The organism is Stieleria mannarensis (assembly GCF_014154935.1).
Lineage (GTDB): Bacteria > Planctomycetota > Planctomycetia > Pirellulales > Pirellulaceae > Stieleria > Stieleria mannarensis.
The window spans coordinates 1-57,671 of record NZ_JACEHH010000033.1 but is presented as its reverse complement, the minus strand read 5'-3'; the positions used below and the strand labels follow the sequence as shown (position 1 = coordinate 57,671).

38 protein-coding genes (1 of these 38 running past the window's edge) are annotated in these 57,671 nt (G+C 61.0%); 18 read left to right on the top strand and 20 right to left on the bottom strand.

Translation table 11 applies throughout. From position 1 onward, the window contains the following. From H1B37_RS21330 to topA, 3 genes are all read right to left on the bottom strand, one after another. Nucleotides 1-262, bottom strand: partial view of an ABC transporter ATP-binding protein gene (locus H1B37_RS21330; RefSeq protein ID WP_286177989.1) — the 5' end (the start) only. The gene continues 482 nt to the left of window position 1, outside the view; the window shows 262 of its 744 coding nt (coding positions 1-262); the start codon lies at nucleotides 260-262; its stop codon lies off the left edge, out of view. Between the two features lie 410 nt (nucleotides 263-672). After that, the gene (locus H1B37_RS34480) at nucleotides 673-852 is read right to left on the bottom strand and encodes a DUF6800 family protein (RefSeq protein ID WP_353620880.1); all 180 of its coding nucleotides are present in this window, start codon (nucleotides 850-852) and stop codon (nucleotides 673-675) included. Between the two features lie 237 nt (nucleotides 853-1,089). Then, entirely contained in the window at nucleotides 1,090-3,828 is a 2,739-nt protein-coding gene (gene topA, locus H1B37_RS21320) for a type I DNA topoisomerase (RefSeq protein ID WP_182868672.1), read from the bottom strand. A 250-nt stretch (nucleotides 3,829-4,078) separates the two neighbouring features. Between topA and H1B37_RS21315 the strand changes: the two genes are divergently transcribed. Beyond that, nucleotides 4,079-6,538 carry a hypothetical protein gene (locus tag H1B37_RS21315; RefSeq protein ID WP_182868671.1) on the top strand — a complete coding sequence of 820 codons (2,460 nt, stop codon included), beginning with the start codon at nucleotides 4,079-4,081 and terminating at the stop codon, nucleotides 6,536-6,538. A gap of 189 nt (nucleotides 6,539-6,727) precedes the next feature. On the opposite strand, the gene H1B37_RS21310 is transcribed toward H1B37_RS21315, so the two are convergent. The 3 genes from H1B37_RS21310 to H1B37_RS21300 all read right to left on the bottom strand — a co-directional run bounded on the left by H1B37_RS21310 (nucleotide 6,728) and on the right by H1B37_RS21300 (nucleotide 10,492). Further along, nucleotides 6,728-7,840 carry a tRNA-queuosine alpha-mannosyltransferase domain-containing protein gene (locus tag H1B37_RS21310; RefSeq protein ID WP_182868670.1) on the bottom strand — a complete coding sequence of 371 codons (1,113 nt, stop codon included), beginning with the start codon at nucleotides 7,838-7,840 and terminating at the stop codon, nucleotides 6,728-6,730. A gap of 13 nt (nucleotides 7,841-7,853) precedes the next feature. Beyond that, a complete protein-coding gene (locus H1B37_RS21305; protein WP_182868668.1) occupies nucleotides 7,854-9,185 on the bottom strand; it encodes a nucleotide sugar dehydrogenase in 1,332 nt (443 codons plus the stop codon). Nucleotides 9,186-9,304: 119 nt separating this feature from the next. Next, a complete protein-coding gene (locus H1B37_RS21300) occupies nucleotides 9,305-10,492 on the bottom strand; it encodes an LptF/LptG family permease (RefSeq protein ID WP_182868724.1) in 1,188 nt (395 codons plus the stop codon). 714 nt (nucleotides 10,493-11,206) lie between these two features. Here H1B37_RS21300 and H1B37_RS21295 point away from each other — a divergent pair. After that, nucleotides 11,207-14,278 (top strand): secretin N-terminal domain-containing protein, encoded by a 3,072-nt coding sequence (locus H1B37_RS21295; RefSeq protein WP_353620878.1) that lies wholly within the window; start codon nucleotides 11,207-11,209, stop codon nucleotides 14,276-14,278. 248 nt (nucleotides 14,279-14,526) lie between these two features. Here H1B37_RS21295 and H1B37_RS21290 read toward each other — a convergent pair whose 3' ends face one another. The 4 genes from H1B37_RS21290 to H1B37_RS21275 all read right to left on the bottom strand — a co-directional run bounded on the left by H1B37_RS21290 (nucleotide 14,527) and on the right by H1B37_RS21275 (nucleotide 20,152). Further along, the gene (locus H1B37_RS21290; protein ID WP_182868665.1) at nucleotides 14,527-15,585 is read right to left on the bottom strand and encodes a DUF6807 family protein; all 1,059 of its coding nucleotides are present in this window, start codon (nucleotides 15,583-15,585) and stop codon (nucleotides 14,527-14,529) included. A gap of 428 nt (nucleotides 15,586-16,013) precedes the next feature. After that, nucleotides 16,014-17,447 (bottom strand): NAD-dependent malic enzyme, encoded by a 1,434-nt coding sequence (locus H1B37_RS21285; protein ID WP_182868664.1) that lies wholly within the window; start codon nucleotides 17,445-17,447, stop codon nucleotides 16,014-16,016. A gap of 30 nt (nucleotides 17,448-17,477) precedes the next feature. After that, on the bottom strand, nucleotides 17,478-18,788 hold the full coding sequence (locus H1B37_RS21280) for a beta-ketoacyl-[acyl-carrier-protein] synthase family protein (RefSeq protein WP_182868663.1): 1,311 nt from the start codon (nucleotides 18,786-18,788) through the stop codon (nucleotides 17,478-17,480). A gap of 86 nt (nucleotides 18,789-18,874) precedes the next feature. After that, a complete protein-coding gene (locus H1B37_RS21275) occupies nucleotides 18,875-20,152 on the bottom strand; it encodes a hypothetical protein (RefSeq protein WP_286177988.1) in 1,278 nt (425 codons plus the stop codon). Between the two features lie 226 nt (nucleotides 20,153-20,378). On the opposite strand from H1B37_RS21275, the gene H1B37_RS21270 reads away from it, so the two are divergent. Beyond that, entirely contained in the window at nucleotides 20,379-22,070 is a 1,692-nt protein-coding gene (locus H1B37_RS21270) for a vWA domain-containing protein (RefSeq protein WP_182868662.1), read from the top strand. A gap of 206 nt (nucleotides 22,071-22,276) precedes the next feature. On the opposite strand, the gene H1B37_RS21265 is transcribed toward H1B37_RS21270, so the two are convergent. Together H1B37_RS21265 and H1B37_RS21260 are read right to left on the bottom strand one after the other, a co-directional pair. Continuing rightward, a complete protein-coding gene (locus H1B37_RS21265) occupies nucleotides 22,277-23,188 on the bottom strand; it encodes an alpha/beta hydrolase (protein WP_182868660.1) in 912 nt (303 codons plus the stop codon). Between the two features lie 95 nt (nucleotides 23,189-23,283). Further along, nucleotides 23,284-23,853 carry a DJ-1/PfpI family protein gene (locus H1B37_RS21260; protein WP_182868723.1) on the bottom strand — a complete coding sequence of 190 codons (570 nt, stop codon included), beginning with the start codon at nucleotides 23,851-23,853 and terminating at the stop codon, nucleotides 23,284-23,286. A gap of 110 nt (nucleotides 23,854-23,963) precedes the next feature. Here H1B37_RS21260 and H1B37_RS21255 point away from each other — a divergent pair, with 110 nt between their 5' ends. Both H1B37_RS21255 and H1B37_RS21250 read left to right on the top strand, forming a co-directional pair. Then, nucleotides 23,964-24,236: a hypothetical protein gene (locus tag H1B37_RS21255; protein WP_286177987.1), complete on the top strand. Its 273-nt coding sequence runs from the start codon at nucleotides 23,964-23,966 to the stop codon at nucleotides 24,234-24,236. A 258-nt stretch (nucleotides 24,237-24,494) separates the two neighbouring features. Beyond that, nucleotides 24,495-27,278 carry an MMPL family transporter gene (locus H1B37_RS21250; protein ID WP_286177986.1) on the top strand — a complete coding sequence of 928 codons (2,784 nt, stop codon included), beginning with the start codon at nucleotides 24,495-24,497 and terminating at the stop codon, nucleotides 27,276-27,278. Nucleotides 27,279-27,655: 377 nt separating this feature from the next. Here H1B37_RS21250 and H1B37_RS21245 read toward each other — a convergent pair whose 3' ends face one another. From H1B37_RS21245 to H1B37_RS21230, 4 genes are all read right to left on the bottom strand, one after another. Beyond that, a complete protein-coding gene (locus tag H1B37_RS21245; protein WP_182868659.1) occupies nucleotides 27,656-27,970 on the bottom strand; it encodes a hypothetical protein in 315 nt (104 codons plus the stop codon). Then, a complete protein-coding gene (locus tag H1B37_RS21240) occupies nucleotides 27,967-28,599 on the bottom strand; it encodes a thioredoxin family protein (protein WP_286177985.1) in 633 nt (210 codons plus the stop codon). The genes H1B37_RS21245 and H1B37_RS21240 overlap by 4 nt, the downstream gene beginning before the upstream one ends. Continuing rightward, complete coding sequence (locus H1B37_RS21235) at nucleotides 28,596-29,957, bottom strand: sulfatase family protein (protein ID WP_182868656.1); 1,362 nt, start codon at nucleotides 29,955-29,957, stop codon at nucleotides 28,596-28,598. Before H1B37_RS21235 ends, H1B37_RS21240 begins: the two co-directional genes overlap by 4 nt. A 254-nt stretch (nucleotides 29,958-30,211) precedes the next feature. Further along, nucleotides 30,212-32,392 carry an FdhF/YdeP family oxidoreductase gene (locus H1B37_RS21230; protein WP_353620877.1) on the bottom strand — a complete coding sequence of 727 codons (2,181 nt, stop codon included), beginning with the start codon at nucleotides 32,390-32,392 and terminating at the stop codon, nucleotides 30,212-30,214. A gap of 243 nt (nucleotides 32,393-32,635) precedes the next feature. On the opposite strand from H1B37_RS21230, the gene H1B37_RS21225 reads away from it, so the two are divergent. Together H1B37_RS21225 and H1B37_RS21220 are read left to right on the top strand one after the other, a co-directional pair. Beyond that, nucleotides 32,636-33,985, top strand: coding sequence for a hypothetical protein (locus H1B37_RS21225; protein WP_182868653.1), 1,350 nt, complete (start codon nucleotides 32,636-32,638; stop codon nucleotides 33,983-33,985). A gap of 246 nt (nucleotides 33,986-34,231) precedes the next feature. Beyond that, nucleotides 34,232-34,441, top strand: a complete 210-nt coding sequence (locus tag H1B37_RS21220) for a hypothetical protein (RefSeq protein ID WP_182868652.1) — start codon at nucleotides 34,232-34,234, stop codon at nucleotides 34,439-34,441. Nucleotides 34,442-34,869: 428 nt separating this feature from the next. On the opposite strand, the gene H1B37_RS21215 is transcribed toward H1B37_RS21220, so the two are convergent. Then, on the bottom strand, nucleotides 34,870-35,790 hold the full coding sequence (locus tag H1B37_RS21215; protein ID WP_182868651.1) for a ThuA domain-containing protein: 921 nt from the start codon (nucleotides 35,788-35,790) through the stop codon (nucleotides 34,870-34,872). Nucleotides 35,791-36,036: 246 nt separating this feature from the next. On the opposite strand from H1B37_RS21215, the gene H1B37_RS21210 reads away from it, so the two are divergent. The 6 genes from H1B37_RS21210 to H1B37_RS21185 all read left to right on the top strand — a co-directional run bounded on the left by H1B37_RS21210 (nucleotide 36,037) and on the right by H1B37_RS21185 (nucleotide 44,938). Continuing rightward, nucleotides 36,037-36,612: a DUF2760 domain-containing protein gene (locus tag H1B37_RS21210; RefSeq protein ID WP_182868650.1), complete on the top strand. Its 576-nt coding sequence runs from the start codon at nucleotides 36,037-36,039 to the stop codon at nucleotides 36,610-36,612. A gap of 174 nt (nucleotides 36,613-36,786) precedes the next feature. Continuing rightward, nucleotides 36,787-38,619, top strand: a complete 1,833-nt coding sequence (locus H1B37_RS21205; protein WP_182868649.1) for an Hsp70 family protein — start codon at nucleotides 36,787-36,789, stop codon at nucleotides 38,617-38,619. Between the two features lie 82 nt (nucleotides 38,620-38,701). Continuing rightward, nucleotides 38,702-41,551, top strand: a complete 2,850-nt coding sequence (locus tag H1B37_RS21200) for an Hsp70 family protein (protein WP_286177984.1) — start codon at nucleotides 38,702-38,704, stop codon at nucleotides 41,549-41,551. Between the two features lie 293 nt (nucleotides 41,552-41,844). Beyond that, on the top strand, nucleotides 41,845-42,501 hold the full coding sequence (locus H1B37_RS21195; protein ID WP_220498303.1) for a hypothetical protein: 657 nt from the start codon (nucleotides 41,845-41,847) through the stop codon (nucleotides 42,499-42,501). 198 nt (nucleotides 42,502-42,699) lie between these two features. Beyond that, the gene (gene glmS, locus H1B37_RS21190) at nucleotides 42,700-44,556 is read left to right on the top strand and encodes a glutamine--fructose-6-phosphate transaminase (isomerizing) (protein ID WP_182868647.1); all 1,857 of its coding nucleotides are present in this window, start codon (nucleotides 42,700-42,702) and stop codon (nucleotides 44,554-44,556) included. Between the two features lie 181 nt (nucleotides 44,557-44,737). Beyond that, nucleotides 44,738-44,938: a hypothetical protein gene (locus H1B37_RS21185; protein WP_182868646.1), complete on the top strand. Its 201-nt coding sequence runs from the start codon at nucleotides 44,738-44,740 to the stop codon at nucleotides 44,936-44,938. Between the two features lie 747 nt (nucleotides 44,939-45,685). On the opposite strand, the gene H1B37_RS21180 is transcribed toward H1B37_RS21185, so the two are convergent. From H1B37_RS21180 to H1B37_RS21170, 3 genes are all read right to left on the bottom strand, one after another. Beyond that, nucleotides 45,686-46,513, bottom strand: coding sequence for a hypothetical protein (locus H1B37_RS21180; protein ID WP_182868645.1), 828 nt, complete (start codon nucleotides 46,511-46,513; stop codon nucleotides 45,686-45,688). Between the two features lie 372 nt (nucleotides 46,514-46,885). Further along, nucleotides 46,886-48,391 carry a S41 family peptidase gene (locus H1B37_RS21175; RefSeq protein WP_182868644.1) on the bottom strand — a complete coding sequence of 502 codons (1,506 nt, stop codon included), beginning with the start codon at nucleotides 48,389-48,391 and terminating at the stop codon, nucleotides 46,886-46,888. Between the two features lie 81 nt (nucleotides 48,392-48,472). Continuing rightward, a complete protein-coding gene (locus H1B37_RS21170) occupies nucleotides 48,473-49,900 on the bottom strand; it encodes a DUF4013 domain-containing protein (protein WP_286177983.1) in 1,428 nt (475 codons plus the stop codon). A gap of 487 nt (nucleotides 49,901-50,387) precedes the next feature. Between H1B37_RS21170 and H1B37_RS21165 the strand changes: the two genes are divergently transcribed. The 5 genes from H1B37_RS21165 (at nucleotide 50,388) to H1B37_RS21145 (ending at nucleotide 57,551) form a co-directional block, all read left to right on the top strand. After that, the gene (locus H1B37_RS21165) at nucleotides 50,388-51,878 is read left to right on the top strand and encodes a trypsin-like peptidase domain-containing protein (RefSeq protein ID WP_286177982.1); all 1,491 of its coding nucleotides are present in this window, start codon (nucleotides 50,388-50,390) and stop codon (nucleotides 51,876-51,878) included. A gap of 423 nt (nucleotides 51,879-52,301) precedes the next feature. Further along, the gene (locus H1B37_RS21160) at nucleotides 52,302-53,963 is read left to right on the top strand and encodes a leucine-rich repeat domain-containing protein (protein ID WP_182868643.1); all 1,662 of its coding nucleotides are present in this window, start codon (nucleotides 52,302-52,304) and stop codon (nucleotides 53,961-53,963) included. Continuing rightward, nucleotides 53,960-55,222 (top strand): nickel pincer cofactor-dependent isomerase, group 22, encoded by a 1,263-nt coding sequence (locus H1B37_RS21155; protein WP_182868642.1) that lies wholly within the window; start codon nucleotides 53,960-53,962, stop codon nucleotides 55,220-55,222. Before H1B37_RS21160 ends, H1B37_RS21155 begins: the two co-directional genes overlap by 4 nt. Nucleotides 55,223-55,493: 271 nt before the next feature. Beyond that, the gene (gene pheA / locus H1B37_RS21150) at nucleotides 55,494-56,561 is read left to right on the top strand and encodes a prephenate dehydratase (RefSeq protein WP_182868641.1); all 1,068 of its coding nucleotides are present in this window, start codon (nucleotides 55,494-55,496) and stop codon (nucleotides 56,559-56,561) included. A 258-nt stretch (nucleotides 56,562-56,819) separates the two neighbouring features. After that, nucleotides 56,820-57,551 (top strand): hypothetical protein, encoded by a 732-nt coding sequence (locus tag H1B37_RS21145; protein ID WP_182868640.1) that lies wholly within the window; start codon nucleotides 56,820-56,822, stop codon nucleotides 57,549-57,551. Nucleotides 57,552-57,671: the final 120 nt, after the last annotated feature.

Sequence of the window (57,671 nt, the reverse complement as noted above, 5' to 3'; positions counted from 1 at the left end):
GGTACCCCAGATGGCGGCTGCCCTCGATGCGATCGTCCATCATGTTGTGTCCGGCGATCCGAGCTTCACCTTCGCTGGGCGCGATGTAGCCGGTCAGCATCTTCATCGTGGTGCTTTTGCCGGCACCGTTGGGGCCGAGAAATGCGACCAGTTCGCCCTGCAAAACCGAGAAATTCACGTCACGGGCGGCCGCGAACGGACCATAGAACTTGCTCAGTCCGTCCGCTTCGATCATCGGACGACGCTGTTCGGTCGTTGTCATGTTGGTCTATAGGAGGGTAGGGGTCGGGAGAGACGTTAGGCGTCAGGTACGCCTCGACGGGAGACGTGGTTCAGAACGTTGCCGGGAAAATGCTCCCTGTGCACCCAGCGGGGAGCCAAGCAGGGCGAGGCGAGCCCCATCACACTCGGCGGTCGATGCTTGAAACCGGCGTTGGAGCGATGGCGGGGGGAGTGTCGGCGGCAGGATGTGAACATCGAACCGGGCATCGGGATGCGGAAGCCGCGGTCGACCTCGCTGTGCAAACGTCAACCGATCGGATCATGCGCCCCGGCGCCGCCAACCGCGACGACCGTCAGCTGCCTGATGACCGGGGGGCGAAAAACGATATTTGGGCCATGGGCGGTGCCTTTCGGGCCTTCGCCGGCGATTCCAAGCCTTTTCGCGATCGGTTACTTCAAGCCTTCACGGGCGATGATCACGTCCGCACCGGGGGTCAATCGCTTCAGCTTGCGAACGACTTCGGACTTTTCCATCGTGCCGGCCTTGGCTCGGGCGAGCAACTTGGCGACTTTTTTGCGGCGGGTGCGAAGGCGTTTGATCTCGCGGACTCGTTCGATGCCACTTGGCATAGGGAACTCCAAAAAGTGAATTGGGACGTGAATTTGTAAGATGTTTTTCGTCGGGCCGCGAAGTTTAGTCGGTTTTCGCCCCGCCGAGTAGTGCGTTTCGATGCGCCGATCCGCTTCGACCTCGCCACCTGACACGTCCAAGGGACGCGGGAGGGGGAATGGCAGAATGATCCGGGGCAGAATGATGAAATGCCCGCGGGCTGGTGCCGAGCGGCTGATCCCAAGAGGGCTGCACGGCTAGGACTTCTTTTTGACACCCTTCTTTTTGGTGGTCTTCTTTTTAGCCGCTTTCTTCTTGGTGGCCTTTTTCTTGGTCGCCTTCTTCTTTTTGGCGGCCTTTTTCTTTTTCTTCTTCTTTTTCGATCCGCCCTTGGCGGCCCGTTCGGCCAGCAGGTCGATCGCCGATTCGAACGTCAGTTCTTTCGGGTCGGTCCCCTTGGGCAACGAGGCGTTGGTGTCGCCGTCGGTGACGTAGGGTCCGTAACGGCCGTCCAACACCTTGACCTCGCCTTCGGTCACCGGCGACTTGTTCTCAAACACCTTGATCGGCTCTTTGGGCGCCGCCCGGCCGCGGCGTTTCGGCTCGCGCAACAGCTTGATCGCTTCATCCAGCGTGACTTCCAGCGGCGACACGCCGTCGGGCAGGGACCGCGTTTCCTTTTCGCATTTCACGTACGGCCCATAGCGACCGTCGAAGGCTTGGATCGGCTGGTCGTTGTCGGGAAAATTGCCTAGCGTTCGCGGCAATTCGAGCAACTTGCACGCCATCTCCAGCGTCAGGTCGTCGACCGTCATGCCCTTGAGCAGGGACTGGTTTTTCTTCTCTTTGTCGTCGGGCGCCCCCAGTTGGACATAGGGTCCGAAGCGACCGATTTTGACATAGATCGGCTTTCCGGTTTCCGGGTGCGTCCCCAAGGGCTCCTCTTCAACCTGGCCGGCATCGAGCAACTCGATCGCCTTGACCAGATCCAGCTCATCCGGCGGCAGACCTTCGGGGATCGGCGCCTTGCGTTCCCCTTGCTCCAAGAACGGCCCGTACTTGCCGACGCGGACGAACACCTCCTCGCGGTGATCCCCTTCGCTGGGCAGCCCTAACGAGAACCGTGCGGTCACGCGGGGATCGATTTCCTCGAGCTTCTTTTCCAGACGCGGCTTCAGGGCGACGTTGTGGTCGACTTCCAGCTTCTTGATCGCTTCGCTGGCCGGACCGTCTTCGCCGAAATAGAACCGCCGCAGGTACTCTTCGGCGCCGCCTTCGTTACGGCTGATCGAGTCCAGGAAGTCCTCCATGTCGGCGGTGAACTGGTAATCGACCAGAGTCCCGAAGTGCTCTTCCATCAACCGCGTGACGCTGAATGCGCGCCAGCTGGGCACCAACGCGTTGCCTTTTTTATAGATGTAATTGCGGCGTTCGTCGGTGATCGTGCCGATGATCGATGCGAACGTACTGGGCCGACCGATACCTTTTTCTTCCAAGGTTCGTGTCAGCGAGGCTTCGGTAAAGCGGGCTGGCGGCTGGGTGGTGTGGCTTTTGGGATCCATCGATGTGGGCGTCAACGGATCGCTTTCGGCGACGTTGGGCAGAATCCGCTCCTTGTCGGCCAATTCCGCTTCGGGGTTGTCGCTGCCCTCGACGTAGGCTCGCAAGAACCCTTCGAACAGGATGCTGGTCCCGGTCGCGGTAAACGTCGCCCCGCCGCCCTGGATCGTCACGCTGATCCGCTGCTTGCGGGCGTCGGCCATCTGGCAGGCGACGGTCCGCTTCCAAATCAGGTCGTACAGCCGGAATTGATCCGAATCCAACTGGCCCTTCAGCGATTCCGGCGTAGGGAACTGGGTTCCGGCCGGGCGAATGGCCTCGTGAGCCTCCTGGGCATTTTTGACCTTGCCCTTGTAAACGCGAACGCTCGGGTGCAGGTAGTTTTCGCCGTAGACCGACTGCACCAGCGACCGAGCCGCCGAGACGGCTTCTTTGGACAGCGTGGTGCTGTCGGTCCGCATGTAGGTGATGTAACCGTTTTCGTACAGTTTTTGTGCCGCGCCCATCGTGCGTTTGGCACCGAAACCGAGTTTCCGGTTGGCCTCCTGTTGCAGCGTGCTGGTGGTAAACGGGGCCCGGGGGCGTTCGGAAAACGGCTTGACCTCGACCTTGGAAACCGCGAACTCGGTCGTCCGCAGCGTTTCGGCCAGCTCGTTGGTTTCTTTTTCGCTCAGCAGCAGCAGATCCGACTTGGTCGGCTTGCCGGTTTTGGAATCAAAGTCCTTGCCCGAGGGCACTTTTTTGTCGTTGTAACGCGTCAACGTCGCCGGCAGCGATTCGTTGCTGCCGGTTTGAAAGACCGCGTCGATGTCCCAGTAAGTCGCTTTGACAAACGCGATTCGCTCGCGTTCCCGCTGGACGATCAATCGCACCGCGACGCTTTGCACGCGACCGGCCGAGGTCCCGCTGCCGACCTTTCGCCACAGCAATTGGGACATGTCATAGCCGTACAAGCGGTCGAGAATCCGGCGGGTTTCCTGGGCCCGGACCAAGCCCTGGTCGATCTCCCGCGTGTGTTCCAACGCGTCGGTGATCGCTTCCTTGGTGATTTCGTGGAAAACCAGTCGGTGCACCGGCACTTTCGGCTTGAGCAACTCGTGAAGGTGCCAGCTGATCGCCTCACCCTCGCGGTCTTCATCGGTCGCCAGATACAGGTTGTCTGCTTCCTTGAGTGCCGCTTTTAATTTGCTGACGTGCTTTTTTTTGTCCGAGGGCACGATGTACAGCGGTTCGAACCCCTCGTCGACGTTCACGCCCAGGTACGCCCAGGGCTGGTCACGATACTTTTCGGGGACATCTTTTTTGCCCTCGGGCAGATCTCGGACGTGCCCGATGCTGGCTTCGACCTGATAGGCCGCACCTAAAAACTTCGAGATCGTGCGTGCTTTTGCGGGTGATTCGACGATCACCAGGCTCTTGCCGTTGCTCTTTGCCATCAAAAAAAGCTGTTCTGCTCGGGGTCGGTAGATCGGGTTCGCTCGGTTTAGTGGTAGCGGTGAAGGCAGGATCTCGTCAATCCGCTAAGCTCAAGAAGCTGCCCCCGGATCAGTCTGATAACCGACCGGCGGCCGGCAAGCAACGCGAATTAGCGTGATTCCGGCTTGACCCTCGAAAAGACGCGGCGATACCCTTTCCGCTTCCGATTTCCGCACCCCCGTTCCTTTTCTCCCCCCGAAAGCCCCCGCTATGAGTCCTCTGGAGCTGTTTCGACGCAATCAAAAGGTCACCATGACCTTCCTGATTCTGCTGGCCATGTTCGCCTTTGTGGTGCTGCCGACAGTTTCGGAATACATGCGACGGGCCGGGCCGGGCATGACCGATCCGGTTTTGGCCGAGTTTAATGGCGTGTCCCTGACGGCCAGCCGCGTCAACAGTTTCACCCAAAAACACTACGCGACGGTCCAGTACCTGCGCAAATTGGCCCAGGAAACGATCCGGCGGGGCGGGACCCCCAAAGTCCCCGGGTTCGTCTTTGACCAGCAATCCAACCAGATCCAATCGGTCGGAATCAACGGCTCGCCCAGCGACGACATGTCGATCCGCACCATGCAATTCGCCGCCGAAGCACAAAAACAAGGCTTCGAGCTGGACGACACCTCGCTGGCCATCTGGCTGGAACAATTCACCGACGGGACGATGAGCGAGCGGGAAATGTTCGCCATGTTGCGCCGCGAAACGAACAACCAAATGGGCCAGTACCAACTGTACGACATGCTGCGAAAACAGCTGCTGTCGGCCCTGTATTTCCGCGGCGCAAGCGCCACGGTCGCCCGCGGGCAGTTCCCCTTGCAATCGCCGCTGGACCACTGGAACAACTTCCTGAAACTGAACCAGAAAGCGACCATCAACGCCTATGGTGTGCTGGTCAATGACTACGTCGACGAAACCGACGCCAATCCCTCCGAAAGCGACGTCGTGGCCGTCTACGAAGCCGGTAAAGACCGGTACCCCAGCGACCAATCGCCCGAACCCGGATTCCGCCGACGCGAAACCGCAAGCTTTGAATACCTGTTGGGCGAATTGCAAGCGTTCCGCGACGCCGAAGTCGCTAAGTTGTCCGAAGAAGAAATCAAAGCCGAATACGAACGGCGAAAAGCCGGCGGCGCCTTTCAGTTGCCCCCGGATGTCGTGATCCAGCCGGAAACGCCCGAGGCGCCCGCCGCGGAAGAAACCGCCGCCGAAGCTGAAATGAGCGAGGCAGAAACGCCGGAAAACACCTCGGATGCTGCCTCGGCCGAAGCGACTCCGCCGGCGGAAATGAAGGACGAAGCGGCGAGCGAATCCGAAACGCCCGCCGAAACACCTGCCGAAACACCCGCCGAAACACCCGCCGAGGACGAAAAAGAAGCGTCCGCCGAAACCAAAGCGGCTCAGCAAAAACAGGTCGAAGAATTCTCCAATGAGCTCGAAAAAGCCAGCAATCTGGACATCGAAGCCGCTGAAGAGACCTCCACCGAGGAAACGCCCGACGAGGCTCCTGAATCGGACGACCAATCGGCGACCGGCCGCGATTCGAGCGGCGTTCGCTTGGTCGCCATGCAGAGCGATGCGTCGACCGAATCCGCAGACGCCCCGGCGGCGAACGAATCCGACGCCGATGCATCAGATTCCGAAGAAGCGGCAGCCGAGGGAAGCCCGGCCGAAGAACCTGCGGCCGACGAAAACGCCTCCGAAGAGACCACTCCCGAGCCGCGTTACCGCCCGTTTGAAGAAGTCCGCGATCAGATCGCCCAAACGATGGTCGACGCGCCGGCCCGCGAGGCCCGTGACGCGGCGATCGCCAAAGCACGCAACGTGATGCGAAAGTACTCGCGGGCACGTGCTATCTACGGCGTCGGCGGCGATGATGCGACGCCGGCCCCCGAGCGTCCGAATCTGAAATCATTGGCCGATGAACTGGGCCTGACCTATCGCAAGATCGGCCCCTTCGACCCGGTCTCGCTGGCCGATGAACCGATCGCCAACTCGGTCGAAGAAAGCACCGCATTGACGCAACGCGGCGTCCCCTTCGCGGCGATGATGTTCGGCATCGAAGGCCAGGTGATCAAGCAGGAACTGTTCACCCCGGCGACCTCGGTCGACTTGGAAACCCAGCGCACCTACCTGAGCTGGAAGACCGAAGAAAAGGAAGCCTACACGCCCGAACTGGACGAGGTTCGCGATGAAGTCGTCGCGGCGATTCGCTTCACCCAGGCCCGTGAATTGGCCAAACAAGCCGCCACCGCGATGGCCGAATCCGCCGACGGAGGAAAAACGCTGGAGCAACTGGTTCCCGAAGACCGCAAAGAGAACTACTACAAGGATCTGGGGCCGTTTTCATGGCTGAACATGGTCGGCTTCGGCAGCTTCACGATCGGCAACATCCCCGAGTTGGACTCGATCGACGAAGACTTCATGAAAACCGTCTTCAACGCCGAGAGTGGCGAGCACGTCGTCGCCCCCAACGGCCCCGAACGCGTTTTCTACGTCGTCAAACGCACCAGTTTGCAACCCGCGACATCGGACCTGCGGGCGATCTTCTCCCAGCAATCCGAACGCATCATGGCGATGTTCATGTCCGACGGAACCGCCGCCAAGGTCCAGCAAGGGTTCTTCGATTCGATCGACGACGAAACCGGTTTCCAGCAGTACCAACTGCCCCAGTGAGACAGGGGAGAGGTTTGACAAGACCCTCCATGAAGTAGGTCGTGCGGTATTGGGAATTCACCCTCCCTGGCAGGGAGGGTCGAGCGTAGCGAGGGGAGGGTGAATTCGACTCAGCGATGAATCGCTCGCTTAACTTGATGCCTCATTGGCCTTGCCTTCCCTGGCCCCCTCAACCAGCCTCTCCCAGCCTCAGCCGACCGACTCCAGCGCCGTATCGATCCGCTCAACGACGCGATCGATGCGGTAGGCCTCGATCCGGCGGCGACTGCGTTCGCTCAACCGCTCGCGCTCGGCCGGTGACTGCAAGCCCTGGATGATCTCGGCGGCCAGGTCGATCGTGGTGTAACGCAGTGATTCGGGGATGTACTCGACATAGCTTAAATCGTTCGGGGTGACCGGGACGGCACCGGCCCAGATCGCTTCACACATCGCGATCCCAAAAAACTCGTGCTCGGCCGTCGAAACCACCACATCGATCTGACCCAGCCGAGCTTCATAGTCGGCGCGTGTTTCGGCGTATTCGTCAAACAGGATCGACTCGGCGTGCCGCTTGCGAATGTCATCCAGCACCTCGCTCGATCGCCCGCGCTGGCCCAACAGCACCAACTCGAATCGGACCTGCAACGTCATCAAACGATCCAGCAACTGGAGAAAGCGGTCCGGTCGCTTGTCATGCTCGAATCGGCTGACCCACCCCAATCGGATCGGCGCCTCGGCCGCGTGTTTCTCTCGATCGCGTTTGACCGCTGCCCGCGCCGGCGGATGAAACCCCGGGGGAACGACGTGGCTGGTCCGTTCGATCGCGTCGATGTCGATGGCGTTTCGAGCATCGGGCATCCGCGCGACGAATTCGCGCGAAAGGTCAAAAAACGTTCGCCGATTGAATTCCGAATTGAACCAACACGTCGTCGACGCCGCGGCGGTCAACAGGTTGGTGTAACCGAAATGGTGATCCGGATTGGCGTCGGGCGCGACCGGATACGCCCACTGGTTTTCGTGAAAGTAAGTCACCACGGGAACGTCCACCAGCCACGGCCGGAACGACGCATGCCTGGATGCCAACCCCAGGAACGTCGGCAGATCGAACATGTCACTGGTCAGGATCACGTCGGGGATGCCATCAGATTGAACCCGATCGGCAACGATCGGAACGATTTGGGCCGGTGCCGAACGCATCCGCCATTTCCAATGCCGTGCGGGCAACGTCGCCAACGACCAGCGATGACGACTGCCGGCGGTCACGCCGTCCAAGAAAGCTTGGTGGCTGCCGCCATAATACGGCTCGATCGCAAGGACATACATGGGAGTACCGGGGTCAGCATTTACGTATGCGTTCGCGGTGCGCGGTGACGCCCGCGGTTGCGTTACGGGTGTCGACGACCAGCGCACTGTGCCGGACGATTTGGTCGTAATCAAATGCCGTGTGATCGGTCGCGATCAACACCGCATCTTGTGACGCCAGGAACTCCGGCGTCAGCGTCTGGCTGTACATTTCGGGAAGGTCGTAGTGTCGCATCGACGGCAAATGCGGCACGTGCGGATCGCTGTAGGTCAGATCCGCGCCCTGCTGGAGCAACAATTCCATCAGCTCAAACGAGGGGCTTTCACGCGGATCATCCACATCCTTTTTGTACGCAACGCCCAACAAACAAATCTTGCTGCCGTTGACGGGTTTTCGAAACTCGTTCAGGAACTCCGAGGTGCGCGAGACGACGTAGGCCGGCATCGCCCGATTGACTTCGCCGGCCAGTTCGATGAAACGCGCATTGCAGCCCTGCTTGCGGGCCAACCAAGACAGATAGAACGGATCGATCGGAATGCAGTGCCCGCCGAGCCCGGGGCCGGGATAGAACGCTTGGAAACCGAACGGCTTTGTCTTGGCCGCGTTGACGACTTCCCAGACGTCGATACCCATTTGATCAAACAACACCTTCAACTCGTTGACCAACGCGATGTTGACCGCACGGTAAATGTTCTCGAGAACCTTGGCGGCTTCGGCGATCTCGCAATTGGAAACCGGAACCACGCCGGCGACCGCCGATTCATAGAGCGCTGCGGCAACTGCCTGGCTGTCTTCGTTGATCGCGCCGACCACTTTGGGAATCCCGGCGGCAGAAAAATCCGGATTGCCCGGGTCCTCACGCTCGGGGCTGTAGGCGACAAAAAAGTCCTTCCCCGCGGTCAATCCGCTCTGCTCGAGAATCGGCACCATCACGTCGCGGGTTGTCGTCGGATACGTCGTGCTTTCCAGCACCACCAACTGGCCCCCGCGCAGCGTCTTGGCGATCGCTTCGCAAGTCCCGACAACGTACTTTAGATCCGGGTCGCGGGCCGAATCCAACGGCGTGGGAACACAGATCAACAACACGTCGGGCTCGGACAAACGCTGCATGTCGTCGGTCGCGTCGAACCGTCCCTTGTCGATCCAGGCGGCAATTTTCGAGTCTTCGATGTGCTTGATGTAGCTTTTTCCGCCCAGCAAGCTCTTCACCTTGCTCGGATCCACGTCGAACCCGACACACTTGAATCCCGCATGGGTGAACGCATCAATCAACGGCAGCCCGACGTACCCAAGCCCGATCACACCGACGGTGCAGGTACGCTGGGCGATCGAATGGAGCAGGGACTGACAAGAGTCAGAAGACATCGAATGACCTTGTTGGCTGGCCAGAATCGGGGGGCGTATCTGGCGAGAAAAGAAACGGGAATGCCGCCAAGTTTAATCCTGACGCACGTTTCAGCCACTGACCCACGCCACCGCTTTTTCTAGTAGCGGCGGACCCGATTGACTAAAACCACCCCAATCGCGCCAAGTGCTACATTCCCCAACCAGACCCCATAGGGTGGGATCACCGCGTCCTTGGCTTGATTGAGCCCCAGAATGAACAGGGGATAGTAGAGCAACAGGGTCGGCAGGAAACAGCGTCCGAACGTCGTCCAGTAGTCGCTGGTGCGAGCGATCATCGCCAGCGGCGCGCCGATGAAAACGAAAAAGAAGCAGCTGAACCCCTCGGCCCAGCGACGCCAGGGCTCGATCCGCAGCCGCGTCAATCGTTTTTTGCTCTGTTCCAATTGAGCGAACTTGTGCTGCCCGGCCGCCCCGGCGATCTCTTCGGTGCGGCTGGTCAGGATCGAAAAACCGGTGTGGGCGGCCAATTCACCGACCGCCGCATGCGAGCGAGCATCTTGGCTCAATCGTTCATGCTGGATCAGACTCAGCGGCAACTCGCTGGGACGAGTCTCTTCTAGCGAAGGCGTCCGCATCGAGCGTGAAAGCGGGATCGGAACCTCCGTCTTGCCGGGCACAATGCCCTGGATCGATCCGCCGCGATCCCAGCGGCTGTCGGTCAATTCCAACAACAGCGTTTCATTCTCCACATCCAGCGTCAGCCGCCCCTCGCGGGCCTGCAGCTTCATCGGCGTCCCGCCGCTGTGCACGGTAACCGTGGGATATTCCAACCGCTTGCCGTCGACGCCTTGGACGTGAATCGAAAAGCGTTCGTCGGTGTACGACAACTGGCTCCGCATTTTCCGATAAACAATGTCTTCGATCGACAGCATCACCACCCGATTGACGCCCGGACGGCCCCAAGACACCGCCAGATCGCTCATGTAGACCGCGAACGGGCTGAGCAAGAAGGCGAACACAAAGGCCGGTTGCAGGATCTTCAGCGGCGAAATCCCCGACGCCTTCACCGTGGCCACTTCACCATCGCCCGCCATCCGCCCGTAAACACACGACACCGCAAACAGCGCGGTTGCCGGAAACGCGAACTGCAACGCAATCGGCAAGACAAAGGGCAGCAATTTGACGATCGCGACCGGCCCCAACCCCTCGCGCAGCAGCGTCCGACCGACGCCGATCAACAAGATCAACAACGTCAGAGCGATCAGGGCGACGACGAAAATCTTCATGATTTCCGCCAAGATGTAACGGGTCAGCCGAGTGGGCATACAGCCGAGTGGGCATACAGTGGTGGGGTGGGCGCGTTCGGCCGGCGCTGCGACGACGCACCGCGCGTTCGGACGCCACATCACCTGCCACCGGTTCTCGTAGCAAAAACAGGTGCACAGGTGGTAGCCCGGTTTTCTGACCACTCGGGCGCGGCAACCTTCTCACAGGCCGTGCGGTTCATAACCCCTAATCGACCAGTCGTTTGACATCAGCCGGTTTGCGCGAGCGTCCGGCCCCCCCCCGGAGCGTAACCTAGCGGTGCTGGGCCCCGTATCATTCTGCCCCGTATCATTCTGCCCCCTCGCCGCCGATCCCCAGCGACATGACAGGACGCCGTGGCTGGGTGGACAGGTAGGAAGATTTTGGAGGCAGGAAAATGAGTTTCATCGAATCGATCGTGGATCCCACCATTTTCTTGCCCCGGAAATCTTCTTACCCGGTCTACCACATGGCATCGGCACGGTGGGGAGGCCCGAAAAACCGCATCGACCTCGAAAAGCACAGGTGATCAAAACACCACGACGCATTCCGGCATCCGGAAATTATTTGGCAAAAATTCTCCGTCGAGCCCATTTCGAGAGACAAACTGTCTAAATTCAATCGTCTACCCCATGACGCCATCAATTGATTTGTGCGTGCCCCCCCCACCCGGTCATACTGCAAGGTGCTGCACGCCACCTCCTTCCCTCTTCCCCAGATCTCGGTTTTTCGCGGTGCCCCGACGACGAAATCCATTCCCGAAACTGACGTTTCCGATCCTGTTGCTATTCGCCCTGCCGGCTTGTCTGTCGCAGGCGCCGAAGACTTGGGGCCAAGGCCCCACGGTCACCGTGGTCGGGCCCGATGGCAAGCCGCGGACAATGCCCGCCCCCGGGGCTGTTCCGGGCGCGCCTCCCGGTGCCCCGAACGCCAAACCCGGCGAAAAACCTGAATCCGGCAAGCCGGGGGAAAAGAACGGGGACGCCAAAGCCGAGAAACCGCCCGAACCGAAGGTCATCCGTCGCGGCGACCAGGATGGTGGCGAAGCGGATCCGGCGGAATTGAAAGCCACCGTCGGGGCCGACGGAAAGGTCGCTTTCCAATTCCGCAACCAGCCCTGGATCGAACTGGTTCAGTGGCTGGCGGAAATCGCCGACCAGCCGTTGGATTGGCAAGAGTTGCCGGCCGACCGCGTGAACCTGCGATCGCCGGGCCGCTACACGGTCGACCAGACGAAAGATCTGTTCAACCGCCACTTGCTCGCACGCGGTTACACGCTGTTGGAAATGCCCGGCGGGATCACCGTGGCGAAAACCGAAGGCATCAATCCGGCGATGGTGCCGCGGGTCTCGGTCGATGAATTGACCGAATTGATGCCGCACACGTTCGTCCGTGCCTCGCTGGAACTCGGCTGGCTGTCGAGCGAAAAGATGGCCGAGGAACTCAAGCCGATGATCAGCAGCAACGGACGGCTGACGGCGCTGACGACCACCAATCGCATCGAAGCGATGGACGCGGCGATCAACCTGCGTCAAGTCGCGGCGCTGCTGGAACAGGAACGCAACCAATCCAGCCGCGACGCACTCGCACCGGAGTTTCGTTTGCGCTACATCCCGGCCGAGACGGCCAAACAGATGCTGGAAGAATTCTTGGGGGTCGAGAAGAAGTCCAACGCGCCGATGACGCCGCAACAGATGGCGATGATGCAACAAATGGCTCGGCAAAGCGGCGGCAAACCGACTCCCCAGCCGAAGAAGCCGGAGATCTCGATCGTCGCCAACACGCGTCAGAACTCGGTGTTCATCCGCGCCCCGGTCGATCGGATCGCGATCGCGACCGAATTCATCAACCGGATCGACGTGCCCGGGCAAGGCCTGACATCACTCTCGGACATCGAATCGCGGCTGCAGGTCTTTCGGTTGTCCTCGATCGATCCCGAAAAGCTGATCGAAATCATCGGCGAAATGAATGTCTTGGAACCGTCCACGCGAATCCGTGCCGATGAGACCAACAAGGCGTTGATCGTCTCCGGATCGGCGGCGGATCGCTACATCATCGACCGCCTGATCGAGCGGCTTGATGGCAGCGGACGACAATTCGAGGTGCTGCAGCTGCGGCGGCTCGAAGCGGCCGACGTCGCCGAGTCGATTTCGTTCTTGATGGGGAAAGACAAAGACGACGACAAACAATCCAACTCGCGGCGGTACTACTACTACGGCTACGGCAACCAACAGGAAGACGACAAAGACGAAGACGAGTTCCGCGTCGCAGCCAACTCGCGGTTTCGTCAGGTGTTGCTGTGGGCCAACGAATCCGAAATGGAACAGGTCCGCAACCTGCTGATCAAACTGGGCGAATTACCGCCGCCGGGAGGCAGCCCGCGCACGGTCCGTCGCATCGACGCCTCCTCCGCACCGGAAACCTACCAGTACTTGTTGCGACTGAAACAGCAGTGGGCCCAGTTGTCCGATGCCCCGTTGGAATTGCCCGACGCCTCCGAATTCGTCGACCCGATCGCGCGTGAGGAACAGGACACGTCGGAGGAGGAAAACGACGAGGAATCGGCCGACGTGGATGTCAATCTGGAAACCCGACACGATTCCCCGGACGACAGCGAAAGCCTCAAACCGGCCGATCGCGTCGCCACCAGCTTGTCAACCAACGGAGAACGGTTGACGGCGACCGAGACGGACACGGCGTCGCAACCGGAACCGCAGACGCCCACCGAATCGTCGCCCCAAACGTCACCGATTCGATCGGCCAAGGATTTTGATCGCTTGTTCGGCAATCGCGGCGCAGATGCAACGCATAAACCCTCCGCGTCGGATTCCGCCGCAAACGATTCGGCTTCCGATCCGCCGCCGATCCAGATTCAGTTGGATGACGACGGCAATCTGCTGCTGCTCGGCTCGGACACCAAAGCGCTCGATCGATTGGAAAACCTGATGCTACAGGTCGCCCCGCCGAAACGGCCCTACCACGTGTTCAAGATCAAGCACCAGACCGCCGGGTACATCCAATTGAATCTGGAGGAGTACTTTGAGGACAAGGAAGAAGACGACGACTCAGACAGTTTCTATCGCTACTTCTTTTATGACTTCGATGATTCGTCCGACGACGGGCCGAAGGGGCTGGAAAAAAACAACGAACTGCGATTCGTCTACGACCCCGACACCAACACCATCGTCGTCAGCGGCGCGACGTCGTCACAACTGCGCACGATCAGCGAATTGATCGAATTGTGGGATGTCGCCGAGCCGGTCAATAAACGCCGCATGCGCTACACCAAATTGGTGAACGTCGAATTCGGCAGTGCCGAAACGATCGCCGAAACGGTCAAAGAAGCCTACCGCGATCTGCTCAGCAGCAACGACAAGACGTTCGCCAAGGGCGGACGGGGTGGCGGCGGAGGTGGTGGCGCTCCGGGCGGGGAGGAAAAAAACTCCGGACGTGAACGCCAGGGCAGCGGTCTGGTCGACGGCGACAACGGGCGTGACGGCGGCGATGTCGATTTCTCCTTCAAAGGAAAACTATCGATGGGCGTCGACATGGTCGGAAACACACTGTTGGTCAGCGCCGAAGGTGAACCGCTGCTGGATCTGGTCGTGGAAATGATCCACAAACTGGACCTGGCCGCCAAACCGGCCGGCGACATGCAGATCATCTCGCTCTCGGGAAACACCAGCGAAAAATCGATCCAAAACGCGCTCAAGGCCTTCGGCGGAAACGGGGCCGGCGAATCAAACGCTCCGCAAACGCCTCCACGCCCCGGCGGGCCGCCGACCAACAACCGCGACCCGCGTTGACGCCCCGGCGGAGGTCGTGTGGTTTTTGACAATTCACCCTCCTGGCAGGAGGGTCGAGCGTAGCGAGGGGAGGTCGAGCGGTGAATCATCAGAAACTTTCGTTCTCCGGTCGCATCGAAGCGCGGATCAACCCTCCCCGCGTCGTCGCTCACTCCTCCGCGACCCACCCAGAGGGAGGGCGAAGGCGTATCCGCGTGATATCTCAGAGGTGAAAAACCGCCCGACCTCAACCGCCGCCGAGACTGCCACTACGGCGCCCCATCGAATACTTCGATGTCGTACTTCATCCGATACGTCTGTCCGGGATCGATGTCAAAGGATCCCACAACGCACGGCGACAGACTGAAGTAGGGTTTGCTGGGATGCAATCGCACCGGAACGGGATGCTGTTCATTGAGCGGTGAACCACTGACTTTCACTCCGGCCGTTTGCGTTTGCCCCGGCGATTGATCCACGATCCCGTACAGCGCCATCCACTCGGGGCGGCTATGGTTGCCGAGTCGGCGGTCATGCCCCTCGCTGGTCAGAAAACGATGACGGGTCTGTTCAAGCGGTGGTGCCTCGGACGGAGTTTGTTTGACGTAGGCGGACAGCGCTTTCGCCGATTCATCGCTGTACCAGGCATTGTTCCCACGAAAACCGACACCGCCGTAGTGATACTCGTTGATCGTCAACGGGTGCTCGGTCAGGTTGGTTTGTTCGCTCGAAAACCCAATCAGGTAGCGGGACACACCGGGGTCACCGACGGCCCCGCCATCGCCAGGCACCCCAGTCACACTGACCGTCCAAACGTCATCCAGGATCGCTTCCCGGATTCCTTGATCGTCGATCGCGTAGTGTTTGACCGCGACCGAAAACCCTGTGCGTTGCCCCGGCGGATCGACCGCGATCACTCGATCGTGCAGCACGATCCCGATGCCCTTGAGCTGGTTCCAAAAGTCGACCTTTCTGCCTTGAAAACTGGTGTCGGTCCAGGCCGCAAAGAGTCCGTGTTGGTGCGGATGATCGGCCGCAAAGTCGCCGCTGACCAGGCGTCCGGCGGGTGAATAGATCGGGTGGATGTAGCCGCTGCGCTGATACTTCGGGTTGATCCCGGCGGGCGCCTTGGGCGCGGCGATGTTGTATCGCAAGACTTCCGCCCGGCCACAGTAGACCGTCAGGTGATCGTCCGTTTGGACACATCGAAACGGCGGTGCCGCCTCGGTTTGTTCGAGATCGACTTGTGACAGCGCCGGAGTCGTCACGATCAACGTGGATGCAACGACCGCGGCGAGAGAAAGGAGACGCCAAAACGCAGAGTGTGACATGCCAGGGCTGCTGATTCGTCGGACGGGATTTGAACCGCCCGATTGTAACAAACCCCAATGCCGCAAGCGTTCTACAAACGTACAACGGCCCTTCCGGGCGATCGCTACTGCACGGCCTGTTTGCCTGCATCCGTACGACGGTCCCTTCCGGGCCGTCGCTCGTTTTTTTCAACGACACGACGCCACCGTCCCTTCCGAGGTCGTGCGGTTTTTTGAGTCGTTTTTCATAAAGCGGTTTTCCTGGGGCTGCGCGGCCTTGCTGACGCTCGGACCGCTTGCCCCAGGCTACGGATTTGCATGCCCTTCAGGCAACGAGACCTATGTAGACACCAATGCCCTCTGGGAGAGTTGTGCGTAGCGAGGGGAGGGTCGATTCGTGATGCTTGAGTGCTTCCGAGCCACAGCGTACCCTCCCCGCTCCTCCCACCCTACGCCACCGGATAGGCCTGTTTGGCCTGTCGCCGCGCGAGTCCGGTATCGAGGGCTGACTGCGCGACCGCCTTGGCGACGACGCCGCAGACGCGGCGGTCAAAGACGCTGGGGATCACGTAGTGATTGGTCAAATTTTCCGGCGCGATCACGTCGGCGATCGCATCGGCCGCGGCGAGTTTCATGGCATCATTGATTCCGCGGGCTCGGACGTCCAAGACCCCGCGAAACAACCCGGGAAAACACAGCACGTTGTTGATCTGGTTGGAATGGTCGCTGCGACCGGTCGCGACGATTCGCACGTGCTTCTCGGCGACCAGGGGATCGATTTCCGGGTCCGGGTTGGCCAGCGCGAACACCACGGCGTCTTCTCCCATCGATGCGACATCGTCTTCGCTCAGCACGTTGGCAATGCTGACGCCGATAAAGACATCCCTGCCACGGATCACATCCGACAGCGTGCCGGACTGTCCGCCCCGGTTGGTGTTTTCGGACAGCCAAACCTTGATCGAATTGTTGCCGATGTCGGTGCGGACTTTGTTGATCGCACCTTTGCTGTCGCAGACCACGATGTCCTGGACGCCGGATTGAATCAACAGCTTTGCGATCGCGGTTCCTGCGGCACCGGCGCCATTGATCACGACGCGTGCGGCGGCGAGGTCCTTTTGCAGGTATCGCATGGAGTTTTTCAATCCCGCCAGCACGACGATCGCGGTCCCGTGTTGATCATCATGAAACACGGGAATCTCAAGCTCGCGCTCCAGTCGCTCTTCGATCTCAATGCATCGCGGTGCGGAGATGTCTTCCAGATTGATGCCGCCGAAGGTGGGGGCGAGTTGTTTGACGGTGGCGATGATCTGCTCGGTGTCCTGCGTGTCCAAACAAATCGGGAACGCGTCGACTTCGCCGAATTCTTTGAACAACATCGCCTTGCCCTCCATCACCGGCATGGCGGCACGCGGGCCGATGTTCCCCAGTCCCAGCACCGCGCTTCCATCACTGACGACGGCGACGGTGTTCTTGCGGACCGTCAATGCGAACGACGATTCGGGGTCTTCGTGGATCGCCATGCACACCCGCGCCACGCCCGGCGTGTAGGCCATCGAAAGATCATCACGGGTCTTGATCGGCATCTTCGAATTGACTTCGATCTTGCCGCCCAAGTGCATCAAGAACACGCGGTCGGATACGTGGACGACTTCGATCCCGCTGATCTGGCGGATCGCCTGGACGATCTGCTGGCCGTGTTCGACGTCGGTGGCATTGACCGTGATGTCGCGCGAGATCAAACCGTCGGTCACCCCGACGATGTCGACCGCGCCGATGAACCCGTTGGCCTCACCGATCGCGGTGGTGATTGTCCCGAGCAACCCCGGCTGGTCCCGATAGCGGAGACGAGCGGTGATGGCGTACGAAGGGCTGTGGTGAGACATGGCAGATGCCGGTGATTGGATCCGTTCGAATCATTCGAACGCGCGGATGCGGATGGCGCTCGCCTGGCCCTGCGGCGTCACGTTGACATTGATGAATTGCTTACCTGCGGCGGTCGAATCATCCAGGCAGGCGTTGATCGCACAGTCGTCTGCCGGGGTCTCGCAATTGCGAATCGGGAACAGGTTTTCGCCCAGCGATTTCAAACTGGCAATTGTTTCGACCATGCCGCCTCCGGCCCCCAAATTGCCAAGGTGTCCCTTGGCCGTCGTCACCGGTGGCTGCTGATCGGGCGTTCCAAACACATCCTGAATCGCGGCGGATTCCTGCGCATCACACTCGACCGTTCCCAGTCCGTGGGCATGGATATGACCGATCTCGGATGGGGCTTCGTCACCCAGGGCCGAACGCAGGACGTTGGTGATCGCCTGCTGGAGAAAGGTCTTACCAAATGCCGGTCCGACCGCACTGCTGCCGTAACCGACGATTTCTCCCAGGATGGTTGCCCCGCGGGCTTGAGCGTGCTGGAGCGTTTCGCACACCATCGCGCCGGCTCCTTCCCCGAGCACGCTGCCGTCACGCGTCGCCGTGAACGGTCGGCTCATCGTCGACGGATCCGATTGGTTCGTTGCCAATGTCTCCTGCATGTCGGCATGCAGCGACCGCAGCGGATGAATCCGGGATCCGGTCGATCCGACCAACAACACGTCGGCTTGGCCCCGGGCGAGCGTCGAATAGGCTTCGGCGATCGCCAAGTTGGCCGAGGCTTCCCGTACCGTGATCGAGTTGTTCGGGCCGCGCAGATCGTTGTAGATCGCCACGTGGCTGGCCGGCATGTTCGGCAGGTACTTCAACAACCACAGCGGGTTGACTTCGGGTTTGCCCTGTTCACCCCAGCGGCTGAAATCGAATCGGCCGTCGGCGTCCATGCACTTTGCGATCCCCGAGGCGAATTCGATCGGTTGGGACATGATGTAGTCACAACCGTACAGGACGCCGGTTCGATCGCGATCCCGCTGGTCGGCGTCTAACCCCGCGTCGTTGAGCGCCCGCTGTGCGACGGCGACGCCCATTTCGATTTCGCGGCACATCACCTTGCTGCCCTTGCGGATCGTCCGCTGCAGCTTTTTGTCCATCGGACCATAGTCGGCGATGTCTCCGGTGAACTCCGACGCTTCGGCGGCATAGTCGACCGAAAGCACGCCTTGGGGAACCTGCGTCAGCGGCCCGATGCCGCTGCGGCCGGAACGCAAACCGGAAAGTAAACCATCGGGGTCGTTTCCGAGGGGAGTGACAACACCGACACCGGTGATGACCACTCGTCGGTACGGGGCATTATCCATGAATCAGCCGAGCGACGCGGAACAGAAAGAATACGGGTGACGCGTATTCTAGGCTCTGGGGGAATTGGCAAAGAGGGGGTGTATCATCAGTATCGACCGCGATTGGGTGCCCCGAAACCGGCGGAGATTTGGGGGACCAGCGGCGTGGTGGTTAAATTTTCCGAGGCCCGGCCGCGAAATTCGATAAACATCAACGCATCGGCGCGGCCGGCGGTCGTCCCGGTCAACATCTCCAGGTTCAACAGCGGCAGAGCGGCCTGCGGACGCTCGGGACTGGCGATCACGCCGCACGAGAGCAGCAGCACCATGTCTGACGGCCAACGAAAACGCTCGTGCAGCCGCCAACTGACGACCTGGGGCACGTCGATTTTGGTGCGATGGACTTGGGCATTGGGCAGGGGCAAATCCAGCTCGACCGGCTTGAGCTGGTCGACTTGATCGATCGAGGCCTTGATCACACAATCGATCGCCGACCCATCGACGCTCAACAAGGGGCTGATCTCCAAGCGATATCCCTCTTGGATTTCCCCGGTTTCGGGCTCATAGGGGGGCCAACCCGTCGCGGCGGGCTTGACGTTTTGGACGTAATTGCGACCGCGGGTGCTGGCCAATTTCTCGGTCTGGCCGTTGTAGGTCACAAGATCCAACGCCTGGACCTGGCGGGTGTCGGTTCGCTGACGCAGCAGATTCAACACCAGCGCCGCGTTCTCTTTGCTCAACAACCACGCTTGGACGCCCGGCGAGTCGACGTTGACGTGCTGCATCAACAGGTGCGCCCGCGACCGCCAATTCGGGTTTCCGACCGTCATCACTTTCAGCGACAACACCTGCGGATCCTTTTCGCCGGCGACAAACCGGTCCACGATCCCCGAAACCACCTGGTGCATTTCCGGGGTGTGATAAACCGACAATTGATCGCGGTCGGCATTCAAAAAACCAAACGGAGAAGTGAACCAGACGTCCGTTCCCGTTTCCCGCAGCACCCAGTCGACGATCGCTTGCTCGGGACGATCGTGCTTGGTCAGGTAGCCGGTGTAGGGCCGGAGGTCGTAAACCCGGTGTTCCTGGCCGGCCGTTTGCGGCAGATTCCCGCCTCCACCGGCCTGGCTTGCGTTGATCTGGCCACCGCCGGGAAGCGGCGCCGGCCTGCTGGGAGCGGCGGACGGTTGGTTTTGCAGGCTCGGTGGCGTTCCGGCGTTCTGGGGTCGTGCGGTCGCTGATGCAGCCCCCGACGGAGCGGCGCCCGAATCAGGCAACCCCAATCCTTGCGCCAAGACGGGATCACCCGAGACGGTGAAAACGAGCAGCAGCGGTGCGATCGTTGTCGCGAGGCTTGCAATGGATCGATTCGGGCAAAAACGCATGGCACACCATTCCTGTAAGACGTGACGAACGACATCCTTCCGTTCGCTTCTTGGAACTTTGGCTATAGCTGCCGCCCGGCCTTGGGGGCAAGGTGAGTTCAAAAATTGAGCACCCCCGCCGGTGTGGACCTTGCACCACATCCGCCAGGGGGCGATAAAGGCGATTCACGTTGCAAGTGCAGTTTTAGGGAGCAACCGAGTCACTGGGGGCAACCGAGTCGCTGACATGTCCGAGTCACCGAACGATTCCCGATCCGGCCTGTTGACCGATCCGGCCCCGCAGGCGCCCGTCCCGCAGGGGGCGGGCCCTCCGAGGGCCGAGCGACCGGCCGACCGAAATCGGTTGCGCGAGCTGCAACTGGAACTCGACAGGATTCGCAGCCGAGCCGAAGCGGCGCGACTGGCTGCCAGCGCGGCACGATTGGACGCCGACGCGGCACGGCTGGACACGCAAGCGGCGGAGTTGGAGCTGGAAATTCAGCGGCTCGGCGGCACCGTGCGTTCCAGTGTTCCAGACAGCGCTCCAGACTGCGTTCCAGACAGCGCTCCAGACAGCGTTCCAGACTGCGTTCCTCTCGCATCCGACTCCTTTGACCAACCCGGTCAAACGCCCAGGCGAATCGAGACGACCGATCCGCCCCGCTACCAACTCGATTCGCCGCGGCAGAGATCCCCGAAAGCCGCCGCGGTGATCGGCCGCATCAAAGCGACCGAGCCGCCATCACACCGTCGACCGGATGCCGGCAACTCCGATCCGTCGGCCGCCAGCAAGAAGGCGAAGCCGATCGATCAATCAGCCCCACGAACAATCGCACTGTTTTCAGGTTGGGATCAAGTGCGTGCTGTCTTGGATGGTCGGCCGCTGGGGAAGCCGTCCGAGTCGAAACGCCATCGCGAGAGCGGCGTTGTGAAACATCGCCCCCATGCCGATGCTCGCGAGCGCATGGAGCTCGCGGCAAGTTTGGCGACGGACCTTTCCACGGAATCGCCCGCGCAGACGCCGCAGCGACGCAAACCCGCCGCATGGTTGCTGAGCGCCGTGTTTCACGGCTTGCTGTTGTTGGTCCTGGCGTTTTTGACACTGGCTTCGCCGCCCCCGAGCGACCAGATCGCGATCGCCGGTTCGGTCGCCGAAACGGACGAATTGGCGATCGAATCACTGACCATCGAGTCCCCGGCGCTCGAGCCGACGCCCAGCGAGCCGACACCCAGCGAAGTGCCGACCGAGATCAGTGACCTCGGGGAGATCCCGATCAGCGAGATCCTCAGCGACGCGCCGCCGACGCCCCCGAGCCCGATGATCGATTCAATGCTCAGCCGTGATCCGGCCAGTGCCGCGGCGATGTCACTGAAGTCCGACTCCGACGCATCGATGAATTTCTGTGGCGTCGACGGTGGCGGGAACCATTTTGTGTATCTGGTCGATAGCAGCGGCAGCATGGGAGACGCATTTGAATCGGCGCGGACCGAATTGTTGCGTTCGATCAACTTGCTCAAGCCCGACCAGCGGTTTTACGTCATCTTCTTTGACGCCGAACCCGACTACATGCGATTAGCATCTCTCGATCATGACGAACCGCGAAGTGTTTATGCGACAGCGGAAAACAAACACAAACTCCAGCGCTGGGCGAGGACGATCCGGATGGATCGCGGGCGAGCCCCTTACGACGCGTTGCCGTTTGCACTGGAGTTGAACCCCGACGTCATCTTTCTGTTGTCCGACGGCGAATTCCCGCAACGGATCGAAGACCTACTACAGGACCTCAATCGCGTCGACAACCTGTTCGGCGACGACGGCCCGATCAGCATCGTGCACACGATCGGTTACCACAGCCGTGACGGGGAGAGCCGGATGCGGCGGATCGCCGCGCAGAACGGCGGCCAGTATCGACATGTCCCAAAGCCGAATTCGAATTAGCGGGGCAGCGATACGACGACGCTCGCCAGCGGGTTGCCGATTACCCTTCGAGACCTGTAGGGCCCGAGGCTAGCACCTACGGCTCTGTTTGTGATCGAAAGCAGGTGGCATTGGACGAGTGCCTTCGACTCACTAAATCACCAGCCCGCCAGAGCGTGGAAGCTCTCCGCGGCCCACCTTCTGGCGAAGGTCGCTACGGTTGGACGTCAATTGCCGCGTTCGATCCAGGGATTATCGGTCTCGCTGATCGGCACTTGGGAAGTCACGAATTTGACGATTTCGGGGATCACCGTGGCCGACTCGTTGACCAGGAAGGGTCCGCCCAGGGGCTGTTTGACTTGCATCAATTCCAAACCCTCAGGGTCCCTGCCGCCGCTGAGTCGTTTCTTGGCGGCTTCGAGACGTTTGTAGATGCGGTTGGTATCACTCTGCTCCTCGGATCCTTCGCCGACCACCATCATGATCGGCAAGGAGGCGACGGTGGGGACCCCGAGCGAGGTTTCGATGGGGACCCCTTTGAGCAGGCGTTTGGGGGAAACCAGGACCATTGCTTTGACATCTTGGCCTTGTTTGCGCGAGCCGACCGGAACGAAGCTCCAATCGCGTTGGGTCCAGCCGGCCGCCAGCACACAGCCTTCGCGGATGCCGATGACCACCAACGCATTCAGGTTCAACTTCTCTTCGTTGTTTTCCTTTTCCAAAAAGGCCTTGGCGGCGTCCAGGTCATACTTGACGATCGCCGCGACGTGCTGCTTGCGCATCCGTTCCAGGTCGAATTCCTGGGTCGTCCCGCTGGGGTCGGTGTATTCGCGCGAACCGCCGTGCCCGCGATAGTCCAGAGCCAGCACGGCACAGCCGGCATCGCGAAGCGCCGTGCACAGCTTGCCGTAAGGTGCCTTCTGCCCCTTCCATTCGTGAACGATCATCACCGGGATTGCGTTCTTGCCCCTGTTGGACCCGAAGTAATACCCGGCCAATTCCAAACCATCCTTGGTCGGCAGTTTGACCGGCCCCGGTTTGGGCGGCGGGGCGACCTTCTTTTTCGCTCCTTGTGCGGACAGAGTCGACTGCGTCACCAAGGCTAGCGTGAACGCAATGATGGCAACTCGTACGGACAAACGGCACATTCTAAACTCCTGGGCAGACAATCACGGTTGGCCAAGCACGGTTGGCATGTTCTGCCCCTATTATGCGCTGAAACAGCCCTTGATGCCTAATTAAGGAGGTCTAAAAAGGCCCGCATCCAGGCCGGGTGGGCCGGCCAAGCCGGTGCGCTGACCAGGTGTCCGTGCGTGTGGGCCGAATCCATCGTCTCGGCAGGCTCGACGTATTTCCCTCCGCCGGCGGTGACTTCGAACTGCACCGCGGGGTAGCAACTGCAATCTTTTCCGACCAGCACCCCGGCTGCGGCGAGGATTTGGGGGCCGTGGCAGATCGCGGCCAGGGGCTTCTTTTCGACGTCAAACTGCTTGACGATCTCCAAGACGCGATCGTTCAGACGCAGGTACTCCGGCGCCCGCCCGCCCGGCACGACCAAGGCGTCGTAGTGGGCGACATCGACCGCGGAGAAATCGGCGGTGATCGCGAAACGGTGCCCGGGTTTCTCGCTGTAGGTCTGGTCCCCCTCGAAATCGTGGATCGCCGTCGCCACGGTCTCACCGGGCTGTTTGTCCGGACACACCGTGTCGACTTGATGCCCCATCGTCTGCAGAATCTGCAGCGGGACCATCGCCTCGTAATCTTCCACGTAGTCTCCGACGATCATCAAAATCTTTTTGCCCATTTGGAACGTGCCTTGCGGTGGGTGGGTTGCGTGATTTTCAAGTCTGACCAACATCCGGATCAGAATCGTGACCTAGAGTGGCAATGAAATTTAAACCGGGGAATTTGTTTATGCGATACGCAATATTAGCAACCATTCTGATGATCGCTTCGGCCGCGTTTTCTCAGGCGGCCTCACCGACGGGCTGGAGCCCAATCATCCTGCCGACCGGTGACTACCGGCAGCAGATCAAATCCATGCCCATCGAGCACCGCCCCGGGCGGCTGCTGCACGTCTATGGGAACACGGTTCGGATGCTGGATCAATCCAGCCGCGGCATCGCCACCCGACCGATTCAGCAAATCTTTCTGGGAACGACGGTTCGCCGCGGCGACCGAAGGTAAGCGATTGGGGGCGTTTTTTTTAAGACGTCACCCTCCCTGGAAGGGAGGGTCGAGCGTAACGAGGGGAGGGTTTATCCAATTCTGCGATGAGCTGTTCCCTTAGCTTGATGCCGAGGGAAGTTCTTGAAGGCAGCCCCCTTCCCGGCGCCGGATCTCCAACGGGGGTCCCCCGCATCACAAGACGCCTCCCTTGGTGTACGCTTGTCGGAGCTTCTGCCACGGTGCTTCTAATTCCGGGTTTCTGACATCTTGCCAGTGATGATGCTCGCTGATTTCAAAGAACGACTCGCGAGATTCGTCACGGAGCGGTGGCGGTTGATGCTGGCGGTTTGGATCACCGCAACGGTCGTCCTGTTTGCCACCGCGCCGCACTGGAAAGACATCGCCTATGACGGCGATTTCGAGTACTTGCCCGAACGGATGACCACGGTCGCATCGGCCCGAATTCTCGATGAGGCTTTTCCCGGCGACCGGGCGCGGAGCCAAATCGTGATCGTGCTCGGCCGCGAGGCAACGCCGCTGGACAAGATCGACTTGATGGTCGGCGACGATTTGCTGCGTCGCTTGCATCACCGTTTCGGCGAAGTCTGTTGGCAACGCGCGATTGAGCTGGGCTACACCGGCGGCGCGATCGATCAGGCCCCCGAGCCGGCCCAGCGATGGCTCCGACGTGCCCTGGAATCGCTCGACCACTGCATCGCCGTGGACCAGCGGTTCTATGAGCGGTTTGCCGACATGGTCCCCGATCTGCCCCCCACGTTGACCCAGCCGCGGATGGCGATCGCGTACTTTGATCGGTCCAAACTGCTTCAACAGATCGGTGACGACGAGCAACAGGCTGACAACGATGCCCGCGATGCACTGGTCTTGGTCCCCGACATCGAGACGCTTGCCACTCCGATCGCCCAGCGGGACCTGTCCGCCTGGGACTCGCTGTTGGATCTGTTGTCCTGGGACGACGCCGTGCTGGGATCGTTGTTGACCAAACCCTCGGCACGTTTGGCCGTGATGCAACTGAGCAGCGAGCTGGCCGCGACCGAAAACATCCACACCGTCGAATCGGTCGGCGAGATCCTGGATCAAGTCCGCAGCTACAGCTTGGCTCGGATCCCCGAACGCGAGGGCAGTGCGGAACAGTTGGAATTGGAAATGACCGGGTCGGCGGCGATCGGCGGCGAGACCCTGATCGCCTCCCGCGATGCGATCCGGTACACCGAATCGATCACCGTGATCATGATTCTGCTGATCCTGACGCTGGTCTATCGGGCGCCGTTGCTGGTCGCCGTCCCGATGGTGTCCATCGGTGTCGCCGTCGTCGTTTCCACCTCGATGGTGGCCACACTGACGCATTGGTCGATCGAGGGCGTGGTGCCCTGGTTGGACATCCGTGTGTTCACCACCAGCCGGATCTTTATCGTCGTGATCCTGTTCGGCGCGGGGACGGATTACTGCCTGTTTTTGATCTCGCGACTGCGTGAAGAAGCGGCGTTGGCCGAGTGGCCGGTCGCCTGCCGCAGGGCGTTGCGGGGCGTCACGCCGGCGCTGCTGGGCAGCGCGTTGACGACCGTCTTCGGGCTCGGCACGCTCTGGTTCGCACAGTTCGGCAAGTACCATTACACCGGCCCGATCATCGCGATCTGCTTGCTGGTCGGGCTGGTCGTTTGCTTGACACTCGCCCCGGCACTGCTGCGGGCACTCGGCCCACGCGTGTTCTGGCCCAACGTGGTCACCCCGGATGAAACGACGACACGGTCGCTGTTGTCGGTCGCGCCGGACACCGATTCAAAGACGTCGCGTCGGTCGAGCGGTTTGTGGGAATGGATCGCGATCGTGCTGACCCGCCGTCCGTTGACGGCCTTCCTGTTGGGCATCGCCGTCTTGGCCGTTCCAGGCTGGTACGGATGGATCCACGAAGATTCCGTGACGTACAACTTGAGCAGCCAATTGGACACCGAAGCGCCCAGCCGGCGCGGCTACCGACTGCTTTCGGATCATTTCAAGATCGGCGAGATCAATCCGGTGACGATCCTGATGGTTCGCCCGGAAGATGAGCCCCGCGAAAAACTCAAGAAGCAACTCAAGAGCCTGTCCGATCTGCTGTACGCCCAACCGGGCGTCGTCGCCGTCCGCACGCCAAACGATCCGCTGGGCGACTTCCCGCCCGACCGCGAAATGGGGCTGCTGAGCAGTGATGCGTGGAAACGCAGGGCGCTGCAGCAACACCGCGTCGCACAGAACTATTTCTTCTCCAACAACACCCGCTTTCAAGACCGCTTGGCACGCCTGGACGTGATCATCGAAGGCGATCCGTTTGCACTGAAGACACAAACGCTGGTTTCGCAAATCGGCCAGACACTCAACGAAATCGCCCGCGATCCGAGTTCGGACTGGGCCGGATCGAGCGTCTACCTGGCGGGCACCACGCCCTCGATCATCGACCTGCGAACCGTCACGATCGCCGACAACCAGCGGATCAAGATTGCGGTCGTGCTGGCGGTCCTGCTGGTTCTGATCGCCGTCATCCGACGACTGGGGCTGTGCCTGTACCTGATCTTTACCGTCCTGCTCAGCTATTACGCGACGCTCGGGTTGACCGTGCTGTTCTTCCGCGGCATCTATGCGGACCAGTACGTCGGCTTGGACTGGAAACTTCCGCTGTTCCTGTTCGTGATCCTGGTCGCGGTCGGTCAGGATTACAACGTCTATCTGGTCACGCGGATCGTTGAAGAGCAACGTAAAAGCGGCTGGCTCTCCGCCCTCCGACACGCCGTCTCCCGGACCGGCGGCATCATCACCGCCTGCGGCATGGTGATGGCCGCGACCTTCTTTAGCATGACCGCATCGGCGTGGATGCCCGGGTTGCTGCACCTGCTGGGCATCGAATCGAACGCAGCGATCGGGTTGCGAGGGATCATCGAACTCGGCTTCGCACTCGGCCTGGGCGTCCTGATCGACACGTTCTACGTCCGCACCATCCTGGTCCCAAGCTTTGTCGCCCTGATGGGACGCTGGAAACCGAAGCCGAAAGCGATCGATCGGTAGAGCTGGCAAAACGATTCGAAAGCCATGCCAGCGGGAAGCTTAACGGCCTGTTGATTTAATTAGCCGCACGGCACTAGCCGCGGTTCTCGCCGCCACAAAACCGGGGCTAGCGCCCATCGGCTGATCGTTAACTTGTTCATTTCGATTAGATCGACAGGCCGTTAAGCGAGCGGCCCGTGGAGTCGGTCTGCGGTAGGGAGGAGGCAGAACCATTCGGGGCAGAATGATGTTTGGACCGAATGCTGACGCACCCGGCTAACCATTCCCGCCACACTTCTTCTTCTATCTTTACGCCCCCATCATTCTGCCCCCATCATTCTGCCCCCATCATTTTGCCCCCATCGTTTTGCCCGGCATCTTCATCATTCTGCGCCGGATCATTCTACCTTCCCGCTCCGCCGCCCCCCACGCCACAACACCCCGCACAAAAAATCCCACACCAGCCATTCGACCACGACCATCCCCAGCGGGAGCGCAAACAGCCCGAATTGAATCAGCCCTTTGCGTTCCGCCCAGGCCGGTTGTGCATCGACCAACGCGCCGAAGAAGACCAGGACGGCGGTGCCGTTGATCAGCAGCAACAATCCGGTGAACAGGGCAAAACCGATCGCGCCGGCCGCACCGGCCAACACGGCCCCAAACCTGTTGCGGGGACGCGGCGGGGCATGAAATTCGCGACGTGGATGACTCACCGCTGCGACTTGCGACGCTGGCGTTCGATCCGAATCCGACAACCGATCGGAATCGTCTCGGTAATCGCGACCGGGTTGCCAGACAAAGTGGCATCCACCGCGTCAATAACATAGGTCTTCGTCACTTCATCCCCGGCCGGACTGTCATCCATCGCTCCCATGTAGACGACCTTGCGATCTCCGTCCAACACAAAAAACTGGGGCGTGTACTTGGCCCCATAATCCTTGGCAATCTGCTGCGACTCGTCCCACAGGTACGGGTACTTGAACCCTTGTTCCTTGGCCCGCTGCTTCATCGCCGGCAGCCGGTCTTGTTCCACCTTGTTGACGTTGATCGCCACCACCGCAACAGACTTGCCCTGGTACCGATCGACAAGTGCGTTGATCCGCTGCTCGGCGTCGACCGCGTAGGGGCAGGAATTGCAAGTGAACACGACGACCACCACCTTGGAATCCGCCAGCGACTTGAGGGAGTGCTCGCGGCCGTCGGTCCCCGGCAGTGCGTTCCAGGCCGGGGCACTGTCCCCGATGTCCAAGACCGTGTTGTACTTGCCGGCACTGGCGGACGTCGCGGCCACACAGACCGACAAACACAACGTCAGCGGAATCAAAAAAGTGGTTCGAATCATGGCGATGGCGTCGTAATCGTTTTGGCTCGTTTGACGGGATACCATTGATGGATTTTTTCGGCCAACCGGGCAACCACGTCGGGATGCTGTCTGGCCAGGTTTTTCTCTTCGGTCGGGTCGGCGATCAGATCGAACAATTGCGGCCCTTTCTCGGTCCGCGGATGCGTCGACTGGTATCGATTGACCTCACCATCATATGTCAGCAGCAATTTCCATTTGCCCTGGATGCACCAGCGGTACAGCAACGAAGCTTCGGGGTCTTCGATATCGGCGATATCGTGCGCGAACCCTTCACCAAAAATCGTCTCCCGGGGGATTGCATCGCCGCTGGTCAGATGAGGCATCAGGTTCAACCCCGGCCGATCGTCCGGCACGGGCGCACCGGCGGCAGCCAACATGGTCGGATAGATGTCGATGCTGCTAACCAATTCGGGACGCGTGCCGGCTTTGATCTTGCCCGGCATCCAGTAAAAGATCGGCGTCCGCACTCCGCCTTCATACGGCGTTTGCTTGCTCCGCGGTGCATACCCGTTCTTTTCCGGGTTTTGAATCCAACCGTTGTCGGTCAGATAGACGATCAACGTGTTGTCATCGAGCCCGCGCTGCCGCAACGACTCCATCAACTGGCCGCAGGTTTCATCAAACCATTCACACATCGCGTAATACTTGGCGATCGTGATCGGTCGTCCGTCGCGGTATTTGTCCAGCAAACGCTTGGGGGGCGTGTGTGGGGTGTGCGGCAGGAACGGGGCGTACCACAGATAGAACGGTTTGTTTTGGTCAACCGCCAAATCAAGAAACTCGTTGATTGGCTCGATGCCTTGGCGGCCGATTTTCAATCCGTCATCGCCGTGACGTCCACCTTGTTCAGGAAACCCTCGCGTCATGCCATGGGTGAATCCGGCGTTCTGATAACTGCCCTCCCACAACTTTCCACTTTGATGACTCAGGTAGCCCAGCTTGCCGAGCGCTTCGGGAACGGTTTCGAATTGATCCAGATACGAAATCAGTTGCGCACGCCGCTGGTTGAACAGTTCAGAGTCTCGTGCCGCGTACTTGGGTGACGGATCGTTGCCGGTCACACCGTGAGTCGATGCGTAGTGCCCGGTCAACAGCGTCGCCAAGGACGGCCGGCACAACCCGGTCGGCACATAGCCGCGGGGGAACACGGCGGACTGCGACGCCAGTTTGTCCAAGTTCGGCGTTTGGATGTCCGGGTGGCCCATGAACCCATAGTCGGTCCACGCCATGTCGTCGCTGAGCAGCAGGACGATGTTCGGCGGCGCGGCGGGGCTGACGTTCAGGAAAAATGTGCTGAACAGCACGACCGAAAAAACGATTCGTAGAAGGGATCTCATGGGCGAAGGTGGGCAGTGGGTTGGAATTCGGTGAGACAGATTGACGGGTCGGCGTCACTCTTTCGTAGCTACGCTCACCAGAGCGTGGAAACCAGCGGGCACCACCTTCTGGCGAAGGTAGCTACATTTGCCGTGTGAATCACGATGAGGTGACTGCAAGACGACGCTGCCACGCTTAGTGTAGCTCGTTCGCCCGGCGATGGCAGGCTTGTCGCAAAACGACAATCCCATCGTCATCCAGACCGGCGGCAGCGTCATTCGGCGACCAGTTCGACGACAACCCCCTTGAACGCCGGTGTCTTGCTTTGCGGGTCGGCGTGCCGGGCGACCAGCACGTTGGATTCCGGATAATACATCAATGCGTTCCCGCTGCGAATCGAATCGTAGGACCGTGCCAAAATGCCGCTCATCGAACCGGTGTCACTTTTGACGGTCACCCGCTGGTCGTTCTGAAGTCCGAATCGTTTCAGGTCGTCCGGGTGGATCAAGATCAAATCGCGACGCTCCTGGTTGCGATACAGATCCTCTTCCTCGTAGACAACGGTGTTGAATTGGCCTTCGCTACGCACGGTCATCAGGCGCAGATGATTGTTATCGGTCCCCTTCAATTCCGGCAGACGATGGCAATGCAGCACGCCCTTTCCGTCGGGCGTTCCGAACTTGGGGTCGTGAAACGTACGGCCTTCGATTTGAAACTCTTCCTTCGTCGCGTCGATTTGTGCGATCTTGCCGTAACCGGGGACGACGGCGCCGATCCACTTGCGAATCGTCGACGGTTGGGCCAAGTCGTCCCAGTCGATACCAGGGGCGTCGGGCACCACGGCCTTGCCGACCGCGGCGATCACCGAGACCTCACTGCGCGGCCCGGGCAACCGCGCCGGCCCGCCATCGCTTAAACGCACAAAGTTGAACATCGACTCCTGAGTCGTCGGCGCCGGTTCTTCGTCACGTGCCAGCACCGGCAAGACGATCGTCTCCTTTGCCAACCCGTGCGCATGCCCGGTGTTCATCGTCGTGTTCATCATCACGTTCAATTCCAGATTCGATAGAGCGCGATCGGCGAACGCGGAATCGGGATTGGATCCGTACAGGTTGCCGCCCAGGCAAAAGCCCACCTTGATCTGACCGCTCGCGGCCGACTCCATGCACGCCAGCGTGTCCTTGCCAGGCGTCTCGGGCAATTGAACACCGAACTTGTCTTTTAGCGCGGCAAAGATCTGATCCTTCAGCTTCGGCGTCACACCGACCGACCCGATGCCCTGCACGTTGCTGTGGCCTCGGATCGGCATCAACCCACACCCCGGACGACCGACCATGCCGCGGGCGAATGCCAGGTTGGCGATCGCCTGGACATTGTCAACGCCGTGGGCGTGATGGGTGATTCCCATCGTCCACGAAAACACGCACTTCTTTGAAGCGGCATACAACTGGGCGATCGATTCGATTTCACTGCGGGCGACACCGGACTTGGTCTCGATCTCCTGCCATGACAGATCGTCGACCGCGGCCAACCACTCATGGGAACCGTTGGTGTGTCGGGACAGAAAGTCGTTGTCGAACGCGCCGAGTGACTTCGTCGCTTTGGCCAACCCCCACAACAACGCCAGATCACCACCGATGTGCGGCTGGACGTAGTGGCTGGCGATCTTGGTGCCGGCCAATAGCGAGATCGGATCGCTGGGGATTCGAAAATTGATCAATCCCGTTTCACGCACGGGATTGATCACGATCACCTTGCCGCCGGCACGACGCACCCGCATCAAACTAGTCATCAATCGCGGGTGGTTGCTGGCCGGGTTGCCGCCGATCAGAAACACGGTGTCCGCTTTCTCCAGATCCTCCAACACGATCGTCGCCGTGCCGCTGCCGACACTGCTCTGCAATCCGACGCCGCTGGCTTGATGGCAATAGTAGCTGCAGTTGTTGACGTTGTTGGTGCCGTAAACCCGTGCCAACAATTGCAACAAAAAACCGGCTTCGTTGCTGCTGCGGCCGCTGAAGTACCAGAACGTCTCGTCGGCCGGAGTCGCCGTCAGTTTCGACGCGATGCTCTCAAAAGCCTCCTTCCACGTGATCACCTCGTAATGCGACTGGCCTTGACGATAACGCAGCGGATGGATCAGCCGACCGAGTGATTCCAGTTCGCGCGGCGACAGCGATTTCAGCTGTTCGATGGAGTTTTGTTTCCAGAAATTCGGATCGATGCCCGGCTGCATGTCGGCGACCATGGCCTGCATGCTCTTCTTGCAAACCTCGAAGGAATGTCCCAGCTCGTTGACCATCCCGCCTTTTTGCCCGCCCATTCCGACGGCGCAGGTCTTGCAACTGTTGCGGGTCCGCATCGCTTTGAACAATTTCCAGACGCCGCCCGCTTCACGCCCCTTTTTAAACGTGTACAGAATCGCTCGAAATCCACCACCGCTGCCGACTTTCACTGCGTTTGTCCCTCGACGAAGTCTTCGTTTGCCAAGTCTAAATCTTATCACCACGGGACCGGCCGCGGGACCAACGCGAGGCGACGTCGGTTCGAATTTACACATCCGGCGAGCTCGAGCGGATTGGGAACACTCCCATCCGTTGTGCGTCCCCGGCGTTCCAAACCCGCCCCCCGCCGGGAAGGCGTGACCTAGGCTTGCAGAAGCCCCCTATCAATGAACGTTTTCCCCTGAGAATTCAGCATGAAGTACGTTGTGCTCGCGGTCGCGATTCTAGCGGTCATCCTGGTCGTCACGATCGGACAAGTCGATCAACCGGCAACCTCGCCATCCAGTCGCCCGTCCGGCATCCGGTCCTCCCTGGTCGCCGCGACGCCCCGAACTCGGATCCCCGCCGACGTCGCCCGCAAGTTGGGCGATGGGCTGGAAGCACAACGTATGCTCGTTCAAGCCGACGGGATGATCCGACGCAACCCGATCCTGACGTTTGATGATCTGCCGGAATTGATCGAGCAAGCCGAAGGCGCGTACGGCATCCTGGGCCGCTATGATCGCGAAACGCTGGCGACGGCGCTGCGAGGACAAGGCAACTTGGAACAGTACCTGAAAAGCGAGCAATTCGACAACGACCTGAAAACCGCCGAAGCGCTCTTTCACTACGTGCAAGAACAATCTCGGCTGGAAGAACAGAACCCCAGCCCGCTGTTCCCCGAAGACCGCCCCCGGCCCACCGGCATCATGCCGCCCCTGTCGCGTGTCAATGATCCGTCGCTGATCCTGTGCGACCGCTTTGAAATCCAGGCCAGCCGCATGGACGACACGCTAACGATTTCCTTAGCAACGGACCTGCCCGACAGCGCGTCGATGATCGTCAGCATTTCGCGAAGCTATCGCGAAGTCGGCAGCTCGGCCGTTTATAGCCTGGACTACTTTTCCGAAAAGGCGACGGTCGCCGAGTGGCGTTCCCCCAGAACGGTTCGGGTCGACGCGGATCGCTGGCGGCGATCGATGAAAGCCAAGCAACGAGAAATGGCGGCCCTGGACCTGGGGTTTGATGTCGCGGCGATCAACGACACGGTCGACGTGTCGATGGTCGTGCACATCAATCAACGCGACCAACGCTTCGGCCACAAGAACGCCAACCTGTTCGGCAAAGCCGTCGCGTCGTCAGGCTTGCGAACCATCCGGGAAGAAAAATCGATTCCATTTCCGCTGGAAGAAACGACGCGCCGACCCGCTAACGACTCCTTCGATCAGTCGGCCTTCTTTTTCAATCCGAGCAGAAAAAAATCGTCGGGCAATCGCGACGACGCGCCCCCCGCGGTCAAGGCGAAGCTCCCCGAGACGGCGGACTTTGTGGTCGGCATGAAAGGACGCTCCTTTTCCGTTTCCCAATTTCCTCCCTCCAATCCGCTGTCCAGCATGCGTCAGGTGCGACGGGCACCGCCGCGGGCAGAGCTGAAGATCATCGATTCTGTCACACAAGATTCGGTGCAGTGGGTCAAGCTGGAGTGTTCTCAATTCGTGAATCTCAAGCTCTGGACGGGCTGGATCAAACGAGACGAACTGCACTCGGCTGATCGAGCGAACTAGTATTCCGCCGCAGTTCGGTTTTCCGGTAGCGGAACTCGCCAAGAGTTTCGCTCCGGTGCGGCGACGTCGCACCCCGGGGGCCGAAAGCCTTGGCGGCTTCCGCTACCACACGGGGCCGTCGATCAGCCCCTACCGACGAGTCGCACGTTGCGCCGGGCCGGCACGTTGCGTCAGACCGCCGCCGGGGCGATGATGAAAGGAGTCGATCCGGCCCCGTTTTCGCACCCCCCGATTCGGACGAAAGTCATGCCCTGCGAACACTTGCAAGAACTGTTTGCCCTTTGCGAAAAACACGACCTTCACATCGCCAGCCAGGACGCGATCAAGGTCGTGTGCCGCCAGTGCCAGGAGCAGGAAGTCTGCCCGTCGTCGCTGACCGATGGCGACGCCGTCATCGAAATGCCCCGCCCAAAAGCGGACGAACCATCGGACCGGCCGGCGGACTCCGAGGACTAACGTGGTGATAGAGAAGATTGAGGGCATACGGTTTCCAGAAGCATCGTTCTGGCAGGCATTGGAGCCTACCCAACTCGGCCCGCAACCGAGGAAATGGCTCCCCTCTCCCTAAAACAGATCGCGCAAAAGTCATTGATCGCTGAGTGACGTTTACCGCGATCTGTTTTGGGGAGAGGGGCTGGGGGTGAGGGGCCGTACACCCGAGCCGTCGGAGCCATCAAAACAGCGGCGATCACCTGGCAGTTGGCCCCCTCATCCCCGGCCCTTCTCTGTGCGCAAAGCCGGGGGAGAAGGGTGCCATGATAAGTTGTGTGGACACCGATGCTTGGCAGCCAGGGGAGGTCGAGCCACGAATCACCAACCGAACTCACGACTTCGACAGGGATTGATTTGCGGATCCCCCCTCCTCTCGCAGCCGGACCGCGTCTTCAGCGTCGGGCCGGTTTGGGGTCCAGATTGGCGTCCAGGTCTTCGGCCGTCACCGATGACTCGACACCGCCCTCGGGCACGTCGGCCTTGGCGATCCAGAGCAGGGCGTTGAGCACGACTTTGCGAAAGTTGTCGTTGCCCCAATTGTCGTGGAAGTGGCCGCCGGTGAATCCGAACCCACGGCCTCCGTCGCCGCGCTGGACGGTCCACATCATCGCTTCGGCGCGTCCCTCGTTGGCTTGGATGTGGTCATACGGGCCCTTGGGATAGACGTAGGGCCCGTCACGGACATCGACCGATGGGACGGCGACCAAGATCGGCACGAATTCCACGCCCGCTTGCTGGGAGGGTCGATTGCCCTCGATGTCGGCCATGAAACGCATGTTGAAATACCACTCGTCCTTGATCTCAAACGGCTCGACGCCGCGCGTCACCGGATGCTCGGGAAAGGACGTGAATGCCGGCTCCCACATCGGGTTGCACGAAAACTGATGTTCGTAGTGGCCGCCGATCCAACGTTTCATTTCGTTGCCGGCCTGATCGGCCAGGACTTCGACGCCGTAGTGCATGAACCCCAGCCCGACGCCGCGTTTGACCCACTGGTCGATCTGTTTCAATCGGCGGCCGTCCTCTTTGACGATCTCGTGTTTGCCGCCACCGTCCATGAAGAACACCACCGCATCGGCCTCGGCGAACACGGCTTCATCCTCCGGCCAACCGTTGAGCACGAATTCGACGTCCACGTCCGGCACGTCGGCCAGACACTTGGCCAGCAACTGAACGCCGGCATTGAATTCGTGCATCCGGGGCGGGTGGGACGGTTTGCCGGCGACCAGGACAATCTTCTTCGACTGGGCGTGTGCGGGGACGAAGGAAATTGCGGAGCTGATCAGCAGGACGAGGGCGATGATCGATTTCAAGGGACTGACTCGCTGAAAGACGTAAAGCAGGATGCAATAACATAATCGCTTCCCTTGTCCGATGCACCCGTCTCAGACGCCTGCACCGGTCGCAGCCCCCCAGCCGGACGCCAGCCGGACGCCAGCCGGACGCCAGCCGGACGCCCGCCACCGCATTCTCCCCCCCGCCTCTTGACGCATCCGACGGGATCGCCAAGCTGGACGCTTGATTTTCAGGCCGTTGTCGGTTTTTTCAGGTGGGAAAAGATGAGTATTGGAATCGCGTTGAAGGCTTTTTTCGCCGCGCTTGGGAACAAAGAGAAAGCGACCCAGATCGATCAGGTCCTCCGCGGGCAGCAGGCCGAGGTGGCGGCCATCGAAGCCAAACCGCAACAACCACCTGCCGCGGCGCCCATGACCAAGCAACCCGTGACAAAACAGCCCGAACCGCCAACACGCGACTCCGCGGTCACCCTGCTGGCGACGCTGCAACGAGAAGCCCGCCTAGTCGATTTAATCCAAGAAGACCTGAGCCAGTATTCCGACGCCCAAGTCGGCGCGGCCGCCCGTCCCTGCCTGCAACAGTGCGGCGGGGTGCTGCAACGCGTGATGGGGCTCAAGCCCCTGATCGATGCGGCCGAAGGAGCCACCGTCGACGTCGCCCCCGACGCTTCGCCGACACGTTACCAGTGGATCGGGGAAGGCACCGCGACGTCTGGGAAAGCCGCGTCCGGCAAACTGGTTCACCATGGCTGGCAAGCGACCCAAGTGGAATTGCCGACCTGGACCGGTGACCCGGCCGATGCCAACGTCGTCGCCCCGGCACAGGTCCAAGCGGGTTAGCCGCAATCAATGTGGGATAGGCTTCCAGCCTGTCATCAAAGTGGGATAGGCTTCCAGCCTGTCATCAAAGTGGGATAGGCTTCCAGCCTGTCGGTGCGAAAATGACAGGCTTCAAGCCTATCCCACAATCGTCTGTCCCGTCCCATCCCTTCACTTCACACCAAACGATTCGACATGGGCACACGGTATTGCGTCGGCATCGACCTCGGAACAACCAACTCGGTGGTCGCCTATGCGCCGCTTTCGCAAGACGGCAAGAAGACCGAGCCGAAATTGGAATTGCTGCCGATCCCCCAGCTGATCTCGCCGGGGCAAATCGATTCGCGTCCCTCGCTGCCATCGTTTTTGTACCTGCCGCGTGAGGGCGAAATTGAATCGCTCAAGACACCGCTGGTCGGTGATCCCGGGCGTGGGGTCGCTGGCATCTATGCACGGCAACAATCGGCGGAGAATCCACAGCGGGTCGTCGTGGCCGCCAAGAGTTGGCTGTGCCACGGAAACGTCGGGCGAACCGAAGCGGTGCTGCCGTGGCAATCGCCGCCGGAAGTCCCCAAAGTCTCCGCGTTTGATTGCACCCAGCGATTCCTGTCACACCTGGTCGCCGCCTGGCACGCGGCCCATCCGCAAGCTCCCCTGGCCGATCAACAAGTCGTGCTGACGGTGCCGGCATCGTTCGACCCGGCCGCCCGCGAGCTGACCCGCCAAGCCGCGATCGAAGCCGGTTTGCCGGACCACTTCGTGTTGTTAGAAGAACCCCAAGCGGCGGTCTACCACTGGTTGGGTTCCAACGCGGACGATTGGCGGACACAACTCGGCGCCGGTGACGTGTTGTTGGTCGTCGATGTCGGTGGCGGCACAACCGACCTGACCCTGGTCACCGTCGAAGAAAACGCGGGCGAACTGCAATTGCAACGATTGGCCGTCGGCAACCACTTGTTGCTCGGCGGTGACAACATGGACCTGGCACTGGCCCACAAGGTCGCCACCCGACTGCAGGAACAAGGTCACGACCTGGATCCCTGGCAAAGCGTTTCGCTGTGGCACGCCTGCCGGGACGCCAAAGAAGCATTGTTGGCCGCCGAAGGCCCCGCCGAACACACCATCTCCGTTCTCGGTCGCGGCAGTTCCTTGATCGGCGGGACGATCTCGACCGCGCTGACGGCCGACGAAGCCAAGGCGTTGATCGTCGACGGTTTCTTTCCCGAGTGCAGTGCCAAGGAGCGTCCGGCACGCAACACCGCATCGGGGTTTCAAGACATCGGGTTACCCTATGAAGCCGACCCGGCGATCACCAAGCAGGTCGCCGCGTTTCTGGCCGATCATGCCGAAGCGTTTTCTGCGGCCGGCAACGACAACGATTCCGATCGCGCAGGGGGCCTGACCCATCTGTTGTTCAATGGCGGCGTGTTCCGCAGCGAAACGTTGCGGGGACGGATGCGGGATGTGGTCGACGGCTGGTGCGATTCCGCTCCGACGGTCCTGAGCCGCCAGCAAGACCTGGACTCGGCGGTCGCCCTCGGTGCCGCCTACTACGGCTGGTCAAAACACGTCGGCGGGATTCGCATCCGTGGCGGTACCGCGCGATCGTACTACATCGGGATCGAAACGGCCGGGCTGGCGATCCCCGGCGCCCCGCGCCCGCTGCGCGCCCTCTGCGTCGCGCCGCAAGGCATGGAGGAAGGCACCGAGGCCGTGGTGCCGGGAAACGAAATCGGATTGGTCGTCGGCCAGCCCGCTCGGTTCCGATTCTTCGCCTCCTCCAAACGCGGCGACGATACCGTGGGAACGCAACTCGATCGCTGGACGCCGGAAGAACTGGTCGAAAGCGAACCGATCGAATTGACGCTTTCACGCGAGTGCGAGGATGATTCCGACGGCGGGCAACCCTTCGTCCCGGTCCGCTTTGTCAGCCGTGTGACCGAACTGGGCATGTTCGAACTGTGGTGCCATTCGACACGCAGCGACCAGCAGTGGAAGATGGAATTCAACGTTCGAGAGCATCGATAAGTTTCGTTTCGCTGAGCTCTCCTCTCGGTTTCACAGACCGAAACGTATTTTTATTACCGCCCTTCGCCATACGGAGCCGGTTTTGTCAGAGCAACATGAGTCGTCCGCCGACACATCGCAATCTCCACCCCGCTATGTCGTCGGAATCGATCTGGGAACGACCAATTGCGCCATGTGTTACGTCGACACGTCCCAGCCCGAGTGGCAGGTCGCGACGTTCCGGATCCCGCAGTGGGTCGACCTGGGGCAGATCGAAAGGCGCGAAACACTGCCTTCGTTTCATTACGAATTGACGTCCAACGAAGTCGGCGGACAGGGTACTGCTCAGGGTACTGCTCAGGGTACTGTTCAGGGCGGTGGGCTGGCTTGGCAAAGCGACAGCGACGGCCGGTCGTCCTGTGTCGGCGTGTTGGCTCGCGATGCCGGTGCGCGTCATCCGGGACGCCGCATCAATTCCGCCAAAAGTTGGCTGTCACACGACGGCGTCGATCGCACCGCCGACTTCTTACCCTGGCACGGTGATGCCGATGTCCCGCGGATGTCGCCGGTCGCCGCGTCGGCCAAGTACCTGGATCACCTGCGCGGGGCCTGGGACGACGCCTTCCCCGATCACCCGCTCAAGGAGCAAGACGTCGTGATCACGTTGCCGGCCTCCTTTGACGAAGTCGCTCGTGAATTGACGATCAAAGCTGCCAAACAAGCCGGGCTGAAACGCGTCTACCTGATCGAAGAACCCCAGGCCGCGTTCTATGCTTGGATCGATGGACACCGCGACGACTGGACCGATCTGGTTCGCCCCGGACAACTGATCCTGGTCTGTGACATCGGCGGCGGAACGACCGACCTGACCTTGATTCGCGTCCGACCGGCCGGTGCGGCTAACGATCAAGTTCAATTTCACCGCGTCGCCGTCGGTCGCCACTTGATCCTGGGCGGTGACAACATGGACTTGGCGGTCGCCAAGTTGGCCGAAGCGAAACTCAATGCCGACTCTGGTCACGCGCCACCGTCGGCCAGCCAGTGGGACCGGATGGTCCAAGCCGCGCGTTCGGTCAAAGAGTCCATGTTGGACCCCGGACGCGGTGACTCGTTCACACTGAATGTCGCCGCCGAAGGGGCCAAGCTGCTCTCCGGCGCGATCCAGGTCGAACTGACCGCCGACGAAATCGATGCCACGTTGCTGGACGGATTCTTTCCCCGCGTTGAACTTACCGATCGCCCGTCCCGCCAGCAAAGTGGGTTTCAAGAATTCGGATTGCCCTACGCCGCCGACCCCGCCGTCACGCGTCACCTGGCAGAATTCCTGAGCGAACATCGCCGCAGCGGCATCGACCAACAGGATACCGAATCGGCCGATCGGCCCGATCTGGTGCTGTTCAACGGCGGCGTGTTGGCCGCACCGGCCATCCGCCAGCGGATCGTCGACTCGCTTCGTGATTGGTTCGAAAAACCCGGAGAGTCCTGGCAACCGCAGGTGCTGGCGTCGCCACGGTTGGACTTGGCCGTTGCCCGCGGTGCGGCGTATTACGCAATGGTCCGCCGCGGCCAGGGAGTGCGGATCGCGGCCAACCTGGGCCGTTCGTATTACATGCAGGTCCAAAACGATCCACCCACCGCGTTGTGTTTGATTCCCGGGGACGCCGAAGCCGGCCAAAAGTTTCGCGCCGATGACCATCCGCTGCACCTGCAGGTCGGGGCGCCGGTGCAGTTCCCGCTGTGGGTCAGCAGCACGCGACTGGCCGACCGCGTCGGGCAGTTGGTTTCGATTGATTCCAACGAGATGTCTGCGTTGCCGCCGATTTGCACCGCCTTGGTACGCGGCCGCCGTCGCGAAGAAACGGAGTTGAACGTGTGCATCGAATCCGAACTCAGTGAGATCGGAACGGTCGGCATGTACTGTGTCGACGCCGAACACGGCAAACGATGGAAGCTGGAATTCGATATTCGCAGCACGCTGGAAACCGACCGAGACGCCCACACCGGGAGCGGCGAGATGGGCGGCGTCGTCGACAGCGACACCGTGGAAGCCTGCGCCGACGCGATCCAGTCCACCTTTGGCGACGACGCCGACGTCAAACCGAATCAAATCGTCAAACGCTTGGAATCGATCACCGAATCGGGCCGCAACGATTGGCCGCCCACGTTGATTCGCGAACTGTGGCAATTCATGGCCGACCACGAAACCGGACGCCGCAAGACGCCCGCCCATGAAGCGCGTTGGTTGAACCTGGCCGGTTTTTGTCTGCGGCCCGGGTACGGCGTGGCCGTCGACGACTGGCGCGTCCAGCAGATGTGGCGGTTGCTGCACGGACGACTGGCGTTCCCCGCGTCTCAGTCACGTACCGAATCGATGATCATGTGGCGGCGGATCGCCGGCGGATTGACCGCCGGCCAACAACAACAACTCGCCGCGCCGATGTTGGCCACCCTGCGCAGCAAGTCCAGGCGGATTGAACCCCACGAAGCCAACGAGTTCTGGCGGTTGGTGGCGTCCTTGGAACGGCTGGACGTGCGACAAAAGATCGAACTGGGCGACATCGCGCTCAAGGAATTCGGGCGCAAGAAAAACGTCCGCCTGCGGCCCGCGTTGCTGTGGGCGCTGGGCCGGCTGGGCGGTCGCCAACCGGCCTACGGCCCGCTGAACACCACCGTCCCGGTCGACAAGGCCGAGTCCTGGATCGAGTCGTTGATTGCCATCGATCCGCCCGAATCCGACGTCCCGCTGACGATCGTCCAACTGGGGCGAAAGACAGGCGATCGCTACCGTGACATCAACGAATCAATCCGGCAGCGAGCCGTCGACTACTTGAATTCGAGGGACGCCGACGACCACTTCGTCAGTCTGATTCGCGAAGGCGGAACACTCGATCGCGATGAACAGACCGCGGTCTTCGGCGACTCCCTGCCCCTGGGCATCCGGCTGGGACGTTAAGTCGTCTCCCGCAGCTTCCGATTGGCCGGACAGGCGATTGGCCGGACAGGCGATTGGCTGGACAGTCGCCGTCCTCTCCGAGGTCGGCGCGAGGCAACGCATTGCTTTTTCGCTCCCCGCGCCGAGTTCGGAGAACACGGCGACACTTCGACGCATCGTCAACCCGCACAGTTTGCCAAACCGACATCAACCCAAAACCCGACAATTTCCTTCGATTGAGCGGCCAATGGCCGCCGATTCAACTGGCTGTGACGTGTTTGTTTCGTTTGGCGCTCAAAATCGGCGAGGGTGTGATGCCACTGCGAAAGCTCTGGAATTCGATTCGTGGCAAGTCGGCCACTGCAACAGTCAGCTCCACTCCAGAGACGGGCGCCAGCCCCCGGGCGGCGTCCCCGACCAGCGCCGAGCCCCGATCCGCTGCCGCTCCGGCTGCGCCGACGGCAACGCCGGTTGCAGTCGCGCCCCCAGCACGGACGCCCCGTAACAATTCCGGCACGGCTACCCGTGATGACAAAAAACTGTTTCGGCGAATCGAATCGCTGTCGGTTCAGTCCGTCTTGGAAGTCTGCGTCGGTGACGGACAGCGGTCGTTGGCGATGCTGCATTCGCTGACGCACAAGGGACATTCCACCCCGATTCACTACATCGCGATCGATGAATTCGAAATGGGCGGCAACGCGCTTTCCCTGCGGGATTTCCACAAACAGCTGCGTGAATTCCCCGCCAAAGCACACTTGGTGCCGATGACGATCGACGCCGGGCTGGATCGCGTCGTGCGAACCTACGGCCAAGTGGATTTGGTGCTCTGGTCGGCTGACCAACCGCCCACACCGGCCCAACAAAACGCCCTCACGCGGCTGTGCAAGCCGAGCACGATCGTGTTCGCCCAAGAAAACGGCCGCTGGAGCGAGACGCTCACCGGGCTGACGCTCAGCAAACGCGCCGCCTGATCGCGTCCGATTTCAGTCACAATCGCTACCGCTGGCAGTTCCGGAGGAAATTCTGGGATCGGCAGCGTCAATGTTTTGAGCTAGGTTTGTTCGTGCCGACCCGGACAACTACGTTGTCCCCCCACGGCGCCCGTCCGATCGGGACGCCCGCGGCCGGCTGGGGTTCACCAACAGACCTTCAAAACAGATTGAATTGCGATGTGTGGAATTGTCGGATATGTCGGCTCGGATAAGGCAGGCGATTTTCTGCTCAGCGGCCTCCGCCGGCTGGAGTACCGGGGATACGACAGTGCCGGAGTGGCGATCCACGGCGGCGAATCCTTCCACATCACCCGCGCCGTCGGACGAATCGACGCCCTCGCGGGATCATTGGGCAACGACCCGGTCGACGGCCCGATCGGCATCGGCCACACCCGCTGGGCCACCCACGGCCCGGCGACGGTGGAAAACGCCCACCCGCACGTCGGCGGCGACGGCGAAGTGATCCTGGTGCACAACGGCGTCATCGAGAACTTTCAAACGCTCAAAAACGAACTGGTCGAGAAAGGTTATGTGTTCCAGTCGGCGACCGACAGCGAAGTCGTCGCGCACCTGATCGCCGAAGGCCTGCGGGTGACCCCGGATTCGCCGGAGGACCCGTCACAGCGCTGCGTCCAAGCGGTGCAGTGGGCGATCGCACAATTGCGCGGCACCTATGGGCTGGTGATCGCCTTTCGCGAACATCCCGACATGTTGATCGCCGCCCGATTCGGCAGCCCGCTGGTGATCGGCATCGGCAACGGCGAATACTTCGTCGCCAGCGATTCCTCGCCGCTGGCCGGATGCACCGACCGCATCGTCTACATGGCCGACCATCAATTGGCGCTGTTGCGACGCGAAGGATTTTCGGTGCTGCACCGAGAACAGGGAAAGGTCAACGTGCAGATCCAGCCTCTGGAGGCCGCCGAAGAAGCGGTCAGCCTGCAGGGCTACGACCACTACATGCTCAAGGAAATCTATGAGCAACCCGAATCGTTGAAAAACGCGATGCGGGGCCGGTTGGACGAAGAAAACGCGACCGCGGTGTTCGGCGGATTGAACCTGACGCCGCAACAATTGCGCAGCGTTGAACGCATCATCTTGACCGGTTGCGGCACCAGTTGGCACTCGGCCCTGGTCGGCGAATACCTGATCGAGGAATTGGCACGCATCCCGGTCTCGGTCGAATACGCCAGCGAATTGCGTTATCGCAACCCGCCGATCGAAAACAACACGCTGGTGTTCGGCATCACCCAAAGCGGCGAGACGGCCGACACGCTGGCCGCGCTACGGGAAACCAAACGCAAGGGACACCGCACGTTGGCCCTTTGTAATGTCGTCGGCAGCTCCATCGCCCAGGCGGCCGACGGCGGCGTCTACCTGCACGCCGGACCGGAAATCGGCGTCGCCAGCACCAAGGCCTACACGTCACAGTGCTGTGTCCTGGCCATGCTGGCACTGTACTTCGGACGCATCCGCCACCTGTCCTTCGAAGCCGGCCAAAACATCATCCGCGACCTGCAACGGGCCCCGGGGGCGGTGCAAGAAGCACTCAACTGCAACGAACACGTCAAAACTGTCGCCGAAAAATACAAGGACGCGACCAACATCTTGTACCTGGGCCGCCAGTACAATTTCCCGACCGCCCTGGAAGGCGCCCTGAAACTGAAAGAAATCAGCTACGTTCACGCCGAAGGCTACCCGGCGGCGGAAATGAAGCACGGTCCGATCGCACTGGTCGACGATCAAACCCCCAGCGTGTTCATCGTCCCCCAAGGCACCACGTACGACAAAGTGATGGCGAACATGGAAGAGGTGAAGGCCCGAGGTGGGCCGATCATCGCCGTTGCAAGCAAAGACGACCCGCACATCCAGGCCGTCGCCGACGACGTGATCCACATCCCCGACGTGCCCTCGATCATCCAGCCGATCGTGTCCGTCGTGCCGCTGCAGCTGCTATCCTATCACATCGCACTGCTGCGGGGCTGCGACGTGGACAAGCCCCGAAATTTGGCAAAAAGCGTGACGGTGGAGTAAGTACATTCCACCCAAAGATGCGGTTCTTTCCTTGCGGAATTCGCTGGCGAAATTACGCTCTTGATTATTGTTCAACGACCATGGGATGATCGCCGCAAACCAGGGGCAAGGACGGGGGCCACGTCGTCCCGGCGAGCGTTCCACGACTAGGAAACCTTTTCTTTATCGGATGAGAGAGACGATGAATCGTACCGGCCTGACGTTTAATTCTCGCAAAGCACTGATGAACAACATCGGCGAAGCCGCCGGAACCGAAATTGCGAACCTGATCGCCGAAATGGCCGCGGAAATCGAAGAATTACGGCGGACCAAGGTCAACGTCACCCGCATCGTCCCGACCACCAACGTCAATCTGATGGGCCGCAACGAAGACGCCCTGTAAGCGCCCCCTGCGAAACGCCCTCTGGAAACGGAACTCGCTGCAACGCGATGCCAGCCCGACGCGTCAGCGAGGGGCGCCACGTGCCCTCTCGCCAGCGTTTGCGGGCCTGCATCGACAGTCAACGGCCACTTCGACACCGTCCTGCACCGGGGAAAACAGGACGAATACGACGTAGGGGACCGATTTTGTATGCGGTCCCATCGGTCTTCTTTGTCCTATTGGTCCTATTATCGCCCGGCCGAATGCCACTGGGATCTCCGGATGCCTCGTTTCACGCACCCTGCCCAGAACGCAGGCACCGTGATGAATTCCTAGACAGGCGACGCCACCGGCCTGCATCGCCGAATCACACTGCGGCTTCAAACAACGGAAATCCAAACGCCGCTAAATCCCCACCAACACATCTGCGGCACCGCTACGGCCCAAATCGATTCTTGGCATCCCCGCCGGCCGGCGATTGGCACATGGCATGCAATCTCCTCTGGCAGGGAGGAAGCAGGGATGCACGAGCTACTAAGGATGGTTGCTTGAGACGTAACGGGGAATTACGTCTCGGGCTTCAGAGAGTGCTGCCGAGACACCTCGCTGGGCAGAACTTGACGGATGGCTGATGAGTCGGGTGATCTGGTTCCGGTGCCGGATCACCCGACTCCGCCGTTCCGCCTTCGGCAAATGAAGAGGTGCGACGCTTCGTGTTGATCTTCGGATAAGTAGTAGTGGACGACGCGAGGAGTCCTCTAGCGTCCGTCAGTTTCCGAACGGGTCGCCGCCAAAGGGATCTTCACCGCCACCGGCAGGTGCCCCGAACGGATCCGCTCCCGCGTCACCACCGAAGGGATCGCCGCCGGCTGGCGCAGCGGGTTCACCGAACGGATTGGAATTGTCCGCCGCGGCGGGCATCCCGGCATCAGCGGCTGCGGCAGCTCCGGCGGGTTCATCATCGGCGAACGGATTGTCGTCCAAGCCTTCCAGGGCATTGTTGCTTTCGACCTTGGGTTGGCCGCCGGCAAGGGCGGGCCCGTCGTCGGCGAACGGGTCATCGGCGGCTGCCGCCGCGGGGGCCGGCGGTGGAGACGTCGTCAGCGGTGCCGGCGCCGACTTGGGTGCTGTCGCCGCGCCGGGCTGGGCGCCCAGTTCCTGCATCCGTGCGTCCGAACGGGCCGCCGCGTTCATCATCGCATCGATCCGCGCCCGCTGCCGAATTTGCTCCAGTTTCAAACGGGCCGACCCTTGGAATCGTGACAGCGAGCGACCGACACCGGCTCCGCCACCTGCGCGGGCCTCCATTTCCGCACCGGCCTGCCAATCCGCTTCCGCCTCAGCCGTCCGCCCTTGTTGGTGGGCGACGATGCCGCGGAAATAATAGGCCCGCGGATCACGCGTCCCGCCGCCGATGGCCTGGGTCAGATAGTCGTACGCCTCGGTGTACTGGCCTGCATAATACGCGTGCACCCCCCGGCCGTAGATTTCAGCCAGCAGCGATTCATTTTGCGCACTGGCCTGGTGTGAGCCGAGCATTGCCCCGACAAGCGCGAGTGCGGCCAGCGGTGCGAGAAAAGAAGAACGTCGGATCATCACTTTCGGGTCCTCTGCCAATTCGAGCGATTGATTGCGTGCAAAAAGACGACAGCAACCGTGCCGTTAGGTTTGCGTGGCGGCCGACAAGAGAACTCGGCCATTGGAAACAGACCCTCAGGATACTTGTGCCAAGTGGCTCGGGCAAACGGATTTGCACCGGCGGAGAAGAATTTGCACCGTCGATGGACCGGTTAAGCACTGTCGGGGACAGCCCCGTGTGAGCACAAAACCCTCCCTGAAAGGGAGGGTCGAGCGTAGCGAGGGGAGGGTGGTAGCGGCGGTCGCCAAGAGTTTCGCACGTGCAGGCCCTCTCTGGCGTTTGTTGGCTGCCAGAATCGTGCAGGATTCAAATCGCCACGTGCGAAACCTTCAAGCCGCTTCGCTGACCGCGGCCTCAGGCTCCGCGTCCGCCGCATCGTCTCCGCGCTCGTCGTTGACCGCCCCTCCGGACAGATCCAACAGTTTTCCAACGGCCGCACGCAGCGGCGGGTCATCGGCAAGGGCCTCGGGTCCGCGGGCAAGATTCGCCTGGGCCTGCTCGGACAGAACCGACTGTTGAATCTTAGACTGCAGCGCGTTGAGTTCGGCCTCCAGTTTCAAAATCTCGCGCCGAGTCGCATCCAACACCGGCGAATCGAGGTTGGACGGCGAGTCGCCGGGGGGCGCGGCATCGGGCGGCTCGATCCCGACCAACATCGGGAACGACGCCTCTCGCCAGCGGGCGTCCAGTTTTGCGATCGCGTCGGGTTCCATCGGGATCACAAAACCCGGATCCGGCGTCACGCCCCAATCATCCTCCTCGGTCGCATCGGCGGTTCGATGGATGTTCTTGTTGTTGGGGCGAAAGTACCGCGCGACGGTCAACCGCAAGGCGCTGCGGCCATACTGAAGCGGCATGATCTCTTGCACCGTTCCTTTGCCATAGCTGCGTGTCCCGACGATCAGTGCCCGCGCGTTGTCTTGCAAGCAGGCGGCGACGATTTCACTGGCGCTGGCGGAGTTGGCATCGATCAAGACGGCGATCGGTTTGGACGGATCGACCAGAGTCCCTGGGGTGGCGGAATACGAATCTTCGATCTCGCCGCCGCGAATCCGCGTGGACACGATCAGCCCTTGGTTCAAAAACATGTCGCTGACGTCGCGGGCGGCGTACAGCAACCCGCCGCCGTTGCCGCGTAAATCCATCACCAAGGCGTCGAAATCGTTGTCCAATTCGACCAGTACCTGTTCCAATTCACGCACCGTTTTTTCGCCAAAGCTTTTCAGCCGGACATAGGCCACCGAAGGCTCGTTTTTCAATCGGTACACCCATCGGTTGGACGCATCGCGATGGTCGCCGACGACCGATTCCAATTCGATCGTCGCACGCTGGACCGTCATCGAGTGCGTCTGATCGCCCCGGCGCACCGTCAACGAAACCGTGGTGCCCGGCGGCCCTTTCAATCGCTCGCTGACATCGGCCAGCAACATCGTCGAGACGTCCACCCCGTCGACCTTGATGATCAAATCATTGGGCAAGACCCCGGCTCGCAATGCCGGCGAATTGACCAGCGGCGTGACCACCCGGACCGGCTGGCCGGGTTGCGGCTGAGCCACATAGATCCCGATGCCGGCAAATTCCTGGTGCATGTTGTCCTGAAAAGAACGATACGCTTCGACCGCAAAGTAGCCGCTGTGTTCGTCCAGCTGGCTGACCACCCCGTCCATCGCGGCCTGCAGCAGTTGTTGGCGGTCCACCGGATCGACGTAATTCTGCTCGATCAACTCGATCGCTTCACCCAAGATGCTGGCCGTCCGGGCATTGCGATAGGTGAAATGACACAGAATGCTGACGACCACCGCAAACAGAATCAGATTGAAGTTGCGTGCTGGCATACGCTGAGACGAATTTGTAACGGGGGGAAGAATCGAGCCGAGTGCCCTGGCAAAGCATACGCCAGCACCCCGCCGGCGTCTCTACACACCACCCAAAAACGGAATCGGAATCAACACCGCGTGCTGCTGCACCCAGGTCTGCAACCCGTCCCAGCTGGTGTACTGCGACAGCGTCACAAACAACAGATAGGTGGCCACGACGGCCGGCATCAACAGACGTGCCGACCAGCGTGAAACCAAACTCCAAGCCCCCGACGGTTTCACTGCCCCGTCCCCATACTGACCGGCGATTCGATTGGCCCGCCGCAGCGCCAGCCCTTCGGCCACACGAGCCGGCAAAATGAAGGCCACAAACATCAACGTCGGCAACCAAACCACCTCACGCGGCGTCGCTTCGATCTTTAGCAAGTACAACGGAATCGGCAAGACGACCAATCCCAGCACCATCGCCGACAACCAAGCCCACGGCGCGTAACAAAACCGCCGACGGACGCGGCGGACGTCAAACAGGGCTGCCAGCCGATTCTGTGCGGCAAACTGGGCCTGCAACATCGGCAGGTACAACAGCACAACGCCCAGCGCGATCAATGCCACCCCGCCGACCAACCCCGCCAATCCCGTCTCGCCGTTGCGATTGGCGGCGATGATGATCATCGCCGGGATCAACCACACCAGCGTGCCCAACGCCCCACGCAATCCGAGCCAAAAGAAACGCCCCAGTTCCAACGACCGGGTGAATTCCCAAAGCGCGTCCGGCAACTGGCGGTACGTGCTCGGTCGCCAAGCCTGGCGCAACATGCGTTTGGGCTGGGGCCACAAAAAATGCACCAAGCGTCCACCGCGGGCCAGCGCCCAGAGCAGATAAAACACTCCCAAACAAGCGGCAAAGATCGCAGCGGTGCGCAGCAACGACGCCTGATCCGACCCCGGCGTGATCAGCGAGGCGACGCTTTCCCAGTGAGCCAACAACTGCACCGGTAAAGAACCGATCACGACGGCCACCACCACGATGCCGATCTTGCCCGCGGCACGCAAATGCGGCAGCGACTCGCGCAGCGTTGCCCCTCGCGCCAGTCGCCCGGCGACATCCAGCAAATAGCCGAACGTGATCAGTTGCAAAATCGGGATCGCCGCCAACACGGCCAAACAGACGATCAATGCGGCCAGGGAGAACACGCCGCCGACCAACCAAGTGATTCCGCCGGCGACCCTCCGGACCACTCCCCGAGCGGCCGGCGATTCGGAACGTTGCGATTCGGCGGCCCTGTTCAAATCGGCGGCCCTGTTCAAATCGGCGGCCCTGTTCAAATCGGCGGCACTGTCGGTCATCGAGTCGCCTGCCGCTGCGGTGTCGCCCACCGCGACGTCGGCGTGCGCCAGAGGGGCCGTATTCACAGACGGTCGATCATCGACCGCCAGATCGCCCCGTCGATCGGTGTGGCTGTCTGGGCCGGAGTGGATTCCGCCAGGGTGGATACCGGCCGACGATCGATCGTTGGTTTGTTCCATCACATCATTGCACGCTGACTTGGTCGTGAAACAGTCGACTGCGGCTGGCAGATTCGTCGCAGCGAAAAAAACTTCAATTCTCTGGCGGTATTCCCATCGGCTGGCCGCGCTCGATCGCATTCATTCGACGGCGGCTTCAAATCCAGGCTATCCGGTTCGCGTTTCAGATGGGGATTCTTGGCAAACTGAAACGGGAATTCGTTCTTTTTCTTTTGATTCTTGGCGCGATTCAGTGCAGCGGCCCGTCGGGAGTGAAGCACGAAGCGACGTCCGACAGGGCCGAAAGGCGCATTTTCGACACCACCCGGTAGCGGAATGTTAAGGCTGGTAAACCTTGCGGCGTCCGGGCGGCGCCATCAAGGGATCCTACTGGTTGTTCCGATTCACTCTCTCGTGCCGGGGATTCCGGCTCCCATGATGATCGAAAACCCGCAACTTTCGATTCTCAAGCGACGCATCCAGTTCTGCTCACCGGGTACGGGGACCTATGCGACCACCGATCCAATCTGCCCCGACCGTTGGCCTGACCAATGGCCGTTTCCGCACCGCCACGACCCAGTGGCTGCGACGAATCGGAAAAGTCGGATTCGCACTTTCGATGATGACCGCGATGGAATCTTCGAGCGTCAGCGCTCAAGATGCGTCGCTGGCGTCGTTCGAACCGGCGACGGTCTCCAGACACGTGACCGATTCCCGGCGTGAAACCCCGACGGTGCTGGCCGTCCGCCGGGCCAGCCCCTCGGTCGTCAACCTGCATGGACAAAAGACCATCCGCAACACCGCCGCCGGCATGGCCGGTGCAACCGACGGAGGCGGGTTTCGCCAAGTCAACGGGATGGGCACCGGCGTGGTGATCGACCCGCAAGGCTACGTCATCACCAACTATCACGTCGTCGAAGACGTCGACAACATCCGCGTCACGCTGCACGACGGAACCGTCACCAGTGCCGAGCTGATCGCCGCGAGACCGCGAAACGATTTGGCCCTGGTCAAAGTCAACCTCAACAGAGAGTTGCCCACGGTCCCGCGAGGCACCAGCAGCGATCTGATGGTCGGCGAAAGTGTGATCGCGATCGGCAACGCCTACGGTTACGTGCACACCTGCACCCAGGGAATCATCAGCGCGTTGCACCGCGACGTTCCCGTCAATGACACCCAAGACTACGAAGACCTGATCCAGATTAGTGCCGGGATCAATCCCGGTAACTCCGGCGGCCCGCTGTTGAACATTGACGGTGAAATCATCGGCGTCAATGTCGCCGTCCGCGTCGGTGCCCAACAGATCGCATTTGCGATCCCGATCGACCAGGTCGTCGAGATCGTCACGTCGATGATCGAGCAGCACAACTCACAACGACTCGAGACCGGATTGCGAACCAACGGCGGTCCACGCGATGGCGACGGAATCACGATCGCCCATGTCTCCGCTAGCAGCCCCGCCGCACGGGAGGGATTGAAGCCGGGTGACCGCGTGGTCCGCGTTGGTTCGCGGCCGGTCGACGATCGACTGGACTATTCACTCGCCCTGTTGCAAATGCAACCGGGCCAACCGATCCCGATGGCCGTCGAGCGTGACGGCGGCCTGTTGGAACTGGCCGTCGCGACCACACCGGTCGACGCGTCAGAGACCCAACAACCCAGCGATACCGCCTGGGCCGTGATCGGGATCCGCGCCAAACCGGTCAGCCAATCGACGATGAACCGCCTGAACTCGCGGATGCGAACGCCCTACCGCGGCGGACTGTACATCACCGCCGTCCGCAGCGGATCGGCCGCCGCAGAGCAGGGGATCCAAGTCGGTGACGTCTTGCTGGGCATCCACGGCTGGCAAACGGCCAGCATCAGCGACCTGGCCGGCATCCTGGAACACCCCGAGATGAAGAAAGGGCCGCGAGCCAAGTTCTACATCGTTCGCCGCGAACAAACCTTGTACGGACATTTCCAACTCGCCTCTCGCGACGAAAACGTCCGACATTAAGAACGCTTGTCTAACGGGCGACTTTGGCACCGTGATCGACCCTCGGAGCGGTCGACACGCCTGCCGAGCAACACAGTCACGCTCGTCCCGGAGTAAGCTTGCAGAAAACCGCTGCAAGCTTACTGACCCAGCCGGGACGAGCGTCTGTTTAAAATGGATCGCATGAAGATTCCATGGCCCCCTCGGCGACACCGCCGCTGTTTATTTCACCCAGCCATCGTCAGCCGATTCGGCGTAGCTACGTTCGCCAGAACGTGGTTTCCCTCGGTGTTCCGAGCGGTATTTCTCATCGAAACCCACGCTCTGGCGAGCGTAGCTACGGTGAGGCCCCGCCGTCGAGCCAAGCTACTCCTCTGCACCGCGCTGCTATTTACCAGCAGCAACGCACACGCCCAGCGGCCTACCGGTGCAGATGCCGACCGCATGGTCGCTGTCACAATTTCGACCGCCGATCCGGAGCGTCCACCCGCCGTCGGCAACAGCGTCCAGCGAGTCTGCCCCGCCTCCCCGGTTGAAAGCCTGCCCGCCTGGAACGTCGACGGCTGGCACGCGTACCAGCGGTTGTGGAATGAACTGGCCGCCGATCCCGATGCCCCGGTGCTCCGGCGCTACCTGGGACTTCCGATCGGATCGGCCGCCGCGCGGTCCACCTTCATGATCAAGTCCTCCCGCGGCCGCAGCGCGCCGCGATGGCTGGGCTGGCGAAGCGGATCGTACCGTCAAGTCGAAACGCCGCACCTGCAACTGTTCTCCCATGCCGATGAACAGACCACACGTGAAATCGCGACCGATTTGGAACACGTGTATTGGGTCTGGACGCAGTTGTTCTTTCCACTTTGGGACGGCAGTCAGCAAGTCGCGCTGCACTTGCAAGACGTCGCGGCCGACCAATCCGTCGCTTCGGCCCTGGCCAACAGTCGGGCCCGCATGTCTTCACGCCGCAAGTTGCGAATCGTGTTGCTCAAGGACGCCGACGACTACGCTCGCACGTTGGGCCAATCGACGCCCGGCATCGAACAATCGACGGGGTTTTATAGCGATGAGCGTCAGACGTCGTTCTTCTATCCATCAACGTCGGCCGACGCGGTTGCATCACGTCGTCACGAATTGATCCACCAGCTGTTCCGCGAAGCCACACGATCGCGGCTGACCGGCGAACTCCCCGGCGCACGTTCCGATTTTTGGTTGATCGAAGGCATCGCCGGCTACTTCGAATCGTTGCACCGGGACCGATGCCGAGCCACCGTGGGCGGATGGGACAGCCCGCGATTGCAATTTGCCCGCTATCGCGTGCTCGGCGGCCGCGATCTGATTCCGTTCCAAGAGATGCGTGCCGACGGCCATGCCTCGGCGCAACAACGATCCGACCTGGCGCGCTGGTACGCCAACGCGATCGCCTACACTCATGGGTTTCTCGACGGCGACTCGGTGGCCAACCGACGTTGGATCTACCAGCAACTTGCAGCGCTTTATGAAATCCCGATCGACATCCCCAGCAGCGGATCGGTTGAATCACCGGCCCCGTCGCCAGCCCCATCGCCAGAGCGCACGTTGGTGGACTTTCTGAAAGTCGATGACCACCAGCTTCGATCCAATCCGACGACGCGCCCCCTCACCCAACTTTGCCTGTCCGGTTGTGAAACCTCTCCGGATGGCCTTGCATCCTTGTCCGCAACGAGTGACTGGACGTGGATCGATCTGTCGCGGCAACCGATCGCAACCGACGAGCTGACTCGGCTTTGCCCGACCCCGGTTCGATTGGACCAATTGTCACTCGAAGCGACCCAAGTTGACGATTCGATCGCACCTTGGTTGGGGCAAGCAGCGGGTTTGAGAGAACTGGACCTCAGCTGGACCCGATGTGGTGACCCGACGATCGCTTCGCTGGCCGGTCACACGAACCTAAAGACGTTGTGGTTGACCGGCAGCGGTGTGACCGACGCTGCGATTGCGACGCTGGCATCCATCAGTTCGCTCGAATCGATCGACGTTCAACGCACCCAAATCACGAGCGACGGTTTGGCAAGACTTAAAACGCTGCGTCCGGATTGCAACGTCAACCCACTACAACTCCGCGTTCAATGACCTTTCCCCGATTCTTTACCGCCAAGCAATCGCTGCCCTCGCACCGCATCGACGACGTGGCCTCTGAAGTGACGGGTCAACTCACCGCCCGACCGGAACTGGGGCAGATCGGGCCGAAGCAATCGGTCGCGATCGCGGTCGGAAGCCGCGGCATCGACCGCATCGCGGAAGTCACCCGAACCGTGGTGCGGTTGCTGATCGATCGCGGGGCCGAACCGTTCATCGTCCCGGCGATGGGCAGCCATGGCGGGGCGACCGACGCGGGGCAAACCGCCACGCTAGCGGCGCTGGGAATCACGCCCCAATCGGTCGGTTGCCCGATCAAATCGTCGATGGAGACGGTGTCCATCGGATCGTGTGCGATCGGACAAGACAGCATCCCGTTGGTCTTTGACCGCAACGCCGCCGCGGCCGATCACTTGATCGTGATCAACCGGATCAAACCCCACACCAAGCTGAGCGGTTCGATCCAGAGCGGCATCTGTAAGATGTTGATGATCGGCCTTGGCAAGCATCGCGGCGCGATCACCTTTCATCCCGCCTTCAAGTCCTTTGACTATCGCCTGGACCGCATCACCGCAAACGCGATCCCGACGATCCTGGCCGCCACACCGTTTTTGCTGGGCGTCGCACTGGTCGAAGACGCCCACGACTCGATCGGCCAGATCGCCGTGGCGTCCGGTGACGAGTTGTTGGCGATCGAGCCGACGCTGCTCCGCACGGCGACCGAATGGATGCCCAAGCTGCCGTTTCGCTCGGCCGAACTGTTGGTCATCGACGAAATCGGCAAAGAGATCAGCGGCACGGGCCTGGACACCAATGTCGTCGGCCGCAAGTGGCACGACAAAATGGCCGGCGATGACGAATGGCCCAAAGTCCAGCAGATCTACGTGCGTTCGCTGACCGAAAAGACCGCCGGCAACGCCTCGGGCATCGGGATCGCCGAGTACACTCATCGCCGCGTGGCCGAACAAATCGATCCGGTCAAGACGCGGATCAACTGCATCACCGCCGGCCATCCCACCGCGGCGGCGCTGCCGGTCTGGTTCGACAGCGACCGCGACGTGCTCGATGCCGTCTGCGCCCAATCCCCGATCCCCGCCGACCGACGCCGCTGGCTGCGGATCCCCAACACGCTGGATCTGCAGCAGATCCAATGCAGCGAAGCCTATCTCGAAGACGCTCAACACAACGACCGACTTGAAATCGCCGCCGCCCCCCAACCACTCCGCTTCGATGACCACGGCGATTTCCTTTGACCCCCATCATCCTGCCCACCACCGTTTTGCCCCCACCGTTTTGCCCCCATCATTCTGCCCCCATCGTTTTGCCCCCACCGTTTTGCCCCCATTGTTTTGCCCCCATTGTTTTGCCCCCATCGTTTTGCCCACTATCGTTTTGCCCACCATCGTTTTGCCCCGAATCATTCTGCCATCCCTCCCCCTCCCCCCACCGACTTGCCACAACACCAAGAATCCTTAATAAACTGCCACCGACTCATCCCGTTTAACATCGCCACCTGCCTCCTTCATGCCTTCCCCGCCCCCTGAATCGCTCGAACAAATCGACCTTCAACTGCTGCGGATGATCCAACATCGCCGTAGCCTGATTGAAGCCCTGGCCGACCAGCAATCGCTTCCCTCGGTCGGCGAATCAAACGCCCGGCAGGACCAAACGCTGCAGTCGTTTTGCAGCGATTCAAGTCAGGCGATTGCCCCCAACGAAATCGACGCGCTACGGCAAACGATGCGTCACATCGACAGCGTCTGTCGCCTCGGGGTTGGACGGGGCGCGATCAGCTTTCTCGGCCCCCAGTACAGTTACAGCCACCTGGCCGCGATCAAGTATTTCGGAGACGCGGCGCCATTCGCTCCGGTCGCGACGATCCCGGCGGTCTTTGATGCCGTCCAGCGAGGAGACGCGGTCAGCGGCCTGGTGCCGATCGAGAACAGTACCGACGGGCGGGTCGTCGACACGTTGGGCATGTTTGCACGACTGCACATGCCGATCTGTGGCGAAGTTCTGTTGCCGATCCATCACAACCTGCTGGCCAGCGGAACCCGCGATCAGATCACCGAAATCCATAGCAAGCCCCAAGCCCTGTCGCAATGCCGCGGCTGGCTGGCGGCCAATTTTCCGGCCGCCACCTTGATCGAAGTCGGCAGCACCACGACGGCCGCTGAATCGGCCGCCCAGCACGCCCACATCGCCGCGGTCGCCAGCCTGCCTGCCGGGCGTGCCTACGGTTTGGACGTCTTGAACCAGAACATCGAAGACAACAAGGACAACGTCACCCGATTCGCCGTGCTCGGTCGCGACGAACCCGCCCCCACTGGCAAAGACAAAACGTCATTGCTGTTCCAAGTCGAACATCAGCCCGGCGCGCTGGCCGGCGCGATGAAGATCTTCAGCGACGCACAGCTCAACCTCACCTGGATCGAATCGTTCCCGCTGCCGGGATCGCGCAACGAGTACCTGTTCTTTGTCGAACTGACCGGCCATCGCGGCGAGGATCGCGTCGCCGCGGCGATCGAGCAACTCGCCGCCATCACCCGGCGGCTGGAGATTTTGGGGTCCTATCCGGTCGCCGTGCTCTGAGCGGCCGAAATCCATTGCTCTTCGTAGCGACGCTCGATGCGAGCGTGGCTATACAGACACACCACCTTCTGGCGAAGGTAGCTACGTCGAGCGACGTTCGGACGTAAGGCTGTCGTCGATCAGCTGTTCGCGACGCTTTATATACATCGGCGAACGTCATTTCGTAAGTTTCACGGCGAAAGTTTCCTATCTGACCTTTCTCCCGCGCCCGCGAATCTCTAAGACTGGATCGTTACCCGGTCGACCAAGGAAGGTTTGATGAAGACTTTACGAAAATACCGCGGCGCATCCAGTGACGCAGACCGCGACGATGGCCCCCGCCAGCCCGGCGCCCTGTTCGACTACCCGGTTCGCTTGCTCGTCTACGCGATGGTTGCGTTTTTGATCTGCAACCTCGTTTTGCTGGCGGCACGCGGGTACGGGCCGGAAGTGATCGCGCGGGAGAACGGCCCGGTCGAGTTGGCCCAGGCCATGATGGCGATGTTCGCTGCCGGTTGCCTGTTTCTGGCGGCGTCCAGAATGCAGTTCGGACGCCCGCTGTTGGTCGTCTGCGGCTGCCTGGTCGGCTACGCGGCCGCTCGAGAGTGTGACAGTTGGTTCGAAACCGTGTTCTTTGACGATGCGTACAAGTACCTGGCCGGCATCCCGCTGTTCGTCATCGGGGCCGTGGCGTTGTACCGGGGCCGAAAACAAGCGGTCGACCAATCGCTGGCATTGCTTCGTACGCCCGCGATGACACTGTTTGTTTTTGCCGGCCTGTATGTCTGCACGGTCTGCCAAGCGATCGATGTCCCCGACCTTTGGACGGCCATCGGGCCGAGCCCGGCGGCGGAGATGACCAAGGCGGCGGTGGAAGAGTTTTCCGAACTGTTCGGCTATCTGCTGCTGTCGATCTCCGGTGTCGAATCGTTGGCGATGGCGTTTGCTGCCAGCGAATCCGAGGGCGCCGAAGTCGAAGAGGCGGCCGTGGCGATTCGCAAGGCGGCGTGAAGCCGCGAAGGTACGATCGGCCCTTCCGGCCTCCCGTTGCACGATGGCCCTTCCGGGCCCTTACCAACCGAGGTCGTGAGGCTTTTAGCTTCTGATTTAACAGGATTTTACGAATTCACC

Excerpts from the sequence above, each read along its gene's own strand:
- H1B37_RS21175 (WP_182868644.1), bottom strand. The coding sequence starts at position 48,391 with ATGCCAGCACGCAACTTCAATCTGATTCTGTTTGCGGTGGTCGTCAGC.
- H1B37_RS21275 (WP_286177988.1), bottom strand. The coding sequence starts at position 20,152 with ATGCGTTTTTGCCCGAATCGATCCATTGCAAGCCTCGCGACAACGATC.
- H1B37_RS21145 (WP_182868640.1), top strand. The coding sequence starts at position 56,820 with ATGAAGACTTTACGAAAATACCGCGGCGCATCCAGTGACGCAGACCGC.
- glmS (WP_182868647.1), top strand. The coding sequence starts at position 42,700 with ATGTGTGGAATTGTCGGATATGTCGGCTCGGATAAGGCAGGCGATTTT.
- H1B37_RS21210 (WP_182868650.1), top strand. The coding sequence starts at position 36,037 with ATGAGTATTGGAATCGCGTTGAAGGCTTTTTTCGCCGCGCTTGGGAAC.
- H1B37_RS21270 (WP_182868662.1), top strand. The coding sequence starts at position 20,379 with ATGTCCGAGTCACCGAACGATTCCCGATCCGGCCTGTTGACCGATCCG.
- H1B37_RS21165 (WP_286177982.1), top strand. The coding sequence starts at position 50,388 with ATGCGACCACCGATCCAATCTGCCCCGACCGTTGGCCTGACCAATGGC.
- H1B37_RS21260 (WP_182868723.1), bottom strand. The coding sequence starts at position 23,853 with ATGGGCAAAAAGATTTTGATGATCGTCGGAGACTACGTGGAAGATTAC.
- H1B37_RS21220 (WP_182868652.1), top strand. The coding sequence starts at position 34,232 with ATGCCCTGCGAACACTTGCAAGAACTGTTTGCCCTTTGCGAAAAACAC.
- H1B37_RS21300 (WP_182868724.1), bottom strand. The coding sequence starts at position 10,492 with ATGCCCACTCGGCTGACCCGTTACATCTTGGCGGAAATCATGAAGATT.
- H1B37_RS21180 (WP_182868645.1), bottom strand. The coding sequence starts at position 46,513 with ATGATCCGACGTTCTTCTTTTCTCGCACCGCTGGCCGCACTCGCGCTT.
- H1B37_RS21240 (WP_286177985.1), bottom strand. The coding sequence starts at position 28,599 with ATGATTCGAACCACTTTTTTGATTCCGCTGACGTTGTGTTTGTCGGTC.
- H1B37_RS21280 (WP_182868663.1), bottom strand. The coding sequence starts at position 18,788 with ATGGATAATGCCCCGTACCGACGAGTGGTCATCACCGGTGTCGGTGTT.
- H1B37_RS34480 (WP_353620880.1), bottom strand. The coding sequence starts at position 852 with ATGCCAAGTGGCATCGAACGAGTCCGCGAGATCAAACGCCTTCGCACC.
- topA (WP_182868672.1), bottom strand. The coding sequence starts at position 3,828 with ATGGCAAAGAGCAACGGCAAGAGCCTGGTGATCGTCGAATCACCCGCA.
- pheA (WP_182868641.1), top strand. The coding sequence starts at position 55,494 with ATGCCTTCCCCGCCCCCTGAATCGCTCGAACAAATCGACCTTCAACTG.
- H1B37_RS21315 (WP_182868671.1), top strand. The coding sequence starts at position 4,079 with ATGAGTCCTCTGGAGCTGTTTCGACGCAATCAAAAGGTCACCATGACC.
- H1B37_RS21155 (WP_182868642.1), top strand. The coding sequence starts at position 53,960 with ATGACCTTTCCCCGATTCTTTACCGCCAAGCAATCGCTGCCCTCGCAC.
- H1B37_RS21160 (WP_182868643.1), top strand. The coding sequence starts at position 52,302 with ATGGTCGCTGTCACAATTTCGACCGCCGATCCGGAGCGTCCACCCGCC.
- H1B37_RS21195 (WP_220498303.1), top strand. The coding sequence starts at position 41,845 with ATGCCACTGCGAAAGCTCTGGAATTCGATTCGTGGCAAGTCGGCCACT.
- H1B37_RS21170 (WP_286177983.1), bottom strand. The coding sequence starts at position 49,900 with ATGGAACAAACCAACGATCGATCGTCGGCCGGTATCCACCCTGGCGGA.
- H1B37_RS21235 (WP_182868656.1), bottom strand. The coding sequence starts at position 29,957 with ATGAGATCCCTTCTACGAATCGTTTTTTCGGTCGTGCTGTTCAGCACA.
- H1B37_RS21305 (WP_182868668.1), bottom strand. The coding sequence starts at position 9,185 with ATGTCTTCTGACTCTTGTCAGTCCCTGCTCCATTCGATCGCCCAGCGT.
- H1B37_RS21205 (WP_182868649.1), top strand. The coding sequence starts at position 36,787 with ATGGGCACACGGTATTGCGTCGGCATCGACCTCGGAACAACCAACTCG.
- H1B37_RS21255 (WP_286177987.1), top strand. The coding sequence starts at position 23,964 with ATGCGATACGCAATATTAGCAACCATTCTGATGATCGCTTCGGCCGCG.
- H1B37_RS21290 (WP_182868665.1), bottom strand. The coding sequence starts at position 15,585 with ATGTCACACTCTGCGTTTTGGCGTCTCCTTTCTCTCGCCGCGGTCGTT.
- H1B37_RS21225 (WP_182868653.1), top strand. The coding sequence starts at position 32,636 with ATGAAGTACGTTGTGCTCGCGGTCGCGATTCTAGCGGTCATCCTGGTC.
- H1B37_RS21285 (WP_182868664.1), bottom strand. The coding sequence starts at position 17,447 with ATGTCTCACCACAGCCCTTCGTACGCCATCACCGCTCGTCTCCGCTAT.
- H1B37_RS21310 (WP_182868670.1), bottom strand. The coding sequence starts at position 7,840 with ATGTATGTCCTTGCGATCGAGCCGTATTATGGCGGCAGCCACCAAGCT.
- H1B37_RS21250 (WP_286177986.1), top strand. The coding sequence starts at position 24,495 with ATGATGCTCGCTGATTTCAAAGAACGACTCGCGAGATTCGTCACGGAG.
- H1B37_RS21185 (WP_182868646.1), top strand. The coding sequence starts at position 44,738 with ATGAATCGTACCGGCCTGACGTTTAATTCTCGCAAAGCACTGATGAAC.